The 56,543-nt window shown below is 65.0% G+C and carries 49 protein-coding genes and 1 tRNA gene; 31 read left to right on the forward strand and 19 right to left on the reverse strand.

Annotated elements, in window-relative coordinates; all coding sequences use genetic code 11:
* Positions 1-2,457: M1 family metallopeptidase (locus tag VGM61_RS14090; protein ID WP_331523463.1), on the forward strand; the 2,457-nt coding region annotated here is incomplete at its 5' end.
* On the opposite strand, the gene VGM61_RS14095 is transcribed toward VGM61_RS14090, so the two are convergent.
* The 3 genes from VGM61_RS14095 to VGM61_RS14105 are packed head-to-tail and all read right to left on the reverse strand — an operon-like array spanning position 2,454 to position 5,522.
* Complete coding sequence (locus VGM61_RS14095; RefSeq protein WP_331523464.1) at positions 2,454-4,847, reverse strand: GH92 family glycosyl hydrolase; 2,394 nt, start codon at positions 4,845-4,847, stop codon at positions 2,454-2,456. The genes VGM61_RS14090 and VGM61_RS14095 overlap by 4 nt on opposite strands.
* Positions 4,848-4,905: 58 nt before the next feature.
* Entirely contained in the window at positions 4,906-5,187 is a 282-nt protein-coding gene (locus VGM61_RS14100; RefSeq protein WP_331523465.1) for a helix-turn-helix domain-containing protein, read from the reverse strand.
* The gene (locus tag VGM61_RS14105; RefSeq protein ID WP_331523466.1) at positions 5,184-5,522 is read right to left on the reverse strand and encodes a type II toxin-antitoxin system RelE/ParE family toxin; all 339 of its coding nucleotides are present in this window, start codon (positions 5,520-5,522) and stop codon (positions 5,184-5,186) included. Before VGM61_RS14105 ends, VGM61_RS14100 begins: the two co-directional genes overlap by 4 nt.
* Positions 5,523-5,645: 123 nt before the next feature.
* Here VGM61_RS14105 and VGM61_RS14110 point away from each other — a divergent pair, with 123 nt between their 5' ends.
* From VGM61_RS14110 to VGM61_RS14125, 4 genes are all read left to right on the forward strand, one after another.
* Complete coding sequence (locus tag VGM61_RS14110) at positions 5,646-7,322, forward strand: FAD-dependent oxidoreductase (RefSeq protein WP_331523467.1); 1,677 nt, start codon at positions 5,646-5,648, stop codon at positions 7,320-7,322.
* A 43-nt stretch (positions 7,323-7,365) separates the two neighbouring features.
* Positions 7,366-8,514 carry a GGDEF domain-containing protein gene (locus VGM61_RS14115; RefSeq protein ID WP_331523468.1) on the forward strand — a complete coding sequence of 383 codons (1,149 nt, stop codon included), beginning with the start codon at positions 7,366-7,368 and terminating at the stop codon, positions 8,512-8,514.
* A 396-nt stretch (positions 8,515-8,910) separates the two neighbouring features.
* On the forward strand, positions 8,911-11,493 hold the full coding sequence (locus tag VGM61_RS14120; RefSeq protein ID WP_331523469.1) for a glycoside hydrolase family 31 protein: 2,583 nt from the start codon (positions 8,911-8,913) through the stop codon (positions 11,491-11,493).
* Positions 11,493-12,029, forward strand: coding sequence for a DUF6630 family protein (locus VGM61_RS14125; RefSeq protein WP_331523470.1), 537 nt, complete (start codon positions 11,493-11,495; stop codon positions 12,027-12,029). The genes VGM61_RS14120 and VGM61_RS14125 overlap by 1 nt, the downstream gene beginning before the upstream one ends.
* Here VGM61_RS14125 and VGM61_RS14130 read toward each other — a convergent pair.
* The 4 genes from VGM61_RS14130 to VGM61_RS14145 all read right to left on the reverse strand — a co-directional run bounded on the left by VGM61_RS14130 (position 12,026) and on the right by VGM61_RS14145 (position 17,152).
* Complete coding sequence (locus VGM61_RS14130; protein ID WP_331523507.1) at positions 12,026-13,189, reverse strand: glutathionylspermidine synthase family protein; 1,164 nt, start codon at positions 13,187-13,189, stop codon at positions 12,026-12,028. The genes VGM61_RS14125 and VGM61_RS14130 overlap by 4 nt on opposite strands.
* Entirely contained in the window at positions 13,189-13,740 is a 552-nt protein-coding gene (locus VGM61_RS14135; protein ID WP_331523471.1) for a DUF1190 domain-containing protein, read from the reverse strand. Before VGM61_RS14135 ends, VGM61_RS14130 begins: the two co-directional genes overlap by 1 nt.
* 123 nt (positions 13,741-13,863) lie before the next feature.
* Complete coding sequence (locus tag VGM61_RS14140; RefSeq protein ID WP_331523472.1) at positions 13,864-14,541, reverse strand: hypothetical protein; 678 nt, start codon at positions 14,539-14,541, stop codon at positions 13,864-13,866.
* Between the two features lie 100 nt (positions 14,542-14,641).
* Positions 14,642-17,152 (reverse strand): penicillin-binding protein 1A, encoded by a 2,511-nt coding sequence (locus VGM61_RS14145; protein WP_331523473.1) that lies wholly within the window; start codon positions 17,150-17,152, stop codon positions 14,642-14,644.
* A 243-nt stretch (positions 17,153-17,395) separates the two neighbouring features.
* Between VGM61_RS14145 and VGM61_RS14150 the strand changes: the two genes are divergently transcribed.
* The 11 genes from VGM61_RS14150 to VGM61_RS14200 all read left to right on the forward strand — a co-directional run bounded on the left by VGM61_RS14150 (position 17,396) and on the right by VGM61_RS14200 (position 29,866).
* Entirely contained in the window at positions 17,396-18,454 is a 1,059-nt protein-coding gene (locus tag VGM61_RS14150; protein ID WP_324348620.1) for a pilus assembly protein PilM, read from the forward strand.
* Entirely contained in the window at positions 18,454-19,233 is a 780-nt protein-coding gene (locus tag VGM61_RS14155; RefSeq protein ID WP_331523474.1) for a PilN domain-containing protein, read from the forward strand. The genes VGM61_RS14150 and VGM61_RS14155 overlap by 1 nt, the downstream gene beginning before the upstream one ends.
* The gene (locus tag VGM61_RS14160) at positions 19,230-19,904 is read left to right on the forward strand and encodes a type 4a pilus biogenesis protein PilO (protein WP_331523475.1); all 675 of its coding nucleotides are present in this window, start codon (positions 19,230-19,232) and stop codon (positions 19,902-19,904) included. Before VGM61_RS14155 ends, VGM61_RS14160 begins: the two co-directional genes overlap by 4 nt.
* Positions 19,901-20,431 (forward strand): pilus assembly protein PilP, encoded by a 531-nt coding sequence (locus tag VGM61_RS14165; RefSeq protein WP_331523476.1) that lies wholly within the window; start codon positions 19,901-19,903, stop codon positions 20,429-20,431. Before VGM61_RS14160 ends, VGM61_RS14165 begins: the two co-directional genes overlap by 4 nt.
* A 22-nt stretch (positions 20,432-20,453) precedes the next feature.
* Entirely contained in the window at positions 20,454-22,715 is a 2,262-nt protein-coding gene (pilQ, locus tag VGM61_RS14170; protein WP_331523477.1) for a type IV pilus secretin PilQ, read from the forward strand.
* Between the two features lie 137 nt (positions 22,716-22,852).
* Positions 22,853-23,860 carry an AAA family ATPase gene (locus VGM61_RS14175; RefSeq protein ID WP_414694881.1) on the forward strand — a complete coding sequence of 336 codons (1,008 nt, stop codon included), beginning with the start codon at positions 22,853-22,855 and terminating at the stop codon, positions 23,858-23,860.
* The gene (locus VGM61_RS14180; RefSeq protein ID WP_331523479.1) at positions 23,857-24,789 is read left to right on the forward strand and encodes a DUF58 domain-containing protein; all 933 of its coding nucleotides are present in this window, start codon (positions 23,857-23,859) and stop codon (positions 24,787-24,789) included. The genes VGM61_RS14175 and VGM61_RS14180 overlap by 4 nt, the downstream gene beginning before the upstream one ends.
* Positions 24,786-25,265: a DUF4381 family protein gene (locus VGM61_RS14185; protein ID WP_331523480.1), complete on the forward strand. Its 480-nt coding sequence runs from the start codon at positions 24,786-24,788 to the stop codon at positions 25,263-25,265. Before VGM61_RS14180 ends, VGM61_RS14185 begins: the two co-directional genes overlap by 4 nt.
* 7 nt (positions 25,266-25,272) lie before the next feature.
* A complete protein-coding gene (locus VGM61_RS14190; RefSeq protein WP_331523508.1) occupies positions 25,273-26,253 on the forward strand; it encodes a VWA domain-containing protein in 981 nt (326 codons plus the stop codon).
* On the forward strand, positions 26,250-28,151 hold the full coding sequence (locus VGM61_RS14195) for a tetratricopeptide repeat protein (RefSeq protein ID WP_331523481.1): 1,902 nt from the start codon (positions 26,250-26,252) through the stop codon (positions 28,149-28,151). The genes VGM61_RS14190 and VGM61_RS14195 overlap by 4 nt, the downstream gene beginning before the upstream one ends.
* The gene (locus tag VGM61_RS14200; protein WP_331523482.1) at positions 28,148-29,866 is read left to right on the forward strand and encodes a BatD family protein; all 1,719 of its coding nucleotides are present in this window, start codon (positions 28,148-28,150) and stop codon (positions 29,864-29,866) included. The genes VGM61_RS14195 and VGM61_RS14200 overlap by 4 nt, the downstream gene beginning before the upstream one ends.
* Positions 29,867-29,876: 10 nt before the next feature.
* On the opposite strand, the gene VGM61_RS14205 is transcribed toward VGM61_RS14200, so the two are convergent.
* Positions 29,877-30,389 carry an O-acetyl-ADP-ribose deacetylase gene (locus tag VGM61_RS14205; RefSeq protein WP_331523483.1) on the reverse strand — a complete coding sequence of 171 codons (513 nt, stop codon included), beginning with the start codon at positions 30,387-30,389 and terminating at the stop codon, positions 29,877-29,879.
* Positions 30,390-30,464: 75 nt separating this feature from the next.
* On the opposite strand from VGM61_RS14205, the gene VGM61_RS14210 reads away from it, so the two are divergent.
* The 3 genes from VGM61_RS14210 to VGM61_RS14220 all read left to right on the forward strand — a co-directional run bounded on the left by VGM61_RS14210 (position 30,465) and on the right by VGM61_RS14220 (position 35,286).
* Positions 30,465-30,920, forward strand: coding sequence for a MarR family transcriptional regulator (locus VGM61_RS14210; protein ID WP_331523484.1), 456 nt, complete (start codon positions 30,465-30,467; stop codon positions 30,918-30,920).
* A 126-nt stretch (positions 30,921-31,046) separates the two neighbouring features.
* Positions 31,047-32,168, forward strand: a complete 1,122-nt coding sequence (locus VGM61_RS14215; RefSeq protein WP_331523485.1) for an efflux RND transporter periplasmic adaptor subunit — start codon at positions 31,047-31,049, stop codon at positions 32,166-32,168.
* A 10-nt stretch (positions 32,169-32,178) separates the two neighbouring features.
* Positions 32,179-35,286: an efflux RND transporter permease subunit gene (locus tag VGM61_RS14220; RefSeq protein ID WP_414694882.1), complete on the forward strand. Its 3,108-nt coding sequence runs from the start codon at positions 32,179-32,181 to the stop codon at positions 35,284-35,286.
* A 122-nt stretch (positions 35,287-35,408) separates the two neighbouring features.
* On the opposite strand, the gene VGM61_RS14225 is transcribed toward VGM61_RS14220, so the two are convergent.
* On the reverse strand, positions 35,409-36,302 hold the full coding sequence (locus VGM61_RS14225; RefSeq protein ID WP_331523487.1) for a sigma-70 family RNA polymerase sigma factor: 894 nt from the start codon (positions 36,300-36,302) through the stop codon (positions 35,409-35,411).
* A gap of 74 nt (positions 36,303-36,376) precedes the next feature.
* On the opposite strand from VGM61_RS14225, the gene VGM61_RS14230 reads away from it, so the two are divergent.
* Positions 36,377-36,832 carry a carboxymuconolactone decarboxylase family protein gene (locus VGM61_RS14230; RefSeq protein ID WP_331523488.1) on the forward strand — a complete coding sequence of 152 codons (456 nt, stop codon included), beginning with the start codon at positions 36,377-36,379 and terminating at the stop codon, positions 36,830-36,832.
* On the opposite strand, the gene VGM61_RS14235 is transcribed toward VGM61_RS14230, so the two are convergent.
* The 3 genes from VGM61_RS14235 to VGM61_RS14245 all read right to left on the reverse strand — a co-directional run bounded on the left by VGM61_RS14235 (position 36,829) and on the right by VGM61_RS14245 (position 39,506).
* Complete coding sequence (locus VGM61_RS14235) at positions 36,829-38,268, reverse strand: M20/M25/M40 family metallo-hydrolase (RefSeq protein ID WP_331523489.1); 1,440 nt, start codon at positions 38,266-38,268, stop codon at positions 36,829-36,831. The two genes, VGM61_RS14230 and VGM61_RS14235, sit on opposite strands and share 4 nt — an antisense overlap.
* Positions 38,269-38,331: 63 nt before the next feature.
* Positions 38,332-38,739, reverse strand: coding sequence for a large-conductance mechanosensitive channel protein MscL (mscL, locus tag VGM61_RS14240; protein WP_331523490.1), 408 nt, complete (start codon positions 38,737-38,739; stop codon positions 38,332-38,334).
* 80 nt (positions 38,740-38,819) lie between these two features.
* Positions 38,820-39,506, reverse strand: a complete 687-nt coding sequence (locus tag VGM61_RS14245) for a fumarylacetoacetate hydrolase family protein (protein WP_331523491.1) — start codon at positions 39,504-39,506, stop codon at positions 38,820-38,822.
* A gap of 328 nt (positions 39,507-39,834) precedes the next feature.
* Between VGM61_RS14245 and VGM61_RS14250 the strand changes: the two genes are divergently transcribed.
* The 5 genes from VGM61_RS14250 to VGM61_RS14270 all read left to right on the forward strand — a co-directional run bounded on the left by VGM61_RS14250 (position 39,835) and on the right by VGM61_RS14270 (position 45,636).
* Positions 39,835-41,073, forward strand: coding sequence for an efflux RND transporter periplasmic adaptor subunit (locus VGM61_RS14250; RefSeq protein WP_331523492.1), 1,239 nt, complete (start codon positions 39,835-39,837; stop codon positions 41,071-41,073).
* Positions 41,074-41,144: 71 nt separating this feature from the next.
* Positions 41,145-41,831 carry an ABC transporter ATP-binding protein gene (locus tag VGM61_RS14255; protein WP_331523493.1) on the forward strand — a complete coding sequence of 229 codons (687 nt, stop codon included), beginning with the start codon at positions 41,145-41,147 and terminating at the stop codon, positions 41,829-41,831.
* 12 nt (positions 41,832-41,843) lie between these two features.
* Positions 41,844-43,010: an ABC transporter permease gene (locus VGM61_RS14260; RefSeq protein WP_331523494.1), complete on the forward strand. Its 1,167-nt coding sequence runs from the start codon at positions 41,844-41,846 to the stop codon at positions 43,008-43,010.
* Positions 43,011-43,019: 9 nt separating this feature from the next.
* Positions 43,020-44,336, forward strand: coding sequence for an ABC transporter permease (locus VGM61_RS14265; RefSeq protein ID WP_331523495.1), 1,317 nt, complete (start codon positions 43,020-43,022; stop codon positions 44,334-44,336).
* 148 nt (positions 44,337-44,484) lie between these two features.
* Complete coding sequence (locus tag VGM61_RS14270) at positions 44,485-45,636, forward strand: serine protease (protein WP_331523496.1); 1,152 nt, start codon at positions 44,485-44,487, stop codon at positions 45,634-45,636.
* Between the two features lie 62 nt (positions 45,637-45,698).
* Here VGM61_RS14270 and yedA read toward each other — a convergent pair whose 3' ends face one another.
* A complete protein-coding gene (yedA, locus tag VGM61_RS14275) occupies positions 45,699-46,622 on the reverse strand; it encodes a drug/metabolite exporter YedA (RefSeq protein ID WP_331523497.1) in 924 nt (307 codons plus the stop codon).
* Between the two features lie 121 nt (positions 46,623-46,743).
* Positions 46,744-46,995, reverse strand: a complete 252-nt coding sequence (locus VGM61_RS14280; RefSeq protein ID WP_331523498.1) for a hypothetical protein — start codon at positions 46,993-46,995, stop codon at positions 46,744-46,746.
* A gap of 78 nt (positions 46,996-47,073) precedes the next feature.
* On the opposite strand from VGM61_RS14280, the gene VGM61_RS14285 reads away from it, so the two are divergent.
* Positions 47,074-47,433 (forward strand): Rieske (2Fe-2S) protein, encoded by a 360-nt coding sequence (locus VGM61_RS14285; protein ID WP_331523499.1) that lies wholly within the window; start codon positions 47,074-47,076, stop codon positions 47,431-47,433.
* Between the two features lie 3 nt (positions 47,434-47,436).
* Here the strand turns inward: VGM61_RS14285 and VGM61_RS14290 are convergent, their stop codons facing one another.
* The 3 genes from VGM61_RS14290 to VGM61_RS14300 form a co-directional block, all read right to left on the reverse strand.
* The gene (locus VGM61_RS14290; protein WP_331523509.1) at positions 47,437-49,254 is read right to left on the reverse strand and encodes an SLC13 family permease; all 1,818 of its coding nucleotides are present in this window, start codon (positions 49,252-49,254) and stop codon (positions 47,437-47,439) included.
* Positions 49,255-49,361: 107 nt separating this feature from the next.
* The gene (gene trmB / locus VGM61_RS14295; RefSeq protein ID WP_331523500.1) at positions 49,362-50,057 is read right to left on the reverse strand and encodes a tRNA (guanosine(46)-N7)-methyltransferase TrmB; all 696 of its coding nucleotides are present in this window, start codon (positions 50,055-50,057) and stop codon (positions 49,362-49,364) included.
* 67 nt (positions 50,058-50,124) lie between these two features.
* Complete coding sequence (locus tag VGM61_RS14300) at positions 50,125-51,789, reverse strand: DUF6600 domain-containing protein (protein ID WP_331523501.1); 1,665 nt, start codon at positions 51,787-51,789, stop codon at positions 50,125-50,127.
* Between the two features lie 151 nt (positions 51,790-51,940).
* On the opposite strand from VGM61_RS14300, the gene VGM61_RS14305 reads away from it, so the two are divergent.
* Positions 51,941-52,014: transfer RNA gene (locus tag VGM61_RS14305), tRNA-Gly, on the forward strand.
* A 51-nt stretch (positions 52,015-52,065) separates the two neighbouring features.
* On the opposite strand, the gene VGM61_RS14310 is transcribed toward VGM61_RS14305, so the two are convergent.
* Both VGM61_RS14310 and VGM61_RS14315 read right to left on the reverse strand, forming a co-directional pair.
* Positions 52,066-52,293, reverse strand: coding sequence for a hypothetical protein (locus tag VGM61_RS14310; protein ID WP_331523502.1), 228 nt, complete (start codon positions 52,291-52,293; stop codon positions 52,066-52,068).
* Positions 52,290-52,685: a HipA N-terminal domain-containing protein gene (locus VGM61_RS14315; RefSeq protein ID WP_331523503.1), complete on the reverse strand. Its 396-nt coding sequence runs from the start codon at positions 52,683-52,685 to the stop codon at positions 52,290-52,292. Before VGM61_RS14315 ends, VGM61_RS14310 begins: the two co-directional genes overlap by 4 nt.
* 227 nt (positions 52,686-52,912) lie before the next feature.
* Here VGM61_RS14315 and VGM61_RS14320 point away from each other — a divergent pair, with 227 nt between their 5' ends.
* The 4 genes from VGM61_RS14320 to VGM61_RS14335 all read left to right on the forward strand — a co-directional run.
* Complete coding sequence (locus tag VGM61_RS14320) at positions 52,913-53,362, forward strand: ATP-dependent zinc protease (RefSeq protein WP_331523504.1); 450 nt, start codon at positions 52,913-52,915, stop codon at positions 53,360-53,362.
* Positions 53,363-53,470: 108 nt separating this feature from the next.
* Entirely contained in the window at positions 53,471-54,391 is a 921-nt protein-coding gene (gene rimK / locus VGM61_RS14325) for a 30S ribosomal protein S6--L-glutamate ligase (protein ID WP_331523505.1), read from the forward strand.
* A 270-nt stretch (positions 54,392-54,661) separates the two neighbouring features.
* Positions 54,662-55,348, forward strand: a complete 687-nt coding sequence (locus VGM61_RS14330) for a response regulator transcription factor (RefSeq protein ID WP_250624244.1) — start codon at positions 54,662-54,664, stop codon at positions 55,346-55,348.
* The coding region (locus VGM61_RS14335) for a HAMP domain-containing sensor histidine kinase (RefSeq protein WP_331523506.1) at positions 55,332-56,543 on the forward strand (1,212 nt) is incomplete at its 3' end. The genes VGM61_RS14330 and VGM61_RS14335, both read left to right, overlap by 17 nt.

Consider the following 56,543-nt stretch of genomic DNA (forward strand, 5'->3'; position numbering starts at 1 on the left):
ACGCATCTGACGTTTACGGGCAGTGTGAAGATCGACGTCGCAATCAAGCAACCGACGCAGACCATCGAGTTGAACGCCGCCGACATGACGTTCGGACATGTTTCGCTTTCGGGTGTAACGGGCGCACCCAAGGTCGTATTCGACCCGAAGGAACAGACGGCAACGTTGACGTTTCCGTCCCAGATCGCCGCCGGACCTCACGTCCTAGCCATCGACTACAAGGGTAAGATCTATCTGCAGGCGGCGGGTCTCTTCGCGCTCGACTACGACACGGCGAAGGGCAAGAAACGCGCGCTGTTCACGCAGTTCGAAAACTCCGACGCGCGGCGCTTTGTGCCCTCGTGGGATGAGCCCAACAAGAAAGCCACGTTCACGCTGACGGCGACCGTTCCTGGCGATCAAATGGCAATCGCCAACACGCCGATCGCCGCGACGGGCTCGCTTCCGGGCGGCTTGAAACGTGTTCACTTCGCGGCGTCACCGAAGATGTCGTCCTACCTCTTGTTCTTTGGCGCCGGCGATTTCGAGCGCGTGTCGCGCAAGGTGAACGGCGTGGATATCGGCATCATCGTCAAGCGCGGCGATACCGCAAAAGCCGCCTTCGCGCTCGACGCGGCGGCGCACATCCTTCCCTATTACGAGGACTATTTCGGCGTGAAATATCCGCTGCCGAAGCTCGACCTCATCGGCGGTCCGGGCTCAAGCCAGTTCTTCGGCGCGATGGAGAACTGGGGCGCGATCTATACCTTCGAATATGCGCTGCTGCTTGATCCGAGCATTTCCACCCAGCGTGATCGCCAGGGCGTGTTCGGCATTGCCGCGCACGAAATGGCCCACCAGTGGTTCGGCGACCTGGTCACGATGCGCTGGTGGGATGACCTGTGGTTGAACGAAGGTTTCGCCTCGTGGATGGCCAGCCGCACCACCGCCAAGCTCCATCCGGAATGGCAGACGTCCCTGGACAACGTCGGGATCCGTGAACAGGCCATGTCGCGTGACGCCGCGGCGACGACGCATCCGATCGTGCAGCACATCGAGACGGTGGAGCAGGCCAGCCAGGCCTTCGATACGATCACCTATTCGAAGGGCGAGGCGGTGATCCGCATGCTCGAAGGCTATGTGGGCGCCGATACCTGGCGCGATGGCGTGCGCCGTTACATCAAGGCCCATGCCTACGGCAACACCGTATCGGACGACCTCTGGCACGAGATGGACGCCGCCGCCGGCAAGCCGGTAAGCACCATCGCGCACGACTTCACCCTGCAGCCGGGTGTGCCGATGATCAAGGTGGTGTCCGCTGCCTGCGCCGGTGGTAACACCACCGTGCAGTTGGAGCAGGGCGAGTTCAGCAAGGACCAGCCGAACAAGAAGCCGCTCATGTGGCACGTGCCGGTCACCGCCCAGGTGGGCAAGGGCACGGTTGCCACGGCATTGGTCGCCGACGGCAAGGGCACGATCACCGTCCCGGGCTGTGGCCCGGTGGTGGTCAACGCGGGGCAGGGCGGCTACTACCGCACGCTGTACTCGCCGAAGGAATTCCAGGCCTTGCGCGGCGCCTTCGCAGGCCTGCAGCCGATCGACCAGCTGGGCATCATGGGCGATACCTGGGCGATGGCGATGGCAGGCGTGGAGACACCTGCCAACTACATGGACCTGGCCAAGGCCGTCACCACCGACAGCGTGCCGCAGGTTTGGGGCGAGGTGGTCGACGGGATGCAGGGGCTCGATTCCTACTACCGCGGCGATGCCGCGCGGCAGGCGACCTTCCGCAAGTTCGCCATCGCGCGCCTGAGCCCTGAAATGAAGCGCGTGGGATGGATGCCCACGCATGGCGAACCTGCGCCGGTGACGATCCTGCGCACGCATCTGATCAGTGCGCTGGGATCGTTTGGCGACAAGGCAGTGCTGGCCGAAGCGCAGCGTCGTTTCGACGCCAACGACATGCCGGCGGAACTGCGCAAGACGATCATGGCCGTGGTCGCGAGCAATGCGAATGCCGCCACCTGGGACAAGCTGCACGCCCAGGCCAAGGCCGAGACCACACCCCTGGTGAAGGATCAGTTGTACTTCCTGCTTTCCACCGTGAAGGACGACGCTCTCGCCCAGCGGGCACTGGACCTTGCCCTGACTGACGAACCCGGTGCCACCAACAGCGCTGGGATGATCACCGGCGTGGGGCGCAACCACCCGGACATGGCCTTCGATTTCGCCGTGGCGCACAAGGCGCAGGTGGACAAGCTGGTTGATTCCACCTCCAGCGCGCGCTATTACCCGGGCATCGGCGGTTCGTCGTTCGATCCGTCGATGATCGGCAAGGTGCAGGCGTTCGCGGAAAAATACATCGCGCCGACCTCACGCCGTGGCGCGGACACGGTGATCGCCAACATCAAGTACCGTACTGAAGTTCGCAACGAACGCCTGCCGGCGGTCGATGCGTGGCTTAAGAAAAACGGTTAATGCACGTCGAATGAGGGTGGGGCGTCGGCGCTGCCGGCGCCCCATTTCTTTTGCGGTGCGTCACCCAGGTCGAAGCGCAACTTGCCGCCGTGCAGCGCGAACGATTCGGGCAGCCACGGTCGGGAAGCGGCCTTGCCATCGACGCTGAGGCCCTGCACATAAGGCTTGCCCGGGCCCGCCGCGGGTGCATCGATTACTACGTCACCATCGGCGCGCTTGATGGTGATGTGCGAAAACTCAGGGCTTCCCAGCACGAACTCCGCGCGTCCGGGTGTTGCCGGATACAGGCCCATCGCCGCGAACACGTACCAGGAGCTCATCTCACCCAGGTCGTCGTTGCCGGGAATGCCGTTCGGCGCATTCACCCAGATCTTGTCCAGCACCTCGCGCACCAGTTCCTGGGTTTTCCACGGTGCACCCGCATAGGCGTACAGCCAGGGCGTACCAATGGAAGGTTCGTTGTCGAGCTCCGCATGCAGCGGGCCGGCCTTGGTCACGGCAAACGTGCCGTCAGGCTGATAGAAGAATTTATCCAGTCGCGCGCGCGCCTTGTCGGTGCCGCCCATGGCCTGGAACAGGCCGTGTACATTGAAAGGCACCATCCATACGTATTGCGCGGCGCTGCCTTCGACGAAGCCATCTTCGGTGGAGGGGTCGAAGGCGTGCGCGGCCTTGTCGTCATCATCCTTCACCAGCGCCCAGCTGCCGTCAGTGTTGCGGTTGCGGATGTAGCCTTCGGTCGGCGTGGCCTTGGCGTCGAACACGTTGCGCCAGTTCTGCGCGCGGCCGAGGAACCTCTGCTGCGTGGCCTTGTCGCCCAGTCGGCCGGCCAGCTGGCTGATGCCGAATTCCGCGGTGACATCTTCCAGCGTATCGGCGGCGGGCCCCCAGGCTGGTGCGCCGACCGGGATGTAGTGCAGCGACAACCAGCTGGAAAGACCCGGCCGCTGGCCCACGCACTCCACTTCACAGCCATCGTGCGAGGCATCGAGGTCGGTGGGATGGTCGGCCGCATGTACCAGCGAGGCCATCGCGCCCTTCATGTCGAAGTCGCGACCGCCGAAGGCAACGATACTTGCCACCGCCGCGGCGGACGGATCGCCATTCATCACGTGCACACCGCCGCTGTTGTGTGTCCAGCGGTCCCACACGCCGTGGTTCTGCGTGGCCTGGTTCAGCAGGCTCTGCGCGATGTCGCTGCCGGCTTTCGGGTCGAGCCAGGTCACCAGCGCCAGCTGCGAACGGTAGACGTCCCAGCCGGAGAAATTGGCGTACTGGGCCTTCTGCGGTGCCTGTACCTGATGCGTGGCGCCATCGAAGCCTCGGTACTGGCCGTTGACGTCGCTGAAGATGTTCGGGTGCATCAGCGCGTGATACAGCGCGGTGTAGAACACCGTGCGCTGGTCGGCACTGCCGCCCTGCACCTGCACCTGGCCAAGCTTCTGGTCCCATGCGGCGGTGGCGCGCGCGGCCATGGTGTCGAAGGAGGTGCCGGCCGGGTTCTCAGCTTCCAGGTTTGCCTGCGCGTTGGCCGCGCTCACATAGGAAAGGCCGATACGAAGGTTCACGGTACGGCCTTTCGCGCCATCGAAGCTGATCCATGCACCGGAACCCTTGCCGGCATCGGGAACCCCCTTCGCGCCATAGCCGGTGCCACCGCTGGAGGACGTTCCCCCCGCGGTAACGCTGCCATCCTTCCAGCTGCCGGTGGCAACGATGGGCTGGTCGGCCTCGATCACGTAGTACAGCGTGTAGTAGCTGCGCTGGTTCACGGGCGTATAGCCGCAGAAGTTGCCGCTGGTGACCTGCCCGGTCACGCGGCGGTGGGCTGCGTCCACGGCGATCTTCGCGTCTTGCGAACCCACTTCCGAATCCGACGCGCGCACCAGCAGGTTGGTGTCCTTGCCGGCTGGGAAGACGATGCGTGCCGCACCGGTGTGCAGGCTGGCGCTCAGGTCCACGGCCACGCCGTTGTCCAAGGTCACGTGATAGTGGCCGGCCTTGGCCACTTCGTCGGCATGGTTGAAGCCCACCGCGTAGGCGTGGCGAAAATCACTTGAGGGTGAATTCGTCACCGGCACGGTCACCGGCATGATCGGCACGTCGCCCGAGGCACCGGCGCAACCCCACCCTTCCACATTGGTCAGGCTGAAGCCGCGCACCTGGGTGGCGCGGTATTCGTAGCCCCCGGGGGCGGCGATCAGGTGCCGCGAGCCTGGCAGCGGCGTGGCCTCGGGACTGAACTGCACCATCCCGAACGGCACTACCGCACCGGGGAATACATTGCCGCCGTTGGCGGTGCCGATCAGCGGGTTCACCTCGGCCGCGGGACCGGCCATGGCGGAAAACGTAACCATCGCCAGGGCGGCGGCAAGCGGGATCGTTCGCATGGGCAGATATTCACGGCAGAGGGATTTGCCACGATCTAAAAGCAATCCCGCCGCCCCGTCAAGCTGCTTGCCTGATCCTCATCTCTACATGCAGGCCAGCCGCGGCGGCCATGTTCACCAGGGCGTCCAGGCCAAACAGGTCGATCTTGCCGCGTACCAGGTCCGAAACGCGCGGCTGTGTGACATGGAAAATCCGCGCTGCCTGCGTCTGGCTGAGCGCGGCGGCCTCGATGTGATGCTTGAGCGCCATCATCAGCTTCGAGCGCAGCTTCATGTTCTCCACCTGCTCGGACGAATCTTCGATGGCGTCCCATACGCTTGAGAATGTTTTTTTGCTCATGGAGCGAGGCCCTTGATTACTTCACGATAGCGGCTTGCAGCGAGGTCCAGGTCTGGGCGGGGAGTCTGCTGGGTTTTCTTTTTGAAACAGTGCAGTACGTATACTGCGCGCGGCAGCCTTGCGATGTAGATGACCCGATAGGCGCCGCTTTCGTCCCTGATCCGGATTTCCTCCACGCCACGCCCGATGGTCGGCATGGGCTTGAAATCATCCGGCTGCAAACCGTGCTGTAACCGATCGATCTGGTGGCCGGCCTGGCGGCGAGCAGGATCCGGAAACGTGCGCAAGTCGTCCAGTGCGGAACCCAAGAAACAGACGTGCTTCCGTGCAGTCATGATTGAACTATACAATATTCTGTATAGAACTCAAGCCAACCCCGCCAATGTGCTTCAACGACGGTGGCACCATCACCTTAACCGGTCATATTCCTTGCCATCGCAAAACGCTACGATCCGATGATGGCTGAACTTCCTCCCCGACCTGAGCAGGCGATCGATCCCAGCGACCCGATGGCGCGGAGTGCGCAGACGTTCCCGCGGCTGTCCGATGACATGGCATCCCGGGTGCGGCGCTATGGCACGGAACAGCAGGTACCGGCGGGCACGGAGCTGTTCGAGCGAGGCCAGCGCGGCGTGGATTTCCTCTTCGTGCTGGAAGGAAGGGTGGAAGTGTTCCACCGCCAGCGCGACGGCAGCCGCGACGTGGTGACCATCCACGGGCACCATCAGTTCAGCGGCGAGCTGGACATGTTCAACAACCGCCAGGTGCTTATGTCCGGCTGGGCGCCGGTGCCTTCACGCCTTGTGCGAGTGCCACGTGCCGATTTCCGCCGGCTGGTGTCGTCGGAGCCGGATATCGGCGAGATCATCATGCGCGCCTTCATCCTGCGCCGTGTGGGCCTTATCCGCCATTTCAACGACGGCCTGGTGCTGATCGGCCCGGCGCATTCGGCCGATACCCTGCGGCTGCAGCGCTTCCTGGTGCGCAACGGCTACCCGCACCGCCTGCTTGATACGGAACTCGATCCTGCTGCCAGTGGCTTCCTGGAATGCTTCGAGCTTTCCGCCGACCAGTTGCCGGTGGTGGTGCTCGCCGACGACACGCTGCTGCGCAATCCTTTGTCGCGTGAACTGGCCGATGGCCTTGGCCTCACCGAAACGCTCGATCCTGCCAAGGTGTACGACGTGGCGGTGATCGGTGGTGGCCCAGCGGGCCTGGCCTCGGCGGTCTACGCAGCCTCCGAAGGCCTGGCCACCATCGTGGTGGAAAGCACGGCGCCGGGCGGGCAGGCAGGCACGTCGTCGAAGATCGAGAATTACCTGGGCTTTCCCACGGGCATTTCCGGCCAGGCCCTGGCCGGCCGTGCGCAGGTGCAGGCGCAGAAGTTCGGCGCGCAGCTGATGGTGTCGCGCGCCGCGGCAGGCATCGACTGCTCGGTCACGCCCTTCCGCGTGCTGCTGGACGACGAGCAGGTGGTAACCGCACGCGCGATCGTGGTGGCCACCGGCGCGCGCTACCGCAAGCTCAGTGTCGAGGATTACGGCCGCTTCGAAGGCGCCGGCGTGCACTATGCCGCCACGGCGATGGAAGGCCAGCTCTGCGGCGGCGAGGAAGTGGTGGTGGTCGGTGGTGGCAACTCCGCCGGCCAGGCGGCTGTGTTCCTGTCCCGCATCGCCAACCATGTGCACATCATGGTGCGCTCGGGCGGCCTTGCCGCCACCATGAGCGACTACCTGGTGCAGCGCATCGTGCAGTCGCCGAAGATCACCCTTTACACGCATACCGAGGTGTGCCGGCTGGAAGGCCCGGACCGCCTGCGGCAAGTCAGCTGGACCCACCGCGGCACCGGCGAGGTCACCACGCGCCTGATCAGCAATGTGTTCGTGATGATCGGCGCGGAGCCCAACACCGACTGGCTGCAGGGTTGCGTGGAGCTGGACGACAAAGGATTCGTGGTCACCGGCAAGGCGGTGGAAGGCGTTGTGCCTTCGGCTTACCTTACATCGCGGCCGGGCATTTTCGCGGTGGGCGACGTGCGCTCAGGTTCGGTCAAGCGCGTGGCCTCGGGGGTGGGCGAAGGCTCCGTGGTGATCCAGGCCGTGCATCAGTTCCTGGCGCCCGCCGTCGAGGCCTGACAAAAACCAGTCAAGAATCCGCAGGCGCAGCCGATAACGCTGCATGCGTCTGGATATCCCTACCCTCGGCATCCTTGGCTTCCTGATCGGGATCGCCCTGTCGGTCGGCTTCACCCTGCTTGGCCTGGTGTTGCCACGGCAGCGCGTGTTGCGCCTGTGGGCCGCCGGCTTCTGGATGGCCACGCTTGGCGCGCTGTTCGCTGGCCTGCGCAACCAGATCGACGAAGGCATGTCGGTGGTGCTGGGCAACCTGTTCATCGCCATTTCCGGGGCGCTGATGCTGGCCGGTGTTTCGCGTCACGTCGACCGGCCGCTGCGCTGGGGACTGCCGGTGGTGTTCATCGCGGTTTTCGTGGCGGCGCAGGCGTTTTTCGAGTACATCGTGCCGAGCCTGCGCGTGCGCCTGCACCTTTTCAGCGTGCAGATGGTGGCGTGGGATGCCTGCACGGTGTGGATGCTGCTTCGCCACGGGCCGCGCGAGTTGCGCACCAGTTGCCGGCTGGCGGCGGTCGTTTTTATAGCTGACCTGCTGTTCTATGCGGCCAGGCCGTTCATTCCGCTGGCTGCCGGCATGGGCGAGGACGCCATGCACGGCGGCACGCCGATCGTTGCCACTTTTGTGATCGGCATCATGCTGGCGCTGGGCTGGTTCATCGCCTTCATGCTGCTGGTGACCGAGCGCCTGGCCGTGGACCTGGGCCGCCTGGCGCGCATCGATGGCCTGACGGGCCTGCTCAACCGCGTTGCGCTGATCGAAGACGGTAGCCGCGCTCTGGCACACTGCCGCGCGCGCGGCCGCCCCTTCGCACTGCTGATCTTCGATCTTGATTACTTCAAGAAGGTCAACGACACCTATGGCCACGATGGCGGCGATGCGCTGCTGCGCCAGTTTTCGAACCTGATCGGCGCGGTGCGCGAACCGGGAACTTTGCTTAGCCGTTACGGCGGCGAGGAATTCGTGCTGGCGCTGCCGGGCCTGACCCTGGGCGAGGCCGCGGTGCTGGCCGAGGACATGCGCCAGGCGGTGGCGGCCACCGAGGTGCCCTTCGGCGGCACGCGGTTGTCGATGACCACCAGCATCGGCGTGGCCGTGGCGGACACTACGCAAACGTTTGAGGAGCTGATCGCTCGCGCGGATGAGGCGCTGTACAAGGCGAAGGCCGCTGGCCGGAACCAGGTGTCCGCCTGCTGAGGCGATGTGCGTTTCGTTGGGGCTCGCTGGCCGCTGCAGTTGATCAGACTTACGGTGGCTCGGCTTCGCCATCGCAACGGCTGCGGCGCCCGGACGCCTCGCAAGAGCCGCCGGGTGCCACCCTTGCCGCGACGGCTTCGCCGTCCTGGAGGGAAGGAGAGCCGCTGCGCGGCTCGTGTCTTATGGCTTCGCCCTCCAGGACCGCACAGTCGGGCGGGGTTATTCGAATCGGCCTCCTGCCTCAGCGAATAATGCCGGCCATCCATGGCCGGCACCGCTGCGCGGCCTTGTCCGCCCGACTGCGCTCGGCTGCAGATGTCGCGGCAAGGGTGGCACCCGGCGACTCAGCGAACCCGGCCTATAATCGGGGTTTCGACGCTTCCGCCGATAACCTAAGTGACTGTTGCCACTATCCACGATGCCTTTGCTGACCCCGCGGCGATCTTTGCGCGAGGCCCTGTTCGCCTGACCGTACTCACGCCGCGGCTGCTGCGCATCGAGTTCGACCCCGCTGAACGTTTCAACGACGCACGCACGCAGTTTGCCGTGCGCCGCGGCTTGCCCAAACCAGCCTTCGACGTGATCGAGGACGAGGCCTGTCTGGTGCTCGACACTGGCGTGCTGCGCCTGGAATGGATCAAGGGCCGTAGCGCGCCTGATCAAAGAAACCTCCGCATCCTGCTCCGAGATGGCGACCAGGAAACACTCTGGACCCCGGGCATGGCGGAAGAAGGGAACCTCCTGGGTACTTACCGCACGCTCGACCGCTACGACGGCGACACCTGGACGGACGGCCATAAGATTCCGTTGGAACAAGGCATCCTGTCACGCAGCGGCTGGCATGTGGTGGACGATTCAACGAGCTTTCGGCTGGATGAAGACGGTTGGGTGGCCAACGGTGGCCAGGCACCGGTACTGGACTTCTATTTCTTCGGCTATGGCCACGACTTCCGCGGGGCCATAGCGGACTTCGCCGCGGTGTCCGGCCCACAACCGCTGCCGCCGCGCTTCGTCTTCGGCTACTGGTGGTCGCGTTACTGGAATTACTCCGACCAGGAACTGCGCCGGCTGTTGGGCCGTTTCGGTACTGAGCGCATGCCGCTCGATGTGCTGGTACTGGACATGGACTGGCACACCACGCCGGGTCTATCGCTGCGCGCGGGGCTCGACGAGCGCGACGAATTTGGCGAACAACGCGGCTGGACGGGCTACACCTTCAACCGTAGCCTTTTCCCCGACCCCGATGGCTTCATGCGCTGGGTGCATGGACACGACCTGAAGATCACCCTGAACCTGCATCCCGCGTCCGGCGTGCCCGCGTTTGAAGAGAACTACGCTGCGATGGGCCACGCGTTGTCGTTCGACACGGCCAACGGCGCGACGATTCCCTTCGAGGGGAGTTCGAAGCCCTACATGCGGGCGTTGTTCGACACCATCCTGCGTCCCCTGGAAAAACGCGGCGTGGACTTCTGGTGGCTCGACTGGCAGCAGTGGGCGGACGCCAAGGCCGTGCCGGGGCTGTCGAACACGTGGTGGCTCAACCATGTTTTCTTCAACGAGATGGAGCGCCATGACGATGCGCGCGGGCTGATTTACCATCGCTGGGGCGGCTTGGGGAACCATCGCTACCCGATCGGGTTTTCCGGCGACAGCGTGATCTCCTGGGCATCGCTGGCCTTCCAGCCGTACTTCACCGCCACCGCGTCCAACGTGCTGTATGGCTATTGGAGCCATGATATCGGCGGGCACACTTTCGACAAGGAGGTGCCGCGTGCCGAACGCCACCTGGACCCGGAGCTCTACACCCGCTGGGTGCAGCTTGGCGTGTTCAGCCCGGTGCTGCGCACGCACTCGGCCAAGGAAGCGAGCCTGCACAAGGAGCCCTGGCATTTCGCGCCGCGCTTTGGTGATGTGATCAGCGAGGCGATCCGCCTGCGCTACCGCCTGGCGCCTTATATCTACGCGGCAGCGCGAGTGGCGCACGACACAGGGCTGTCGCTGGTACGGCCGATGTACTACGACTGGCCCCGCGAGGACCGCGCGTACGAAGTGCCCGGCCAATACATGTTCGGCGACAGCCTGTTGCTGTGCCCGGTGACCGCGCCGGGCGAGGGCGGCTATACCCGCGTGGACACCTGGCTGCCGCCGGGGCTTTGGTACAGCCGTGAGGGCGCACGCGTATACGAAGGCGGCGTCGTCATCAGCCAGGATTACGCCCTGCGCGAGACACCCATCTTCGTCCGAGAGGGCAGCATCCTTCCGCTTTACGCCGATGGCCTGCGCAACCTTACACGGCTGCCACAGCAGATGGTGCTGCAGGTCTATCCCGGTCCCGTGGGCGAGACGTCCATTTACGACGACGATGGCACCTCGCAGGGTTATCGCCGCGGCGCCTTCGCACGCATCCAGGTGCGCAGCTGGCGCGACGACACGGAGCACCAGGTAGCCATCGGTGCAATGCAGGGGGTTTATGCCGGGCGTCCCGACATGCGTTCGTACGTGGTGGAATTGCTGGGCACCGGCATGCCGCTGGAGGTGCGCGTGGACGGCGTGCGCCTGCCGTTTGCCACCGAGCCTTCGCCGGACAGCTGGACATGGGATCCGATGGTTGTCTCCGTGCGCATCGAGCTCGCCCCGGGGCCGGTGGACCGCGAGCGCCACATCGTGGCCCGCTTCGATCCGAATCGAGCGATGCCTGCGGAGCTCTGGCGGCGTATGCAGCATACTGCCGAGGCCGTGGCGTACCTCAAGCGCGTGTGGGGCGATATCTCGGCACTGCCTGAAGACATCGAGCTGGCCGGGCAGTCCGCACAGCTCATGTCCTATGCCATTGCAGGTCCCGATGAAGGGCGCGTGGATCGGTTCACCGCGGCGGTGGATGCCTTCGAGTCGCGCTTCGCCCGCTTGCCCGCCGTTGCCGCCGGCACTCCCCTCGACGTCGTACTTGTCGAGCAATTCACCCAGCTACTGGTGCGCTGATGAACCACGAATACGACCCCGACCAGAATTTCCATGACGACGAGGAAGGCGATGGGGAAGAACTCGACGCATCGTCCGTCGAGGGCCTGGTGTGGCAGCTGTTGCTGCTGATCAATCCCGGCGACGAAGACACCGCGATGCAGCAGTTCGCGCAGGTCCGCGAGGCTGGCATCGGTGAGGATGCAGAAGCCACGCAGCTCGCAATACGCGATGTCATTGACTGGCGCTCAGGTTTTTACGTCGCCGCGGATGAACCCCGCCAGCTGATCGACGCCGTCGAGGAGCTGGTGTCGCGCTATCACCTGGAGATCGACTGGGGCGGCGACGCGGACGATGACGACTTCATCGAAAGCCATGATGTCGGGTCGTTGCTGTCGGTGGCGGCCGATGAAATAGCTCCGCACAACTATCTGTTGTGGGCCTGGCAGACGGACGGCGCCTACACTGGCTGGATGACTGCGCACACCGACGCCGAACCGATGCGCCAGGTGGCCCACGCCTTGGGCATCGACGTGCGACTTGCCGCCGACGCCTAGCCGATGATCGCGTGGGGAAGGAAGCGCGAGGTGTCCTGGGTGATCAGGCCGGCGTCTTCGCGGATGCCCATGCCCGAAGGACGGTCGGCGATCATCCAGCTGCCGACGAGGGGATAACCGCCTTCTGTGCGCGGCAGTTCGTGCAGGGCCTGCCGGATCCATCCGCCATCGCCGTAGGGCCCGTCGGTGGTAACGGTCTCGCCGTTAGCCAGGCGCAGCGTGATGTTGGCCCCTTCGCGCGACAACAGCGGTTTGCGCACCCAGCCGGGCGGTAGTTCATCGCCAGGCGCGTCTTCGAAGAACGCCGGCAACAGGTTGGGGTGGTCGCGGTGGCGTTCCCACAGCAGCGGCAGGATGCCCTTGTTCGACAGTACCGCTTTCCACGGCGGTTCCACCAGGCGAAGGCCGGAGGTGGGCAGGGCGCGGCCGAATTCGTCCTGCATCATCGCTTCAAGCGGGTACAGTTTGAACAGCGTGCCGAGCACTACGTCGTTCAGATCGGTAAAGGCGCCATGCGTGGTGATACCGATGTCCTGCACCGCGATCACGCCGGTATCCATGCCGGCCTGCTCGGCGCAGTCACGCATATAGGCGATGGTGCCGTTGTCTTCCCGGCTGCCGGCAATGGCCGAGAAATATACCGGCTTGGGAAGCAGCCGGGCCATCGTGCCCAGCGACTCCACCAGCGCTTCCTGCAGGCTGTTGTACTGGTCCGCGCCGGCGGGCAGGGCGCCCCGGGCTTTTTGTTCCTCAAGCCATACCCACTGGAAATAGGCCGCTTCATAAAGACTGGTGGGCGTGTCGTAGTTCAGCTCGAGCAGCTTCGCAGGACCATGGCCGTCGTAGGCCAGATCCATGCGTCCGTAGAGCTGGAGTTCGCCTGCATGCCAGCTGGCGGCGATCCAGTCCCAGTAGTGCCGGTCGATGCCAAGGCGCGTCATCATCGCTTCGGAGGTGACGATGTCGGCCACCATGTCCACCGCCATCGCGTGCAGTTCCGCGGTGGGCGCCTCGATGTCGTCTTCGATCTGGCGCAGGGTGAAGGCGTAATAGGCCGATTCGTCCCAGTAGGGCGCACCGTTGATGGTATGGAAGTCGAAGCCTGCTTCTTCGGCGGTGCGCTGCCAGTCGTCGCGGGGCGCGATGCGGACGCGCCGCATCATTCGCCCGCGCTGCCGCGGGCGCCGAAGCCGCCGCGGCTGGCGGTGGCGCCACGGGCACCGGCGCCTTCGGGCGAGGCCAGCGAGCCTGAGCCCAGGCCGCGCGAGGCGAACGAGCTACCGGCGTAGGCGCCGGTGCCGGCACCTCTCGATGGCTGGTAGAACGATCCGGTATTGCGGCGATACAGCGGCTCGGACTGGAAATACGAGCCGCGCATGCCGTTGTTCATCAGGTGGGAGATCATGAAGCCGGTCATCAGGGGCCCCCAGATGCTGCCCTGGCGCTGATCCTGGCGTTGCACGCACTGCTCGGGCGGGAAGTCCCTGGTGCATTCATCGCGTGTCATGTAGCGGGGAGCGGATGTATCGGCCACTTGCTTGGCGTGTTCTTCGGCTTTCTTGCAGTCATCAAGCAGGTTGCCGGCCGCCGTGCATTGCTCAAGCGTGGTGAATTGTTCCTGCTGCACCGGCGGTGCGTCGTCGCTGCAGGCGACAAGCAAAACGGGGCTGGAAGCCATCAAGAGCAGCGTGGCCGTACGTGAGCGTTTCATCCTTCGCCTGTGTCCTTTCCGAAGCCGTTCGGGACGGACAGTCAAGCATGGCGGGCCGCTGTTATCCAGTGTCGTGTACGCCAATGCAACATGTACGCGCTCGTCGAAGGCTTGCCTGGTTGCCTAGTGCCCCGACCCGCTACCGGCCTGGGCGCTATCCCACTGGGCGAGGTCTTCTTCGGTCAGCATGGCTTGCACGGCGGAGCGGTTGGCGCGGCGCATGGGTTTTTCGTCCACGCGGTCCAGCGGCGCCTGCCGCAGCGCGTCGTGTGGCAGCACGGTAAGGTCGAAGGCGATGCCGTCGGCGTTGAAGGTAAGCGCCGTGAACTCGGCCTGGTCTTCGCGGGTCATGCGCAGGCGGCGCACCTGGGTGCCGAAGGGGATGCCGTGTTCGGTCAGGAACAGCGGCACGGCTTCGGGATCTTCGCTGAACACATGCAGGCATACGGCTGAGTGTTCATCGGCGGTGCCTTCGAGCACCGCGCCCACCAGCCGTGGATCGAAGCCGCGCAGGAAGAACATGCCTTCCACCGCGGCTTCACGGCGGGCACGCAGCGCCAGTGGCTGCGAATCACCCTTGAAGATGCGCTGGTGCTCGCGCAGGGCCTCTTCGATCTCGTTGTTCCGCGGCAGGGCCTGGTCGTCGATGATCCCCAGGCGTTCGGCGGCCTTCAGCTTGGCATGGTGGAAGTCGCGGATACCGTGCTCGCTCATCAGCCGTGCGGCTTCCTGGGCGATGCGTAGCCGGGTGCGCTGGCTGCGGTCCTGGGCGTGGATGCGGTGGTGTTCGCCTCGTGACATGAGCGTATGACCCCGTGCAGGACGTGGGGTGAGATTACATGTTTTGACAGGTTTTGGTGTGAGCGCGGCGTGGAAAGTTCAATCCACGCCGCAGCGGTAATCAGAAGATGTCGTAGGAATGCTGGTCGGTCTCGTCCTGCTGTTGCTGCTGCTGGGCTTGCTGGCGCAGGCGATCGACGTCTTCCACCTTCATGATCTCGCTCATGGCATCCGGGTCGTCAGCGCTGGTGGGCATGCCGGAACTGCGATTGATCTGCACGGTGCTGATGCCCGGCGGCATCGGCAAGATGGCCGATGGCGTGTCCTTCAGCACCGCGCCCATGTAGTCCATCCAGATGGGAAGCGCCGCCTTGGCGCCGAACTCACCCTTGCCCAGCGAGCTGAAATCGTCGAAGCCCACCCAAACCGAGGCCACCAGCTTGCCGTTGAAGCCGACAAACCAGGCATCGCGGTGGTCATTGGTGGAGCCTGTCTTGCCGGCCAGGTCGTCGCGCTTGAGTGCCATGGCCGCCGAACCGGTACCACGGCGGATCACGTCCATCATCATCGACGTCACCAGGTAGTCGTTGCGCACGTCGATCACGCGCGGCGCCAGGTGCGGCGGATGCGGGCCGGCGGTGTGCGCGTCCTCGGGCAGCTTCGCATCGCCGATCACCGAGGCGGTGGAACTGGTCGCCGGCGCATTGGCGGGGCCTGAAGGCGTGGAGGGCGGTGGCGGCCCGGGCGGGGTGGTATCGAGCAGGCGCTCCTGGCAATCCACGCAGGCCCGCGCCGGGTTGGCCACATAGACGGCCTGGCCATTGCGGTCGTTGATCTGGGAGATGAAGTACGGTGTGACCAGGAAGCCGCCGTTGGCGAATACCGCGTAGCCGCGGGCCATGCTCATCGGCGACACCGAGGCGGTGCCCAGTGCCAGTGACAGGTTCTGCGGGATGGCATCGAGGGTGAAGCCGAAGCGGGTGGCGTAATCGCGCACATAGCGCACGCCGATGGCGTCGAGCAGGCGCACCGACACAAGGTTCTTCGATTTCACCAGCGCTTCGCGCAGGCGCATAGGACCATCGAACTTGCCGTCGTCGTTGGAGGGAGCCCAGATGCCGTCGGGCCGTGACGGATCGGGGAACACCACCGGCGCGTCGTTGACGATCGATGCGGGGGTAAAGCCGCGCTCGAAAGCTGCCGAATACAGGAATGGCTTGAAACTCGAGCCCGGCTGGCGCGCGCTCATCACCGCGCGGTTGAACTTCGAACGCTGGAAATTGAACCCGCCGACCAAGGCCTGCACGGCGCCGTCCTCGGGATCGAGCGACACCAGCGCTGCCTGCACGGAGGGAATCTGCGTGAGCTCCCACTGACCTTTCTCGTTGCGCTGCACGCGGACGATGTCGCCGCGCTTGATGACGGCGTCGACGCTCTTGGGCACGCTGCCGGCGCTGGTCTCGTTGATGTAACGGCGGGCCCAGGACACCGCGTCCATGTCCAGGGTGATCGATTCCTTGCTGGACAGGTACACCGTAGCCTGTTTGGCGGTGGATTCGGTAACGATGCCCGGCTGCATGCCGCCGGCGGACATGTAGCCGGCCATCACCCGGTCCAGTTCCTCGGTGCCGGCGCCCGCCGGCAATTCATCGTGGCCCTCGGGGCCGCGGTAGCCGTGGCGCCGGTCGTAGGTGGATAGCTTGTCGCGCAATGCCGCGTCGGCCGCTTCCTGGCGGGCGGCGGTGACCGTGGTCTTGACGGTATAGCCTTCCACCAGCGCGTCGTTGCCGAGCTTCTCGATCGCCTGCAGGCGTGCCATCTCGGCCAGGTACGGCGCATCCACCTCGATCGGCTGTTCGTGCGGATACGCATCGTTTGGCTCGGCGATCGCCTGGTCGTATTCCGCCTTGGTGATGAAGCGGTTCGACAGCATCTGGCCCAGCACCCAGTTGCGGCGGCCGATGGCGCGCCTGGGGTTGTTGATCGGATTGACGACCGAGGGCAACTGGAAGGTCGACGCCAGCATCGCCGACTGCGCCACGGTGAGCTGGTCGAGCGTCTTGCCGTAATAGAAACTCGCCGCCGCGCCCAGGCCGTAGGTGCGGTGGCCAAGGAACATCTTGTTGATATAGAGCTCGAGGATCTCATCCTTGGTCAGCTCGTTCTCCATGCGCAGGGCGATGAAGATCTCGGTGAGCTTGCGCGAATAGAGCTTTTCGGGGCTCAGGAAGAAATTGCGGGCCACCTGCTGGGTGATGGTGGAGCCGCCGGGGCCCTTGTCGCCGCCGGAGGTGATCACGTGGATGCCGGCGCGGGCAATGCCGTGCCAGTCGACCCCGGGATGACTGTAGAAGTCGGCGTCCTCGGCCGAGAGCACGGCGTTTTTCATCTTCGCCGGTACATCGGCGATGCGCACGGGGATGCGCCGTGTTTCACCGAATGTGGCAATCAGCTTGCCGTCGGATGTCTCGATGCGCAGGGGCACCTGCATGTGGACATCCCGCAGCACCGCCACGGCCGGCAGCCGGGGGGCCAGGAGCCAGTAGGCCACCCCGACCGCCGCCACCGCCAGCAAGACGCCCACCAGGGCCAGGATCAGCGCATAGCGCAGCAAACGCTTAAGTATTGCCATGAATGGTCGTTAGGTAAGGCGTGGGCGTGAAGTGGCGCCGAGTATAGGGGGTCGCGAGATTCCGCCCTAGCGGCGGGAGCTTACCGGTCCCTGGGACAGGGGCTTATGGCTCGGAATGACGAACTTGTGATTTAGTTCCGAACCAAAGGGTTGCGACCCATTGCTAAAGCATTAAGTTTTCGATCTAATGCCCTCGCGCCTAGATACAAAAACCTAACGGGGCGCAGGGGAAGGGGGAACATCGTGGGGCTTTTCACACCGAAGGCGCCGCCGTTGATCGGCGTCGACATCAGTTCGACTGCCGTAAAGCTTCTCCAGTTGAGCCAGGCTGGCGGGCGCTACCGCGTGGAGCACTACGCCGTTGAGCCATTGCCGCCCAATGCCGTGGTCGAGAAAAACATCGTCGAGGTCGAGGCCGTCGGCGAGGCCATCCGGCGTGCCTTGTCCCGTTCCGGCTCCAAGCTCAAGCACGGCGCCGCCGCCGTGGCGGGCTCGGCGGTCATCACCCGTCTGATCCCGATGTCCGCGGACCTGGCCGAGGACGACCTGGAAAGCCAGATCCAGATCGAGGCCAACCAGTACATCCCTTACCCCATCGAGGAAGTCTCGCTCGATTTCGAGGTGCTGGGCCCGGTCAAGGACAACCCGGAGATGAATAACGTGCTCCTGGCGGCTTCCCGCACGGAGAACGTGGACATGCGCATCGCCGCCCTCGACCTGGGCGGTCTGTCCGCCCGCGTGGTCGACGTCGAGGCGTTCGCCATGGAAAACGCCTTCGGCATGGTGGCCGATCAACTTTCCGTGCCTCGTGACGCGCTGGTGGCGGTGGTGGACATCGGCGCCACCATGACGACGCTTGCGGTGCTGAAGAACCAGCGCACCATCTATTCCCGCGAGCAGGTGTTCGGCGGCAAGCAGCTCACCGACGAAATCATGCGCAGGTACGGCCTTTCCTACGAGGAAGCCGGCCGGGCCAAGCGCAAGGGCGGCCTGCCCGAATCCTATGAAGCAGAGGCCCTGGAACCGTTCAAGGAAGCCCTGGTCCAGCAGGTCAGCCGCCTGCTGCAGTTCTTCTTCGCCGGTTCCGAATACAGCCGGGTCGACCAGGTGGTCCTGGCCGGTGGCTGCGCCTCGATCGAAGGCATCAGTGAGTTGCTCGAAGCCCAGCTGGGCATCCCCTGCGTAGTGGCCAACCCACTGGCGCGCATGGCTTTGTCCAGCCGCGTGCAGCCGCAGGCGCTGGCCCAGGATGCCCCCGCGCTGATGATCGCGGTCGGCCTGGCCATGAGGAGCTTCGACTGATGGCACGGATCAACCTATTGCCGTGGCGCGCCGAGCGCCGCAAGCAGCGAGAACGTGAGTTCTACATGCAGCTGGGCGTGGCAGCCCTCGTTGGCGTGGTGGTGGCATTCGCCTGGGTGTTGTGGATGGACACCCGCATCGACAATCAGAACGATCGCAACACTTATCTGAAGGGCGAGATCACCCAGCTGGACGAGCGCATCGCTAAGATCCAGGACCTGGAAAAGACCCGTTCGCGCCTGCTCCAGCGCAAGCAGATCATCGAGCAGCTGCAGGCCAACCGTTCGCAGATGGTCCACTTGTTCGACGAGATGGTGAAGACCATTCCCGTCTCCGGCCGCCTTACCAACATGAAGCAGACCGGCGATTCGCTCTCGCTCGACGGCGTGGCCCAGTCCAATGCCTCGGTGGCCGACTACATGCGCAACATCGAGGCCTCGCGCTGGATGGGCCACGTTGATCTGCGTAAGACTGAAAACAGCCACGACGCCTCGCGCATGCCTTATTCGTTCGGCCTGGACGTGAAGCTTTCCCGGCCCACCGGTGACAGTGCCGATGCACCGGCGTCGTCCTCGACCGCCGCTGGGGCTGTCCCGGCCGTGCCGACACCGTTGGCTGGTGCCGCGAAGTCCGTGCTGCCGTCGCCGGCTGCCTCCGCGGGCGCGCCGCCCACGGCCGCACCCGCTGCGCCTGCCGCCGGGTCACCACCACCGGTTGCGGCCGTCAGCACGGCGTCCGCGCCGGCCCGTCCCGCCACTGCCGGGGGGGCACGCAAATGAAGTTCTTTGACGATCTGCGCAACCTCGACCGCCACAACGTCGGCGGCTGGCCGAAGGCGATCAAGCTGTTCTTCACCGCCGTCATCTTCATCGTGATCGTGGTGGCTGGCTGGTACTTCTTCGTTTCCACCCAGCAGGACGACCTGGAAACCGCCCGCAACAAGGAAGATTCGCTCAAGAGCGAGTTCTCCACCAAGCAGGCCAAGGCTGCCAACCTCGAAGCGCTGCAGCAGCAGCTCAACCAGATGCAGGACATGCTGCGCCAGTTGCTGCGCCAGCTGCCCAGCAAGACGGAAATGCCCGAGCTGCTGGTGGACATCTCGCAGACGGCGCTGGCCGCCGGCATCGAGAACGAGCTGTTCCAGCCTGGCCCGGAAACGCCGAAAGACTTCTACGCCGAGAAGCCGATCACCTTGCGCATGGTGGGTACCTATCACCAGTTCGGTGCGTTCATCAGCGGCGTGGCTTCCCTGCCTCGCGTCGTTATCCTGACGCTGCACGACGTTTCCCTAAGTCCGAAATCCGCCGCCGTCAAGGGTAGCGATCCGGTCCCTGGCGGGCTGCTGGTACTGCAGGGCACGGTCAAGACCTATCGCTACCTTGAAGACGACGAGGCGGCCAATACCGATACGCACCCGAAAGGCGCTGCCGCCAAGGGGGCCAAGCCATGAGCCACTTCATGACCCCCGCCCGCCGTTGCCTGCTTGTGGTCGGCACCCTGGCCACGCTGGCCGGTTGCACCAGTGGCACGTCGGATCTTCGCGACTGGGTGGCCGCCGAGAAGGCCAAGAAGGGCGCGCCGATCCCACCGTTGCCGGTGATCCAGACCTTCGAAACCTTCGCTTATAACGACCAGTCCAAGCGCGATCCATTCAGCCCGAGCACGGCGGAGATGCAGCAGTCCAGTACGGCGTCCGGCCCGCGGCCGGACGAGAACCGTCCGAAGCAGCCGCTGGAAATGTTCTCGCTGGACAGCCTGAAGATGGTTGGCACGGTTGGTGCTGGCAAATCCACCGAAGCATTGGTCAAGGATCCTGGCGGCGTCATCCACCGCGTGCATATGAACGAATACATGGGGCAGAGCTATGGCCGCGTCACGGGCGTTGCCGATGATCACATCGACCTGGTCGAACTGGTTCCGAACGGTACCGGTGGCTGGATGGAACGCCAGGCCAGCATCGCGCTCGGCGAAAAATAAGCATCGATCGGGGACGATGAACATGACTACCTCCAACACTCATCTTCGCGGTCGCTCGCCGCGCCTGGTACACCGGGCCGTGGTGCTGCTTGCCTGTGGCGGCGCGCTGGTGTTCGCGCAGTCCGCGCTGGCCGCAAGCACCCTCAAGGACGTCAGCTACGACGCCCAGCCCGGGGGCAAGGTCGAACTTCGCATGACCTTCGACACGCCGCCGCCCGCGCCCAAGGTGTTCACCACCGGCAATCCGCCGCGCATCGCCGTGGACTTTGCCGATACCACCAATGGCTTCAGCACCCGCCACGTCGACGTCAACAAGGGCGCCACCGCCGGTGTCTCGGTGGTCGGCGCCGGTGGCCGCACCCGCGTCGTGGTCGAGCTTTACCGCGAATCGGCCTACGCCACGCGCGTGGAAGGCAACACGCTGGTGATGGACGTCAGCAATGGCCCCACCGGGGCCACCACCAGCACCAGCGTCGTCTCCGACCCGACCAAGATCGCGCCGTCCGCTTCCGGCGGCCCGGCGATCTCCAATATCGATTTCCGCCGCGGACCCAACGGCGAAGGCCGGATCATCGTCAGCCTGGCCGGCAGCGGCATCACGCCGGAAATGCATAAGGACAACGGGCGGGTGATCGTCAGCCTCGGCCATGCCACGCTGCCGGAAAAACTCGCCCAGCGATTGGACACGCTTGATTTCGCCACTCCCGTGCAGTCGATCAATACCACCTCGGTTCCCGGTGGCGCGCGCATGGACATCCGCGTGAAGGGCGAGGTCGAGACCTCCGCCTATCAGTCGGCCGATGAATACGTGGTGGAAGTGGCGCCGAAGAAGGCCGCCCCGACCGATCCGAAATCGCTCAAGGGCGCGGAACCTGTCTATAGCGGCAACCGCCTCACCTTCAATTTCCAGGACATCCCCGTCCGCTCGGCGCTGCAGCTGATCGCCGACCTCTCGGGCCTGAACATGGTGGCCTCCGACTCGGTCGGCGGCAGTGTCACCCTGCGCCTGTCCAACGTGCCGTGGGACCAGGCCCTGGATGTGATCCTGCGTGCCAAGGGCCTGGACAAGCGCCGCAGCGGCAACGTGGTCTGGATCGCCCCGCAGGCGGAACTGGCTACCTACGAGCAGAATCTCGCCGATGCCCGCCAGAAGGCGCAGGACAACGCTGAGCTCATTTCCGACTACGTGCCCATCAGCTATGGCAAGGCAGCGGACATCGCCAAGCTGCTCACGCAGGGCAGCCTGCAGAGCAACAGCGGTGGCAGCTCGAGCAATTCCCAGCGCGGGTTCCTGTCCTCGCGTGGCAGTGTTTCCTTCGATGAGCGCACCAACACCCTGCTGATCAACGATTCCCCCGAGAAGGTGCGTGAACTGCGCGAACTGATCGGCGTGCTCGATCGCCCCGTGCAGCAGGTGCTGATCGAATCGCGCATCGTGGTGGCATCGGACAGCTTCAGCCGTGACCTCGGCGTGCGCTGGGGTGTGCAGGCGTTCCAGCACAGCCCGGGCGGCAAGAACGTTATCGGCACCACGCCCGACCTCACCAGCACCACCTCGGGGGGTTCGGGCACGAGCACCGGCGCCGGCGCCAGCAGCCTGATCACCCAGGTGCACAACAACGATGTGGGCCTGGCCAATGGCACGGTCACCAACCCGAGCGTGACCCTGCCGGGCGGCTACAACGTGAACCTGCCGGTGACCGGCGCCACCGGCTCGCTTGCGCTTGGCATCATCGGTTCGAGCTACCTGGTCGACCTGGAACTCTCCGCCGCTCAGACCGAAGGCCGCAGCGAAGTGATCTCCAGCCCGCGCGTCATCACCGCCAACCAGCAGGAAGCGGTGATCAAGCAGGGCCAGGAAATCGGCTATGTCACCTACCAGGCCAGCTCCAGCGGCGGCGGTGCGCAGAATGCCACCGTGCAGTTCAAGGATGCCGTGCTGGAACTGCGTGTCACGCCCACGATCACCGCCGACAGCCGCGTCTACCTGAAAATCAACGTCACCAAGGACGCACTGAACCAGTTCGTCAACAGCCCCGGTGGCGGTTCGGTGCCGCAGATCGATACCCGCGAGATCAATACCTCGGTGCTGGTGGACAATGGCCAGACAGTGGTACTGGGTGGCATCTACGAAGTCACCAAGTCCAACACCATCGACAAGATCCCGGGCCTGGGCGACATCCCCGGCCTTGGGGTGCTGTTCCGCCGTACCGCACGATCGAACGACAAGGCGGAGCTGCTGATTTTTGTGACCCCGCGGATCCTTTCAGACTCCCTGCAGTAACGCCGAGTTATTGAAATAGCGGGAAAAAGGGCCCCTCGGGGCCCTTTTTCTTGGATATATGCGAGCCTTTAGGCACAAGCCCAGGGGCCCCCGGGTTAAGTAAACTTATCGCTTCCCCGACGGTCTGTATCCCCATGATGACGCCAGCACCGCCCGCACCCGCCCCTTCGCCCGCCCATCCGCTGCAGCCCGCTTTCGCCGCGCTCCGGGCCGATCTCTCCCGCAGCATCATCGGCCAGCCGCACCTGGTGGAATGCCTGCTGATAGCCCTGCTTGCCGATGGCCACCTGCTGGTGGAAGGCGCGCCGGGCCTGGCCAAGACCACGGCGATCAAGGCGCTGGCCCAGCGCATCGATGCGGATTTCCACCGTGTGCAATTCACGCCGGACCTCCTGCCTGCCGACCTTACCGGCACCGACATCTTCCGGCCCCAGGCCGGCACCTTCGAGTTCGAGCGCGGTCCGCTGTTCCACAACATCGTGCTGGCTGATGAAATCAACCGCGCGCCGGCCAAGGTGCAGTCCGCCCTGCTCGAGGCCATGGCCGAGCGGCAGATCACCATCGGCCGCCGCACCTGGCCGTTGCCGGATCTTTTCATGGTGATGGCCACGCAGAACCCGATCGAGCAGGAGGGCACGTTTTCGCTGCCCGAGGCGCAGCTCGACCGCTTCACCATGCACGTAACCATCGGTTATCCCGATGCCGAAGCGGAGCTGGCCATCCTGCGCCTGGCGCGCGAGCAGGCACGGCAGTCGATGCGTGCGCCGGTGGCGGTGAAGCCGATGCTCACGCCGGCGGACGTCTTCGCCGCGCGCGACGCGGTGCTGAACGTGCATGTCTCGCCCGCGCTCGAAAACTACCTGGCCCAGCTGGTGCTGGCCTCGCGCGACGCCGGCCGCTACGGCCCGGAGCTTGCGCGCTGGATCGCCTGGGGCGCCAGTCCGCGGGCCTCGATTGCGCTCGACCGTTGCGCGCGTGCACGTGCCTGGCTTGCCGGGCGCGATTACGCGCTTCCCGAAGATGTCCACGCCGTGGCCCATGAAGTACTTCGCCACCGCATCCTGCCCAGCTACGAAGCCGAGGCCGAGGGCATCCGCCCCGACCGCATCATCGACCGCCTGCTGGACCTCGTGCCGTTGCCGTGAACGCCGCCATCGACGCCAGCATCGATGGCGACGGTCGCACCCGCGTCAGCCTTGCCGAACTGATCGCCCTGCGTGCCCGCGTGGCGCGCGTCAAGCTGACGCCGAACCGCGTGCATACGGCCAGCCACGGGCAGCAGTCCAGCCGCCTGCACGGACGCGGCATGGATTACGCCGAATCGCGTGCCTATCAGCCGGGCGACGATGTGCGCCGGCTCGACTGGCGCCTGACCGCGCGCAGCGGACGCCTGCATACCAAGCTGTTCGAGGAAGAGCGCGAGGGGAGGCTGCTGGTGGTGGTGGACACCAATGCCGGCATGCGATTTGGCACGCGCGCGCGATTCAAGTCGGTGCAGGCCGCGCGTGCGGCGGCGCTGGCCACCTGGTACGCGATGCGGGGTGGTGACAAGGTCGGCCTGATCGCCTTCGGCGGCCAACGCGGCCAATTGCGCGCGCAGGGCGGCCAACGCGGCGCACTGGCCATCGCCGGCGCATTGGCGCGCTGGGATGCCGAAGGTCCCGTTCATGCAGACGAAACCCTCGCTGCCGCCCTGCAACGTACCGGCCGCGCCGCGCATGGCGCCCGGCGCGTGCTGGTGGTGACCGACGGCTTCAGTTGCGACGATGCCACGCGCGGCGGCCTGCTGGGTGTGGCCCGTCGCGCCGAAGTGCTTTTGCTGGGCGTGTCCGATGCGTTGGAGCTGCACGTTCCGCCCGCCGGGCGTTACCCGTTCGCGCACAACGGCGAGCGTTTTGAAGTGGAGCTCCGTGGCGAAGCCCAGCGCGAGGCCTTTGGCCGGGCGATGGGCGAGGGCCATCGCCGCCTGCAATCGCTGGCCACGGAACTTGGCCTGCGCCATCGCATCATCGATACCGCCGCCGATCCACTCGATGGCATCGCCCAGCTGCTGGGCAAAGGTGGCCCGCGATGACCCAGCCCGCTTTGCAGCTGCGCGACATCCACCTGCCACCGCCACCGGGGTGGTGGCCGCTGGCACCCGGCTGGTGGCTCCTGATCGTCATAAGCCTGCTGCTGCTTGGCGTGGCGGCCTGGTGGTGGCGCCGGCGCGTGCTGCAACGTCGCCGACAGGCCATGGTGTTGGCCGAACTCGATGCCGCGCGCCATCGTTACAGCGACGATGGCGACCTGGCTGCCTACGCGCGTGAAGTGTCCCAGCTGCTGCGCCGTGTTGCCCGCCGGCATGATGCCGGTCTTGTGGCCCAGCAGGGCAGTGCCTGGTCCGCGTCGCTGCAGGCCCTGGCGCCGAATGTCGATGTGATGCCACTGGCAGGCCTGGAGACAGCCTTGTACCGACCCTCGGCCACGCTCGATATCGATGCCGTTCATCGCAGCGCAGGCGCCTGGCTGCGCGTGGCACTGCCCATGCGCCGGAGGCACCGTGCCTGAGCTGCATCTGCCCTTGCTCGCGTGGCCCTGGATCGCCGTCGTTTTGCCGTTGCCGTGGCTGCTGCGCTGGTGGCTGCGTCCGGAATCACCGGGACAGGCGCTCAAGCTGCCGCAGCCGGGCCTGTCGCTGGCCAACGTCGTCGGCGGCCGCTCGCCGCGCGGATCATGGATCCTGCTGGGACTGGCCTGGCTATGCCTGGTAGGTGCAGCGGTGCGCCCGCAGTGGCTCGGGCCACCCCAGGCACAGGAACACAGTGGTCGAGCCATGATGCTTGCGGTGGATCTTTCAGGGTCGATGGCGCAGGAAGACATGGTGCTGGCCGGCCAGCCCGTCAGCCGTTTCTCAGCCGTGAAGGCGATCGCCGGCGATTTCATCTCGCGGCGTGCGGGCGACGAACTGGGCTTGATCCTGTTCGGATCGCAGGCCTATCTGGTCACCCCGCTCACCTACGACCTGGATGCCGTGCACGCACAGCTGGCCGGATCCGCCGTGGGCCTGGCCGGTCGCGAGACAGCCATCGGCGATGCGATCGGCGTGGGCGTCAAGCGGCTGGCATCGTTGCCCGCCCAGGCGCGCGTGATGGTGTTGCTGACCGACGGCGTGAACAACACCGGTGCGATCGAACCCCTTGATGCGGCGCGCGCGGCGAAGGCCGCCGGCGTGCGTATCTACACCATCGGCATCGGCGCCGACCGCATGACCGTCCCAGGCTTCTTCGGTTCCAGCGTGGTCAACCCGTCGGCCGACCTCGACGTCGGCATGCTCACTTCCATCGCCAACGACACCGGCGGCCGCTTCTTCCGCGCCACCGACACCAGCGCCCTGGCCGATGCGTATCGCAGCATCGATGCACTCGAACCGATGCCGCACCAGGGCCAGCCGCTGCGTCCGCATATCGAGTTGTTCCGCTGGCCCCTGGCGGCAAGCCTTGCGCTGATGTTGCTGGCGTCGCTGTCGCGGATGTTCCGGCCCAGGGCAACGGCATGAGCGCGCTTAACGCCTTCCATTTCATCCAGCCCGCATGGCTATGGTTGTTGCTGGCCGTGCCGGTGGGCGCGTGGTTGCTTTCGCGACGTGGCGGCACGCCGCGCGTGTTCGACGGCCTGGTCGATTCGCCCTTGCTGCCGTTCCTGATGGAAGGCAAGCCCGCGCGGCAGAGACTGCCCCTGGCCCTGGGCATACTTGCTGCGGTGCTGGCGATCGTTGCCATGGCAGGCCCCTCGTGGGATCGCCAGCTGCAGCCGTTGTTCGCCGACCGTGCCGCCCAGATGGTGGCGGTGTCGATGTCCTCGCACATGCAATCGCACGACCTGGTCCCCGACCGTGCCAGCCGCGCCCGCTACAAAGTGCGCGACCTCTTCGAAGCCAACCGCGATGGCCTGAACGGCCTGGTGGCGTATGCCGGGGATGCCTTCCTGGTGGCGCCGCTCACATCCGACGCGCACAGCACGGATGAACTGCTCAATGCGCTGGCCCCCGATGCGATGCCGGTGGATGGCAACGATGCGGCACGTGCGATCGACATGGGCGCCGATGCCATCGCGCATGCGGCCAGCCGCGGCGGTTCGCTGGTGCTGGTGACCGATGACGCCGACAAGAACGCCATCGCCGCCGCGGCCCGCGCCCGTGCCCGTGGCATCCGCGTTTCCGTGCTGGGCATAGGTACCATCCGCGGCGGACCGATCGCCGCGCCCGACGGCGGCTTCATCAAGGATGCCGGCGGCAATGTAGTGATGGCAGCGCGTAACGACGCTGCCCTGTCGGCGTTGGCCAGCGCCGGTGGCGGTATCTTCGTGCCGATGGACGAAGGCCATCGGGACATCGACGCCTTGCGCGGCATGCTGGTGTCGGACCCTTCCCAGGCGAAGGCGGGGAAGGCCGAGTCGTCCGATTGGCAGGACCGAGGCCCATGGTTCGTCCTGGCCCTGCTGCCGTTGTTTGCGTTGATGTTTCGCCGGGGCTGGCTATTGGCTGCGATCCTGGCAGTGATGCCGATGGTCGCGCCCAGGGCCCATGCCGACGACATTTTCCATAATCGCAACCAGCGCGCCGCCGCGGCGCTGGCCGCCGGTGACGCGTCGAAGGCCCGTGAACTGGCAACGGATCCGAACCTCGCCGCTGCGGCGGCGTACAAGGAAAACGACTACGGCGCGGCTGCCGACGCCTACGCAAAACTTCCCGGGAGCGATGCGGCCTATAACCTTGGCAACGCGCTGGCCAAGGCGGGCAAATATCCCGAGGCCATCGCGGCCTACGACCGCGCCCTGAAGCTGCAGCCCAATCATGCCGATGCCGCCGCCAACCGCAAGGCGGTCGAAGCCTTCATGAAACAGCAGGACAAACAACAGCAGCAGAAGTCGAAGGACACCCAGCAGGGCAAGGATGGCGACGACAAGAAAAAGGGGGAGGGTGGCAAGGGCAAGGACAAACAAGGCGGCAAGCAGGACAGCGGCGGCGGACAGAAGTCTCCCGGGCAGGGCCAGGGTGAAGATTCCCCCTCGCAGGGCCAGGGCACCGGTGAATCCAATGGCAAGGCGCCACCCTCCCATCCGGAGCAGGGCGATGCCGGCAAGGATGGCAAGGACACCACCGGCAAGCTCGACAAGGAAAACGAAGCCCGCCAGGACGCCCAGGCCAAAGCCGCTCAGCAGGCCCTGAAAGAGCAGATGGACCGCGCCATGGCCGGCAAGGCCAAGGCGGCCAAGGGCAACGGCAGCCACGACCTGGGTCTGCAGGCCGACGATGCCGACGGCAGCAAAAACCTGCCCCCGGCCATGCGCCAGGCCCTGCAGCGTGTACCTGACGATCCCGGCGGCCTGTTGCGCCGGAAATTCATGCTCGACTACCAGCGCCGCCAGGGCGTGCAACCGGACGATGAACCATGACCACGGCGCGCCGCTTGGTTTTCCTGCTCGCCTTCGCCTTGCTGCCCACGGCGGCGCTGGCGCAGGTAACAGCGCGCGCGAGCCTTGACCGCACCCAGGCGCGTATGGGTGAAACAGTGGCGCTCACCATCACCGTCGATGGGTTGCAGCAGGCAGCGCCACCTGATCTGTCGCCGCTGTCGGGCGATTTCACCGTGCTGGGCAGTTCCACCAACAGCAGCCTGTCGATCATCAACGGCCAGCGCACCCTGCGTACCGAGTTCGGCGTGGCGCTTCGGCCGAATCATCCGGGCACGATCACCATCCCCGCGCTCGACGTTGCCGGGCAGCGCACCTCGCCACTGAGCCTGCATGTCGACACTGCCAGCGCGGCCGCACCGTCGGCGCGGCAAGGGCCGGTGTTACTGGAGGCTGCCGCCGACACCGACCATGCCATCGTCGGCCAGGCCATTTCCTATACGGTAAGGCTGCTCTACGCGCTGGACCTGGCCGACGGTTCGCTGGGAGACCCGCAGACGGCCGGTTTGTCGATGCGCCGCGTCGGCAACGACAGCAACTACCAGGCGCAGCGCAACGGCACGACCTACCGCGTGCTCGAGCGGCACTATGTGGTGTTTGCACAACACGCCGGCAAGCTCACCATCCCGCCGGTGAGTTTCCAGGGCGAGGCGCTCGACCAGCGCGGCCAGGATCCTTTCTTCGCCGGTACCTCACCGGTCTCGGCGGTGTCCAACAGCGTCGAAGTCGAGGTCGATCCTGTTCCCGACGCCGGTGCGAAAGGCACCTGGCTTCCCGCTTCCGCCCTCACCCTGAAGCTCGATGGCCTGCCAGCCGATGGAAAGGCGCACGTGGGCACGCCGTTGACACTGAACCTCACGCTGGAGGCGACGGGTCTTCCCTTTGAAGTCCTGCCTTCCCTGAGCCTTCCGGCGCTCGACGGTGCCGATGTGTATCCGGACAAGGCCAGTACGGGTACCCGCGACGATGGCACCAGCCTCATCGGGCGCCGCTCGCAGGCCTTTGCCGTGGTGCCCACCCGCGCCGGCACGTTGTCGATCCCGGAGATCACCCTGCACTGGTGGAATACGCGCAAGCGCGCGATGGAAACGGCCAGCGTGCCTGCGGCCCGCATCGAGGTGTCAGGCGCGCCTGGTGCGCCGGTACCTGCGACGGGGTCCTCCACCGGTGCCGTCGCGGCGGCACCGGGCGTGGCGGCCGCATCCGACGGGCGCGCACCGGCTGCCGCGCCGTTGGCCGGCCGCGATACGATCAGCGCGGTATCCCGCTGGAAGGCGATCACCGCCGCACTGGCGCTGGTATGGCTGGTTACCCTGGTGCTTGCTGCATGGCTGTGGCGGCGGCGTGGCCGTACCCCGCGCGCCGGGCGCCTGGACACCGGACCCGCGATGGCAGGTCACAAGGGCTTCCTCGCCGCCGTCACTGCTGGCGACGCAGCGGGCATCGGGCAGGCCTTGCTGCGATGGGCGCGGGAAACGCGGCCGTCGGTGCGCAACCTGGGCGAGCTGTCCGTGGCGCTGGGGTCAAAGCCCCAGCGCGAGGCCATCGAAGGCTTGCAGCGGGCGCGTTTTGCCCCGGGAGAGGTAACCCTTGATGCCCAGGCGTTGCGCCATGCTTTCGAATCGGGTTTTGCCTGGGCGCGGCGTGTCGCTCCCGTGCATGATGAGCTTCCCCCGCTCTATCCCGATGATGGCTAGGGCCGTGCCCTCAGGTCACCAGGGCGTGGCGCAGGGCGCTCGCCGTTTCAGCGTTGTAACAGCACAGCGTGATGGACAGTTCACGCGCCAGGGTGGCGCGAATCACCGCCACCGCCACGGCGGAAGCGGCGGCAATGGGGTATCCATAGACGCCGCAGCTGATGGCCGGAAAGGCGATGGAGGTCAGCTCCAGCCCGGTGGCAACCCGTACGGCATGGCGATAGCAGGCAGCAAGCTCCGCGGCCTCGCCCTGGTTGCCGCCCCGCCAGATGGGCCCCACTGTGTGAATGACATACCGGGCGGGCAACTCAAATCCCGGCGTCAGCCGGACTTCCCCCACCGGGCATCGCACGCCGGGCGAGACTTCCGGCAGCGCCCGGCAAGCCTCCAGCAGGCGCGGGCCGGCGGCACGGTGGATGGCGCCGTCCACGCCACCGCCACCCAGCAGTGCCGGTGCGGCGGCGTTGACGATGGCATCCACTTCCAGCCGTGTAATGTCGGCTTCGACCACTTCGATCCACACGGCGCACCCCTTTGACCGTTATCGCAAGTTCATGCGAACTATACTCAACCCAACGTACAGAGTAAGCAGCCGGCCATGGACATCAAGAACGAAGACATCTCCTTCGGATACCTGATCAACGATGTGACCTTGCTGTTCCGCAAGCACTTCGATCGGCGGGCCATCCGTTTCGGCCTGACCCGCGCGCAGTGGCGTGCATTGAAGGTGCTGCACCGGCGCCCTGGCCTGCGGCAGACTGAACTTGCCGAGTTCCTGGAAATGGAACCCATCGCCGTTGGGCGGGTGATCGACCGCCTGCAGGCGGCTGGCTTCGTCGAGCGACGGGCCGATCCGGCCGACCGTCGCTGCTGGCGCCTCTACGATACGGATCAATCGCGCGGCGTGATCGACGACATGGAAGACATCGCCCGCAGCATTCGCCGCGACGCTACCAATGGCATTTCGCGCGAGGAATTGGAGCAGGCAATGGCCACGCTCGAACGCATGAAGGAAAATTTACAATCGCTGGAAGGTGCTGCGTCAACGGTTTAGCGCAGCTAATCGCGATTAAAAACCGGGTCAGGACGATTGGCAGGGCCCAACGGCACCAGAACGCTGGCACAATCCGCGGGCTCACGGGAAGCTAAGTTGAATTTCCCGTAATTCCATGAGGTTGGCATGTCGAAGAAGTCCTGGATCAAAGTTGTCGCTCTTATTGCCGTGGTCGCCGCCGCGTGGATCGGCGTGCGTGCATGGCATGGCGATGGCAAGGACGTAAAGACGGCCACCAGGGGCACCCAGGCAGTACCGGTGAAGGTCGCCCGTGCCACGAAGGGCGACGTCGACCTCGGCATCCGCGTGATCGGTCGCGCCGAGGCGTACTCCACGGTCACCATGCGCGCGCGCGTGGACGGCCAGTTGCAGGCGCTGCACTACACACCCGGCAGCAAGGTGAAGCAGGGCGATGTCATCGCCCAGATCGACCCCTCGCTGCTGCAGGCGCAGCTGGCCCAGGCCAGCGGCAATGTCGCGCGCGACCGGGCGCAGCTGGTCAAGGCGCGCGCGGACAATGCCCGCTACACCGAGATGGTGACCAAGGGCTACGTTTCCCGCGCCGACTACGACACCTTCAAGGCCAACCTGGGTGTCGCCGAGGCCGCGCTGCAAAGCGACCTCGCCGCCGAGCAACTGGCACGCACGCAGCTGGCTTACGCGCGCATCATAGCACCCTTCGATGCCGTGGCCGGCCAACCGCTGGCGTATCCCGGCGCTACCATCCAGGCCAACGTCACCGACCTGGTCGTGTTGAACCAGGTGAGCCCCATCCGCATCACCTTCAACATTCCCGAAGACAGCTTGCCGGCGGTACGTGCCGCGCTCGACCGTGGGCCAGTTACGGTGACCGCGAAGATTGCCGGCGATACCGCAGCACTCACCGGCGAGCTTGAATTCATCGACAACACCGTCACCACCACCACCAGCACGATCCTGCTCAAGGGACGCTTCGACAACGCCGATGGCCGGCTCACGCCGGGTCAGTACGCCGATGTATCGCTGCCCACCACGCGCATCGCCGGCGCCGTGTCGGTGCCGGTGGTGGCGCTGCAATCGAACAGCAATGGATCGTTCGTGTTCGTGGTGGGGCCGGACAACAAAGTCAGGCAAACGCCTGTTACCCCGGGTCCCACCTTCACCGACCGCGTGGTGATCGACAAGGGCCTGCAGGAAGGGCAGTCGGTGGTGACCGAAGGCCAGCTGTTGCTGGTCGACGGCAGCACGGTGAAGGCACAGGGGACCTGACACCATGGCGCTGAACATCCCGGAGATGTGCATCCGCCGGCCGGTGATGACCACCTTGCTGATGGCGGCCCTGGTGATCTTCGGCATCGTCGCGTATCCGAAGCTGCCGGTGAACGAGCTTCCCAACGTCGACTTCCCCACCATCAGCATCAGCGCCAGCCTGCCCGGCGCGTCGCCCGAGACCATGGCGTCCTCGGTGGCTACCCCCATCGAAGCGAAGCTGTCGACCATCGCTGGCATCGACCAGATGAGCTCGACCAGTGCGCTTGGCACGACCTCCATCACGGTCAGTTTCAAGCTCGATCGGAACATCGACGCCGCCGCGCAGGATGTCCAGTCCGCCATCGCCGCCGCGCAGCGCCAGTTGCCGCAGGAGATGCCCACGCCGCCCACCTATCGCAAGGTGAACCCGGCCGATGCCTCCATCCTTAACCTGGTGATGAGTTCGACCACCCTGCCGCTGTCCACAGTAGACGACTACGCCGAAACCGAGCTTGCCCAGCAGCTGTCGATGCTCGACGGCGTGGCCCAGGTGAACGTGTACGGCTCGCAGAAATACGCCGTGCGCGTGAGCGTGGACCCTGATCGCCTGGCTGCCACCGGCATCGGCATCGACCAGCTGCAGACGGCGATCGCCAATGCCAATGTGAACAAGGCCACCGGTTCGCTCAACGGCCAGCGCCAGTTGCTGTCGATCCGTTCCGACGGCCAGTTGATGAAGGCAGGGCCCTACAACGACATCGTAGTCGCTTACCGCAACGGCGCGCCCGTGCGCCTGAAGGACCTTGCCACCGCCAAGGACAGCGTGCAGAACGACCAGGTGGCCGCCTGGTACAACGGTGAGCGCGCCATCGTGCTGGCGATCCAGCGCCAGCCCGGTGCCAACACGGTGGAAACAGTGGACCGCATCAAGGCCACCTTGCCGGGCTTCCGAGCCACCTTGCCCCCGTCGGTCAAACTGGATGTGCTCTACGATCGCTCCGAATCGATCCGCAATTCCGTGCACGACGTGCAGTTCACCCTGATCCTGGCCGGCGTGCTGGTGGTACTGGTGATCTACCTGTTCCTGGGCAATGCGTCAGCCACCCTGATCCCGGCCATCGCCCTGCCGATCTCGGTGATCGGCACCTTCGGCGTGATGTTCGCCCTCGGATACAGCCTGGACAATCTTTCCCTGCTGGCGTTGACCTTGGCCGTGGGTTTCGTCGTGGACGATGCCATCGTGATGCTGGAGAACATCATCCGGCATATCGAGGCCGGCGAGCAGCCTTTCGAAGCCTCGGTGAGGGGCTCCAACGAGATTGGTTTCACCATCATCTCGATGACGCTATCGCTGATCGCCGTGTTCATCCCGGTGATGTTCATGGGGGGCATCATCGGCCGCCTGTTCCATGAATTCGCCGTCACCATCTCGGTGGCGATCCTGATTTCAGGCGTGGTGTCGGTCACCCTCACGCCCCTGCTTTGCAGCCGGTTCCTAAAGCACGACCACGATGCGAAGCCTGCATGGATCGTACGCATGTTCGACCGCGGGTTCAGTGCGGTCAGCCACGGCTACGGGACCAGCCTGGCATGGGCCATGGCGCGCCCACGGCTGGTGATGACGGGGTTTGTACTGAGCCTGCTGGCCACTGGGCTGTTGTTCTACGTGGTGCCGAAGGATTTCATCCCGGCCGGTGACACCGGCCAGCTTCGCGTCACCGTTGAAGGCCCGACGGACATTTCCTTCGCCGCCATGGCTGCACGGCAGCAGGAGATCGCCGAACTCACCGGCAACGACCCGAACATCGACTCGTACATGTCGTCGGTGGGGGCCGGCGGCTCGCGCGCCACGGCCAATAACGGTTCGCTGTTCCTGCGCCTGAAGGATGCTGGCCAGCGCGACCTGGGTGTGGACGACCTGATCCAGTCGCTGCGCAAGAAATACGCTGCCATCCCCGGTATCCGCACATATATCCAGAACCCGCCGGCGATCCAGATCGGCGGCCGCCAGTCGAAGGCGCAATACCAGTACACGCTGCAATCGACGGAACTTCAGTCGCTGTACGACTGGTCGGGCAAGGTGCTCAACGCTTTCGAGGGCCTGCCGGGCTTTCAGGACGTCACCACCGATCTCGACCTCAACAGCCCATCGATGAACGTGGTGGTGGACCGCGACAAACTGGCCACCCTGGGCCTGACCATGAACCAGGTGCAGACGGCGCTGGGCAGCGCTTTCGGCGCCAACCAGATTTCCACCATCTACGGCGCGGCCACCCAGTACTGGGTGATCATGGAAGTGGAGCGGCGCATGCAGAGCGACACCAGCGTGCTGTCGAGGATATATGTCACCAGCGACGCAGGCGCGCTGGTGCCGCTCGATACCGTGGCGCATTTTGAACGCAAGCCTGAAGCGCTCACGGTGAACCACCAGGGCCAGCTGCCGGCGGTAACGGTGTCGTTCAATCTCGCCCCCGGTGTTTCCTTGAGTGAAGCGGTGGGCAGCATCAACGGCGCAATGAACAAGATGGGACTGCCGGCCACCATCAACGGCAGCATCCAGGGCACGGCGCAGGCCTTCCAGGATTCGATGAAGGGCATGGGCCTGCTGCTGTTGCTGGCGGTGTTCGTGATCTACCTGGTGCTGGGCATCCTGTACGAGAGTTTCATCCATCCGCTGACCATTCTCTCCGGCCTGCCGGCCGCGGCGGTGGGTGCGCTGCTGACACTGGAAATCTTCAACGCCACGCTCGATCTTTTCGCCTTCGTCGGCATCGTGATGCTGGTGGGTATCGTCAAGAAGAACGCGATCATGATGATCGACTTCGCCCTGGAACGTCAGCGCCATGGCGATATCACGCCGTCGCAGGCGATCTACGAGGCCTGCCAGGTGCGTTTCCGCCCGATCATGATGACCACCATGTCGGCTTTCGCAGGCACCCTGCCCATCGCCCTGGGCCTGGGCGCCGGTGCATCCACGCGTCGCCCGCTGGGCCTGGCCGTGGTCGGTGGCCTGCTGGTGTCGCAGGTACTCACCCTGTACCTGACGCCGGTGGTCTACGTGTACATGTCGCGTGCCGCCGAGGCGATGGGGCGGCGGAAGAAGAAAGAGAAGGTGGGACCGCCGGCTGAGGCATAAGCAAGACCATCGGATCGTGTTCAAACGGTTCCTGGCTTGGCATGATGTTGCACGCCCGATGCGGCGATGCCCGGTCGGCAGGTTGGCTGGATGGTTCATCCGCACCATCCGCCGGCTGTGCATCAAACCAGCTGCACGTCCATGGTGGCCAGGATGTCCTTGTCCACCACCACGTTGATGCCGGTGATGCGGCCGTTCTCGATGACAAAATCGAACACGGTGAAGATGTTGCCGTCCGGCGCGTAGGCTGCGCTGTAGGCGTTATCCACCAGCGCCACCTGGGCCGCGCGCGCGCGTCCATGGAACACGTCCGCCACCTGGTGGGCACCCCGTATCTCGCGCGCGATCTTTGGTGCCCCCGACGGGGCAGCCAGCGAGGCGGCTACGGCAGCGGCATCGGCGCGGAGCACCACCTCAGGATCCAGCAGTGACAGCAACGCGCCGAAGTCGCCTTCGCGCGAGGCCTTCAGGAAAGCCTCGACGATGGCACGCCGTACTTCGCTGGTGCCTGCGCGCCGCGTACCCAGGCCCTGCACGCGGCGACGTCCGCGGCTGGCCAACTGCCGTGCAGCATCGGGAGAACGACCGACGATCACCGCGATGTCCTCGAAGTTCACGCCGAACATGTCGTGCAACACGTAGGCCAGGCGCTCCGATGGCGCCAGCGTGTCCAGCACGACCAACATCGCCGGGCCAATCGCATCGGCCAGCATCGCCTGGTGTTCCGGATCCGCGCCGCGATCGTGGTTCGGCAGCTGGGCATCGTCGCCTTCGTCCAGCGTGTCTTCAGCTCGCGCCCGCCGTGCTCGCAGCGTATCCAGGCAGATGCGGCTCACCACCGTGGTAAGCCATGCGCGCAGGTTGTCCACTGCTTCACCCTGTCGTCCCAGCCGGAACCAGGCTTCCTGTACGGCGTCTTCGGCTTCGCTCGCCGAGCCCAGCATGCGGTAAGCCACTGCGTTCAGGTGGCTGCGCTGGGCATCGAAAGCCCGGGCCAGGATGTCGTCGTTGTTCATCGGTCACGTTTTCCTTCGTCGGTTCGTCTACCTGTCAGACGTACCCCACAACACACATGTGACGAGGAAATACCATGAAAGCACGCATGACGAATCCGGCGCTGGTCATCCCCGAGGCCAGGGAGGCGCTGATGGCGCTGAAGAAAACAACCGAAGGGCAGGGCGTTGCCGAGGCCACGCTGGACCTAGTGGAACTGCGCGCCAGCCAGCTCAACGGCTGCAGCGCCTGCGTGGACATGCACTGGCGGATGGCCCGCAAGAAAGGCGAAACGGACGAGCGCCTGTTTTCGGTGGCCGCCTGGCGCGAGGCGCCGTTCTTTTCCGAAAGCGAACGCGCGGCGTTGGCCCTGGCCGAGTCGATGACCCGCCTGGCCGATCAATCCGATGCCGTCCCGGATCATGTCTGGGACGGCATCACCGCGCACTACGACGAAAAGGCCCGCGCCGCGTTGATCGTGGCCATCGCCAATATCAACGTGTGGAACCGGCTGAACGTCGCGGTACGCCAGCCGGTCATGTCCTGGGGCTAGTCGTGCGCCCCATCCTTGGCGAAGGCACCCGGCGCTGAACCGAAGTCACCCTTCGCCTGGGCGGCCATGTAAGCGAACGTGGCATACACCGCCACGTTCTGCGCCAGTTCCTTCGGATCGATCTTGTCCAGGGTGTCGTTGGCGTTGTGGTGGAAGTCGAAATAAGTGGTGCCGTCCTGGGTGAGCGACAGTGCGGCCATGCCCTTGCCGTGCATCTGCGAGAGGTCCGAACCGCCACCGCCGGGCTTGTTTGCATCGTAGGCTACGCCGATCGGCTCGAGCACCTTGGCGATCTGCTCGATGGCGCCGCGGGCTTCGGGCTTCACGCTGGCGGTCATGCGCCACACCGGACCTGAGCCGAAGTCCGATTCGGTACCCAGCTGGAACTTCGCCACTTCGCCGGCATGTTTGTCGGCGTAGGCGCGGCCGCCCCACAGGCCCATTTCCTCGTTGGCGAAGGCGATCACACGGATGGTGCGGTCCGGACGCTGGGGCATGTCGTGGATCAACTTGGCCGCGGCCATGGCAATGGCCACACCTGCGCCGTCGTCGATCGCGCCGGTGCCCAGGTCCCATGAATCCAGGTGGCCGCCGATGGCCACCACTTCGTTGGGGTGCTTCTTGCCGGTGATCTCACCGATCACGTTGGCGCCGGTGTACGTGCCCTTGAAGCCGACATCGAGGTCGAGCTTGATTTGAAGCGGCTTGCCCAGCGCCAGCAGGCGATCGAGCTGGTCGGCATCGGGCAGCGACAGCGCAGCGGCGGGGATGGCCTTGGCCGGATCGGTGAAACCGGTCACGCCCGTATGCGGCGTGCGGCTATGGGTATCGGTACCGGCCGAACGGACCAGGGTCGCGGCCGCGCCCTTGGAGGCGGCGATCACCGGGCCTTGCGTGCGCTGCGGCGAGCCGATGCCGTAGTCGTGGCCGTCCTTCTGGCGGGTCATCTTCGCATCGAGGAAAACGATCTTGCCCTTGATGGTCGCCGGATCGGCATCCTTCAGCGCCTGCAGGGTGGGAAACGCCACGACCTCGGCGGTGAGGCCGCCCGCGGGTGTGCCGGCGGAATAACCCAGCGCGGTCAGCGCAAGATTCTGCGCATGTTCGCCAACGATGGCAGCATGTTCGGAATGACGCTCCCACAGTGGGAAGGTCACGGGTTCCACGTATACCTTGTCGAAGCCCAGTGCCTTGAACTTGGCCACGGCCCAGTCACGGCCGCGCTGGTCCGCCGGGGAACCTGCCAGGCGCTCGCCCACTTCCGTGGTAAGCGAAGACACCACGTTATAGGCGGTATCGTCGGCCATGGCCTTGTCGCGCAGGGTGGTCGCCGCAGCAACGGCGTCGGCGGGAATGGTGGTGGGACTGGCGGCAAAGGCGCCGCTGGCGAAGACCAGGCCCGCAGCCAGGGCGGTAAGGCGAAAATGGCGACGCATCGATATTCCCCGTCAGGTGAAACCTCGATTATGCCGCCATCGGAGCCAGGTCGCGGCCGTGACCTATGGCAGTTCCTGTTGCCTCTTGAGCAGGTCGCGGATCTCGGTCAACAGCACCTGGTCGGCGGTGGGCGGAGCCACCGCTTCCTCGTGGCGTGTAAGCCGGTTGATCAACTTGACCACCATGAAGATCGCCAGTGCGACGATCGCGAACTGGATGATCACGTTGATGAACACACCGTACTGCACTGCCACTTCGGCGGTCTTGGCGGCGGCGTTCGCCGGCTGCAGTACCCATTTGTAGCTGGAAAAATCGATGCCACCGATGAGGTAGCCGATCGGCGGCATGATGATGTTGTCCACCAGCGAGGTGACGATCTTGCCGAACGCGGCACCGATCACCACACCCACGGCCAGGTCAATCACATTTCCGCGCAGGGCGAATTTCTTGAATTCGGCGGCGAAGCTCATCGATGTCTCCTCGGGAGGCAAAAGGGATGGTGTCGAACACGAAGCTTAAGGACCGGCATGTGGTAATAGTGCAAAACGCCTCAGGTGATGCGACCTTCCAGTGAAACGATGTTACCCAGCGTAGCTTCAAAGCGATCGCCACGCTGCAGGGCGGCGACACCGGCGGGTGTGCCGGTGTAGATGAGGTCGCCGGCCTTCAGCTCGTACAGCTTCGACAACGCGGCGATGATCTCAGGTACCGAATGCACCATGTCACCCAGGGTAGCCGACTGGCGCTTTTCACCATTGACGAACAACGTGATGGGCGTGTCGCCGTTCACATGGGCGCGATCAGCCAGCACCAGCTTCGATATCGGCGCGGAGTGATCAAACCCCTTGGCGGTATCCCACGGCGCGCCCTTGGCCTTGGCGGCAGCTTGCAGGTCGCGGCGGGTCAGGTCCAGGCCGATGGCATAACCGTAGACCAGTGCCTGGGCGTCGACAGGATCGATATTGCTTCCGCCGTCCTTCAGCGCCACCACCATCTCCACCTCGTGATGCAGGTCGGACGTCGCCAGGGGGTAGGGTACGTCCGCGCCATCGGTCACCAGGGCATCGGCAGGCTTGGCGAAGAACATCGGGCTGGCCTTGTCCACGCTGCCGCCCATCTCCTTCGCGTGCTCAGCGTAGTTCCGGCCAATGCAGAAGACGCGGCGAACCGGGAAGCGCAGGGGCAGGCCGTCGATGGCGACGGACGGGATCGGGGGAACGGGCAATGCATAGTTCATGTGATGTGAAGTACTTCAGCCATGGGGGACGATGCATCGTGCGCGGGGGTGCCGGGGCTGTCAAACCTGTCGTGACAGGTTCATCCTCCGGAGCAAATACCTGCCTAGGCATAGATGTGCCAGGTCGTGTTTTTACCCGCCCCGCCCCGTATCCTGCCGGGCGGAGTGTGTTCGAAGGGGCATCCGCATAAATGACAGCTGTCATCGAAGGCGGTTGATCGGGCGCCATTACCCGGGCGCCGGCCATCGGCCAAGCTAGGCAACATCGCCAGCACCCACGGCGCCGTGCGTGGCATGCCCACGCGGATCTAAAGGGAAAGGGAAAGGGATGAGCAACGCGGAACTCTTGAAGCAGCTGCGCATCGACCACGCCCAGCGTGAGGTGCATGGCGGTGGGAACGGATGGAAGATAGCCATCATCGTCGGCGTGGTCGTGCTGGTGCTGGCCATCGGCGCCGCTGTCGCCTGGTGGCTGCTGGGCAGCAAGGCGTTGCCCGTGCAGACGGCCCAGGCCACGGCACCGACGTCGCAATCGGGCGCCGGCTCCGTGCTTCAGGCCACCGGTTACATCACCGCGCGCCGCCAGGCCACGGTGTCGGCGCAGATCACCGGCACCCTAACCGACGTGCTGATCGAGGAAGGCGACCGGGTGAAGAAGGGCCAGGTACTTGCCCGCCTGGATGACAATGGCTACCGCGCCGCCCTCGATGCCGCCAAGGCCAGCGCCCAGGCGAGCCGCGCCCAGGCGGTCCAGGTCTTGACCCAGCTCGAACAGGCGCGCCGCGATGTCGTCCGCGCCGATGCCCTGGCGACGCGTGGCCTGGTGTCGAAACAGTCCGCCGAACAGCAGCGTGCCACCACCGATGCCCTGGTGGCCCAGTTGCATTCGGCCCAGCGCCAGGCGGATTCGGCGCAGGCGCAGGTGAACGTGGCCCAGGTGAACTACGACTACACCGTGGTGCGCGCGCCCTTCGACGGCGTGATCACCGACAAGGCGGCGCAGGTGGGTGAAATCGTTTCGCCGCTATCGGCCGGTGGCGGCTTTACCCGCACGGGCGTGGGCACCATCGTCGACATGGATTCGCTCGAGATCGATGTGGATGTCAACGAGGCCTATATCGGCCGCGTCAAGCCCGACATGGCGGCCGAGGCCATCCTGGATGCCTACCCCGACTGGAAAATCCCCGCCCACGTGATCGCCATCGTCCCTGCCGCCGACCGCGGCAAGGCCACGGTGAAGGTGCGCGTGGCACTGGAAACAAAGGACGAACGCATTGTCCCCGACATGGGCGTGCGCGTGTCCTTCCTGAATGCGCGTCCCGTGCAGACCGCCGCACCCAAGGGCGTGCTGGTGCCGGCCAAGGCGATCGTGCAGCGCGATGGCCACGACGTGGTGTTCGTGGTGGCCGATGACCGCGCGCACCAGCACGCGGTGACACCCGCCACGCAGAGTTATGGCGAGCTTCGCCTGCTGCCCTCGGCGGTGAATGCCGGGGACACCGTGGTGGTGTCGCCAGCAGACGAACTTCACGACGGCGCCGCTGTGACGCCTGCGAAAACGCCCTGAACCGCGACATCCATTCAACCAACGCTTTACCTTGCCGGTACGTAAGCCGGCGCACCGATCGGGAGAGGACCATGGGTACGCTTATCGACATCCGCGACGTCAGCAAAGTGTATGAGCGCGGCAAGCAGAAAGTGGAAGTACTGCACGGCGTCGACCTTGCCATCGAGCAGGGTGATTTCCTCGCGCTGATGGGCCCGTCGGGCTCGGGCAAGACCACCCTGCTGAACCTCATCGGTGGCCTGGATTCGCCCACCGGTGGCAGCCTCACGGTAGGCGGCCAGCGCATCGACCAACTCGGCGGCGGCGCCCTGGCACGCTGGCGCGCGCAGCACGTGGGATTTGTATTCCAGTTCTACAACCTGATGCCGATGCTCTCGGCACAGCGCAACGTGGAACTGCCTTTGCTGTTGACCAAGCTTTCGTCGTCGCAGCGCAAGCAGAACGCCGCCGTTGCGCTGAAGCTGGTGGGACTGGAAGACCGTTCCTCGCACAAGCCCAGCGAATTGTCCGGCGGCCAGCAACAGCGCGTGGCCATTGCCCGGGCGATTGTTTCCGATCCCACCTTGCTGGTGTGCGACGAACCCACGGGCGACCTGGACCGACAATCGGCCGAGGAAGTGCTGGGCCTGCTGCGCGAGCTCAATCGCGAGCACGGCAAGACCATCGTGATGGTCACCCACGACCCCAAGGCCGCCGAGGCTGCCAATCACATCCTGCACCTGGACAAGGGCACCCTGGTCGAACAGGCAACTGCCTAAAAGGAGCCGGTCATGAAATACCTGCACCTGGTATGGGCGGCGCTTTTCCGGCGCAAGACCCGCACCATTCTTACCCTGGTTTCCATCATCACCGCGTTCGTGTTGTTCGGCATGCTCGATGCCGTGCGCACTTCGTTCAACCAGGCCGGGCAAAGCGCCAACGGCGCGCAGCGCCTGCAGACGGGTTCGAAGCTGTCGTTCATCCAGACCTTGCCCTCATCGCTCGAAGCGCAGATTACCCAGGTGCCCGGGGTGAAGATGGTGACCTACGCCAACTGGTTCGGCGGGGCCTATCAGGATCCACACAACCAGGTTTTCAGTTTCGCGGTGGATGACAATTACATCGACCTCTATCCCGAGATAGAAGTGAGCGCCGCTGAGCGCAAGGCCTTCCACGACACGCGTACCGGTGTGCTGGTGGGCGAAAAGCTGGCCAAGCATTTCGGCTGGAAGGTCGGCGACAAGATCCCGATGCAGTCCACCATCTTCCCCAACAGGCAGGGCGACAAGAACTGGACTTTCGATGTCGTCGGCATCCTGCATTCGAAGGACAAGAAAGCCGGTGGCTTCTTCGATGCCATGATGTTGCTGCACTGGAAGTACTTCGATGAGACCACGCCGTACAACCGCGGCGCCGTCGGCTGGTATGTCACCCGCGTCACCGATGTTAACCAGGCCGACCGGGTGGCCAAGGCCATCGACGCGATCTCGGCCAACTCCGATCACGAAACCCGTACGCAAACCGAACAGGCCGCCACCGCCAGCTGGATGAAGCAGCTGGCCGACATCGGCCTGATCGTGGGATCCATCATGGGCGCGGTGTTCTTCACCCTGCTGCTGCTGTCAGGCAACACGATGATGCAGGCGGTGCGTGAGCGCACGAACGAACTGGCGGTGCTCAAGACCATCGGTTTTTCCAACGGCAGCGTGCTGGGCATGGTGCTGGCCGAATCGATCCTGCTGGTGTTGCTTGGTGGCGTGATCGGGCTCGGCCTGGTGACCGTACTGGTGCCGATACTGGTGGCCGGCAGTGGCGGCATGCTGAACCTGCCCGGCGTGGGCGCCAACACATGGGCGATGGGCCTGGGATTGATGCTGGCGATCGGTGTGCTGGTGGGCCTGCTGCCCGCCTTGCGCGCCATGCGCCTGAATATCGTCGATGCGCTGGCCGGACGCTAGGAGAACCACATGCGATTCCTGATCAATCTTGGTTTGCTCGTTCTATTGGCTGCTTTCATCGCTGTCTGGATCGTCCTGCCCTGGTGGGGCGCCGTCGTCCTGGCGGTGGCGGTGGCGGTATGGATGCTGTTCACCCGCCGCGGCAGGCAGGCCGCTTCGGTCACTGCGGTGGGTATCAGTACGCTGCGCCAGCGCCTGGGCTCGGCTTCGGTCATCGTCATCGGCATCGCCGGCGTGGTGGGCGTGCTGGTGGCGCTGCTGGCCATGGGCGAAGGTTACAGCCAGACCCTGCGCAAGACTGGCAGCAACGACACCGCCATCGTCATGCGCGGATCCTCGGCGTCGGAAGTGATGTCGGTGCTCGACCACGACAGTGTCGTGCTGATCCCCCAGGCGGAAGGCATAGCGCAGGACGCCAAGGGCAAGCCGCTGGCCTCGCCCGAGATCGTCGTGGCGGCGAACCTGCCCATCAAGGGCAGCACTACGGACGACGAAGGCAGCGTGCAGTTGCGTGGCGTGGGTGAACAGGTCTGGGCCGTTCGCCCGGAAGTGAAGATCATCCAAGGGCGCAACTTCAAACCGGGCATGCGCGAACTGATTGTTGGCAAGGGCGCGGCGAAGCAGTTCGCCGGAATGATCCCTGGCCACGAGATCCGCCTGGGCAGCCAGGTCTGGACGGTGGTGGGCGTGTTCGCAGCCGACAATGCGATGGATTCGGAACTGTGGGGAGATGCCAGCGTCGTTGCCGACACCTACCGTCGCGGCAGCAGCCGTGCATCGGTCACGGTAAAGCTTGCCGACCCGTCGAAATTCGCCGCGTTCAAATCGTCGCTGGAAGGTAACCCGCAGCTGAAAGTGGATGTAGATACCACCCTGGACTATTTCAGCAAGCAATCCGAGGGCACGGCCAAGGTGATTCGCTGGATGGGTATCACGGTGGGCCTGATCATGGCCATCGGCGCCATGTTCGGCGCGCTCAATACCATGTTCGCCGCCGTGGCCGCCCGTGCACGGGAAATCGCCACCTTGCGCGCCATCGGCTTCCGCGGCCTGCCGGTGGTGGTGGCGATCATGCTCGAGACCATGTTGCTTGCATTGATCGGTGGGATCATCGGCGGGGTGCTGGCGTGGGCGATCTTCAACGGATATAGCGCATCGACACTTGCCGCGGGTACCGTCGGGCAATTGAGCTTCGAGTTGAAGGTCACCGGCGCACTGTTATGGACGGGCATCAAGTGGGCACTGGCGATCGGCTTCATCGGTGGCCTGTTCCCCGCAGTGCGCGCGGCACGGTTGCCGGTGACGACGGCCTTGCGCGAGTTGTAGGCATGCGTTGACCCGACGACAGGCCATCCACGTCGTTCGACGGGATAAGTCGTCGTCCCGAACGGGAGGCTCGACGACATGTCTGTCGTTGTTCCAGGGGCAGTCTGGTGGGGCGCAATGATGCGCCCCACTTTCCCTGGAGAAATTCATGCGATCGATCCACCTTTTCTGCCTGACCGCAGGCATGCTGTCGATGGCCGGTGCATCTTCAAGCCTCGCCGGGCCCGTCGATCCGGACGTGCAGCTACCGGTACGCGTAGCCAACATCGAGGAAGCGTCGCAGAGGCTCAACGGATGGCTGGCACCAGGCCACTCGCCGTCGATGGTTGTCTCGCGCCCGGGCGCCACGTTCCTCCGCCTGCATTTTTCAACGGCCTATATTCCCGATGGCGCATGGGTGGAACTGACCAATGCGTCCGGTGAGGTAGTGGATCGATTCGATGCCGACGACGTAGCCTCGGGGAGCACCGGGGAGGGCTACTATGCCGCGTCTGTGGAAGGCGACACGACGACCGTCACCATGCGCCACGACGGTAGTAATGCCGGTCGCGCATTCTCCCTGGTCGTGGATAGCGTCGATGTCGGTTTCGCCAGCATCACTTCGCGAGCGGTCATCGGCGCCGACCAGCGTGAGCGGCCCGCGTGCGTGCTGGCCACCGATGCAACCATGTATCGCCGCTCGCAGGCAGTCGCGCGGGTGTATGGCTTCGGTTATGTGGGCACGGCATGGCGGGTGGGTGCGGAGAACCGCATGCTGACCAACCACCATGTCATCGGCAACCACCAGAACCCGGCCGATTTCGAACTCTGGTTTGGCCATGAGCACGCCGTGTGCGGCGGCAGCAACGCTACGACAGCGGGCACGAAGGTGCGTGGCGGGGAGCGTCTGGTGGGGGATGCAGGACGCGATTTCCAGTTGTTCGCGCTCAACGCCCAGGAATTTTCCTCAGGCAAGGTCGCAAGGTACGGCTACCTCGGCCTGGACGTCACCCCGCTGGCGGTGGGCCAGCCCATCTACATTCCGCAACACGGCGGCGGACGTCCGAAGCAAATTGCCCGTATGGACGATGCCGGTCGCTCCTGCAGCATTGCGTCGAGCGCGGGCAACATGAGGCGGTATGCATGCGACACCGAGGGCGGCAGTTCAGGTTCCCCTGTTATCGATCGCCAAAGCCATCGCGCGCGCGTCCTGCACAATTCGAGTGATGGCGGCCTTAACCAGGGCAATGCCATCGAGGTGATCTGGCCATCCATCCGGCCTTACTTCGCCAACGGGCAGGTGCCCTCCAGCAGCCAGTAACGATAGCGCCCTGGGGCAGATGGTTGGTCTACCGTCCCGGGGCATCATCGTTGGCTGTCCGGTTAACGCGCCCGCAGCAGGGTGATGATGCCCACACCGACCAGGATGATCGCCATGCCGGCCAGGTCGAACGGGCCCACGGTTTCGCCCGCCAGCAATACACCGAACAGCACCGCCACGGGCGGATTCACATAGGCGTAGCTGGTAGCCACGGCCGGGCGCACCGTCTTCAGTACATAGAGGTAGGCGCTGAAGGCGATGATGGATCCGAAAACCACCAGGTAGGCCAGCGCCATCGTTGCGCGCGCCGTGGGATGGGCCGGCATGCGTTCGCCAAGCGAAAGCGCGAAGATGATCAGCGCGACACTGGCGCAGGTCATTTGCGCGGCGGTGTTCATTGGTCCTGATGGCATGTCCTGCCGCTTGCTCCAGACCGAACCAAAAGCCCACGCGCTGGCTGCAAAAATCAGGGCGAAGGCGCCGATACGCGAGCTCGACAGGCCGGAGCCCAGGTTGAGCACGAGTACGCCGATGAAACCCACGGCAAGTCCCAGCGTCTCGCGCCGTGTCGGCCATTGCCCATACATGCCTGAATACACCGCGGCGAACAGCGGCATGCTGGCCACGGCTACTGCAGCGATCCCTGAGCTCACGCTGCCTTCGGCGAAACACACCAGGCCGTTGCCCATGCCCAGCAACAGCACGCCGGTAACGGCTGCATTGCGCCACTGCCGCGCCGTGGGCAGCGCCGCGCCGCGCACCACCAGGACGGTCAACAAACCCAGTCCGGCGATGAGGAAGCGGATGCCCGACAGAAGGAACGGCGGATAGCTTTCCAGCGCGAAGCGGATGGCAAGGTAGGTGGATCCCCAGATCACATACAGCGCGAGCATCGCCAGGGGTACCAGCCACGGGCGGGCCGGCACGGGCTGGCCCGTGGTGGCAACGACATCGTGCGGGGCGTGGACGCTGACGCGGGTATCCATGTCGGGCTCTTTAGACAATTCGAACAGCCACGATAGCGATGACAGGCACGCCGCAGTAGCGCGGCGAATGCGCGGCAGCCATCAATCTGGTTCAAGGCACGGCGGACGCCATGCCGGGGTATCAGCCGTTGCGCAGTACCACGTACTCGCCTTCGAGCACGTTTGCCGGACGCTGGGTACGTGCCGCTTGCGGCTGGCGGGAGAGTTTCCAGTGGCGCACGGCCATCAACACGCTGCCACCGACAACTAACACGCCCAGCACCACCACACCGAAGACCATCAGCACACCAACCACGGCCAGGCCCGCAAGTACGGACAGCGCGCGGACGAGCGGGTGGCGGGACCGGCGGATGGGCGGGAAGTTGAAGCGCATCGTTAAAAATCCGTATGGCACAATGATGGGTTCATTGAACTGTAACCTTGGGGCCAAATGCCCCGCGAGGCAAGTGCCATGGTTAGTATTTCCCCCGGGCAAACCCTGTGCCTGCTCGAGGATATCCCCGACGGCGGCGCCATCGCCGCGGACGCTGTCCTGGCCGACGGTGAGGACTCCATCATCGTGCTGCGCGAAGGCGGGCACGTGCGCGCCTATCTCAATGTCTGCCCGCATGCGGGACGTCGGCTGGACTGGGCGCCAGGGCAGTTCCTGGTCAAGTCCGGTGTGTTGGTGTGCGCCGCGCATGGCGCGAGTTTCGCCACGGCCAGCGGCTTGTGCACCATGGGGCCGTGCCGCGGCGAACACCTGCGGCCGGTGGAAGTGCATGTAAGTAACCAGGCGGTGGTGCTGGGGCGCGGCGCGGATGCTTCTTGAGCTCTAGCGGTACATCAGGTTGACGCACACCAGGGTAAGCACCAATACCAGGATGGTCAGTGGCAGGCCGGCGCGCAGGAAATCCGTGGCGCGGTAGCCGCCGGGGCCCGCCACCATCATCAGTGCCGGATGGCCCGAAGGCAGCAGGAAGGTATTGGACGAGGACACCGCCACGATCAGTGCATAGGCCGATGGATTGCCGCCGGTCGTCACCGCCACGCTGATGGCGATCGGCACCATCATCACCGTCGCGCCCACGTTCGACATCACCTGCGAGAACATCAGCGTGAGTATCGCGATGGACAGCTGCAGGGTCCATTGTGGCGCGCCGCCGAGCACGTGCAGCACCTCCTGCGCGATCCACGAGGCGGTGCCGGTGGAATCCATCGACCAGCCCAACGGGATAAGACACGCGGTCACGAAGATGGTCTTCCAGTTGATCGCCTTGTAAGCCTCGTCCATGTTCAGCACGCCGGTCAGCAGCATGCCCACCGCGCCGGTCATCATGGCGATGGAAAGATCCAGGTTGGTAAACAGCGCCAGGCATTTGGCCAGCAGGAAGAACCCCACGGCTTGCCAGATCTTGCCGGGGCGTTGTTCTTCCTTGGGGATGTCGGTCACCACCACCAGGTCGCGGTCTTCCTGGGCCAGCAGCAGGTCGCGCCAGTTGCTGTGCAGCACCAGGGTGTCGCCGGCGCGCAGGCTCACCGCGCGGACGTCCTCGCGGAAAACCTGGTCGCCGCGGTTCACCGCCAGCACCGAGATGCCGAAGCGCTTGCGCAGGCGAAGCTCGCCCACCGACTGCTTCAGGAACCTTGAGCTGGGCGGGATCACTGCCTCGGAAATGCCCGCACGGCTGGAGTTGAACTGTTCGCCCAGCTGGCGCATGCGCGTGGACACGCGGCAAAGCTGGTTGTTGGCAAACGCGTTCACTTCATCGCGCGGGCCCAGCACGCCAAGCACCGTGCCCACCCAGATCATCTGGTCGGAAGGCGGCGCCATGCGCGCCTCGTTGCCGTTCTTGATGGCAAGGATCAGGGGCGCGCCATGCAGTTGCTCGGTTTCGCCGATGCTCATGCCCACCAGCGGGCTCTCGGCGGTGACGGTGAGTTCAGCAGGCTCGCCGGCGATACCATACGTATCGGCGAAGTAGCTCTCCGTGCGGCCCGGCGTGACCTTCAGGCGGTCGTCCTCGCGGTCGGGCAGCAGCTTTCGACTGAAGAAGTAGAAGAAGGCAATGCCCGCCACTGCCAGCACCAGGCCCACGGGTGTGACGCTGAAAAGGCCGAACTTGGGGATGGTGTGCGCGCCCGGTGGCAGGTTCGCATTCGCGCTGGCGATCAGGTCGTTCAACACGATCAGCGGGGAGTTCGCGATCAGCGTGGTGTTGGTGCCGGTGAGGATGCAGAACGCCATCGGCAGCAGAAGGCGGGACATCGGCACGCCGGTGCGGGCGGAAAGGCGGCTGGTGACCGGGATCATCAGCGCGGCGAGGGCCTGGCTGGGAATCAGTGCGCTGAAAAGGCTGGTGACGCTGTTCACCACCACGCCCAGGCGCGATTCCACGCCGCGCGCCATGCGCATCACGAACGAAGCGGTCAGGTTCAGCACGCCGGCGCGGTCGAGCCCTGCGCCCATGATCATGATCGCGATGATGGCGATCACGGCGTTGCCGGCGAACCCCTTGAACACCTGCTCGCCGGGGATCAGGCCGGTGAGTCCGATGGTGACCACCACCAGCAGGGCGACGAGATCGGCGCGGATCCACTCCAGCACCAGCATCAGCATGGTGAAGCCCACCAGCCCGAGCACCAGGATCATTTCGGGGGTGAGGGTCAATGCCACGTGCCGGCAATCCTGGCCAAGGCGAAGGAAGGTTCGTGCCGGTGAGTATACGCGCGGCTACCGACTCCAGGCTGACTTGGTGCTCAATTCACTTCGTAAAGAAAATCCCAGACACCGTGCCCGAGCTTCAAGCCCCGCCGTTCGAAGTGGGTCTCGATGCGCCAGTCCGGTCGCGGCGCCACCGCACGCGAACCCAGGCGGTTTGTCCATGCAGGCGCCGCTTCCATCACGTCGAGCATGTGCTCGGCGTACTCCTGCCAATCAGTGGCCAGGTGCAGCAGGCCGCCGGGGACCATGCGTGTGGCAAGCATGGCGACGAAGTCCGGCTGCACCAGGCGGCGCTTGTTGTGGCGCTTCTTGTGCCAGGGGTCGGGAAACCAGATGCGCACTTCGGACAGCGATCCGGCGGGGATCTCCCGCTCGAGCACTTCCACCGCGTCGTGCTTGTAGATGCGTACGTTGGCGGCATCGCGTGCAGCCAGGGTATTCATCAGGCGGCCGACACCCGGGCCATGCACTTCCACGCCGAGGTAGTCGCGCGCCTTGTCGTGTTCAGAGGCCCAGGCCAGGGCCTCGCCGTTGCCGAAGCCGATCTCCAGCACCCGCGCCGCCTGGCGCCCGAAAGCGGTATCCAGATGGCACGCCTTGCCCTGGTAATCCAGGCCGAAGCGCGCCCAGTGGTCGTCGAAGGCACGTTGCTGGGCGGGGGTCATGCGGCCTTCGCGCAGCACGAAGCTGCGGATGCGCCGCATCATCGGCGAGGGAGTGTCGTCGCTCATCGGAGGGCTCCGATGCGCTGTAAGGAATCGATCTGCATCAGGGCATTGTAGCGGCCGAAGGCCGTGGTTACCGCACGGTACCCACCCCGGAGTTGCCTCCCCTGGAGCCATTGCCGTTGCCATTGCCGGCGGGCCTGGATTCGACGGTGCGCGCCGGCACGCTCATGCGTACCTGGTTTCCTGGCGCCGGTTGTGCCGGTGGTGGACGCTGCCAGCCACCATGGTTGCCATTGCCCTCGCCATGTCCGTTGCCGCCCTGCGGGCCATTGTCGTTGCCACCGTGCCAGCCATGTCCGTTGCCTGCTTGCCAGCCATCGCCAGGCGGGCTGATCGGACGGCTCATGTATTGCACCTGCGGCCTGGCACCGCCATCGAGGTTGCCGCGATAGGTATGGACCACATCGCCCTGGACGCGAGGCACGAAGCCCGAGGTCTGTGGCATGTCGTTGGTGGAGACCACCCGGGCCCGCGACTGGGCGACCTGCTGCATCTGCCCTGGGTTTGGCGCGATGAAACTCAGGCCTGGACGTGCGCTGGCGCCCGCGTCGCGGTTTACGCGCGACACCGTGGAAACGACCGTGGGCGGACTGCGGTCAGGTACGCGCATGACATTGAAATCGTGTGGCCGGCCGTCATGACCGCGTTGCGCCCACGACCGTCCATCGCCGGGTGCGGGGCCGTTGGGCTGGCTGGCGTGCTGCTGGAAGCGCCGGATTTCAGGGAAACTCGATGCCGGTGTATTGGCGGCCGCCCACGATTGTCCCGGGCGTCCATGGCCGGGCGGTGGCGGTACCTGGGCGGCCTCGAAGCCCGGATCGTGCAGTCGACGGCGGCCGGGCACCCAGCCCCAGCGGCCATGGCGGTGGGTCCAGGTGCCGTAGTGGAACGGCGCGAATCCCCAAGGCTGATCGTCAACGTAGGTCCAGCCCCAGGGATCGACGTAGTCCCAGGAGCCTGAGTCATAGGGTTCCCAATCTTGTGCCACGTCGTTCGGATACCACACGGCGCCATCCTGGGGATCTTCCTGCCAGGTGCCGTAGCGGTCGAGATCCTGGTAGCCGACGGTATCGGATGACACGTACTGCGTGGTGGCTGGCGCCACGAAACTCCCGTCACGGCCGAGTGTCCAGGTGTCGAAGGCATCCGATGGTGCTAGCCCGCTCACCGCCAGAGCCGTCAGCGAGGCATTGTCGAAGCGATAGCTTTGACCGGCTTTCAAAGTCAGGGGTCCCGCCGCCTTGCCATAGGCAGACGCGCTGCCTTCGCGCAGTTTCACGGCGGTATAGGCCTTGCCAGCCTCGAAGCGATAGCGGCCTGGCTTATCGATCAGTACGGCAACCTTGTCGGTATCGATTTCCAAGGTCTGGCCCGGGTTGAGGGTACGCACGCTCACCTGCAGCACACCCGAAGGCAGGGCGAAGCGGGCCTGTGCCGGCGAGAGCGACGACACCCCCAATTCACTTGTACCGCCGAGCCGCAGCACCGTTCCGCCAAGATCCACCTCGGCCAGCGACGAGCCCTTGGTGGCAAGGCGTTCGCCCTGGGCCAGCGGCCGGTTGAGCTTGGCCGGTTCCCAGGGACCGGCGCCGTTGGCGAACAGCGATGCATCGCCATGCACGTAGGAAATGCGTGCCACTTGTGGGGAGGTGCTGTTGTCCTGGGCGTGCAGCGCGCCGGTAGCGACCATGGCGGCGAACGCCACGCCGAGCAGGAATCTTTCCGAAGCGGTCATCTGTGCCTCCATGGCGGCAATGCCCCCGCATCGCGCCGCAAGACGATTATGCGCTCCGGTGGGGGCAGGGGGATGTGCCCTGGCTGTCCGTTCAGCCGCCGTCGTGGTTGTTCCACCCCGCCGCATGCATGGGGTACCATCGCTCTCCCACGCGGGTGTAGCTCAATGGTAGAGCTGTAGCTTCCCAAGCTACTGACGAGGGTTCGATTCCCTTCACCCGCTCCATCTACGATTGCGATCGCACTGGGCGTTCTCCTTGCTTCCTTCTTGCGAGGGTCAGCCTGCGGATGCACGAAACTGCGCATGGGCCGAAAAGGCTCCTGCGGTCAGGTTTATGTCGGCGCCAGGGATATGAGCCTTGTGCGCGACGTCCTGCCATCCATCGACGGCCGCCATGACTTCTTCCACGGCCAGCCGGACCTGGTCGTCAGTGAGGCCGTAGAACATCGCCGTGCCAAGGACCATATCCAGGCTCGGACGGTCGTCCGCGTCGTCAAGGTTCAAGACGTGTTCGGCCTTGTCGATGTTCGGGTTGACGTCGAAGGCGGGGGCAAGTCGCCACCCTGTTTCGCCGAGCACGAACCCATGGTTGCGAAGGCCTCGCGGCGCTTCATCAGGGTCCGGCCCCAGCGATCGGGCGATGAATCCAGGAAGATGCCGAAGTTGCCCAGCTCTGGTTTCGGAAAGAAGGGGTGTTCGTCGAGTGAGAGATCCGGATCGAGCGCGAACGCCCGGGAGCCGGCCAACCAATCGCGGCTGTAGTGGAAGCGGACCTGCCCGCGGTCATGCGCCAGGGCCAGGTCCTGGAGCTTCCGTCCGACCTTGTCATCGGCCGCCAGTGTTTCCCGGCGGGCGCCGACGCTGTTGCCTTGGCTGCCAGGGGCTAAGCCTTCCACTGTTGTGGGCCGGTTAGGACGATTTCTGGTGTTTGGGACATTTGCGTCTTGCGAACCAGGCGTTAGCGATGTGGCGCTGCTGACAGGCACGACATCACGTCCTTGCTTCACTTTGCGAGATCGTGACCCACATCGTCTTCACCCGATGACCGATGTGTAGAGTTATCCTTCGCAACCCTGCTCCCCGGACCATCCCGGATGCGCCTCTCCAATCCGACGGCATTCCCATGACCGAAGTCATCACCCTCGGCTGGCGTGAGCGGCTGGCGCTGCCCTCATTCGGCATCCCTTCGCTCAAGGCCAAGCTCGACACCGGGGCGCGGTCCAGTTCGCTGCATGTGGAGTCGTTGCGGGTATCGGAAGAGGGCAGCGATACCTGGCTTGATTTCGATGTCCGCACCGGCCGGCGCAGCCATCCGGTGCTGGTGCCGTGCCGGGCCCTGGCCACGGGGCGGCGGCGGGTGAGCGATTCTGGTGGTCACGCCAACATGCGCTGGTTCATTCGCACCGAGATCGAGATCGCTGGTGTACGGTTCGAGATCGACCTGAACCTCAACGACCGCCGGCACATGCTGTTCCCGCTGCTCCTGGGCCGCATGACCCTGCTCGACCGCATCCGTGTCGATCCGGCACTTTCCTATACCGCGAGCCTGCGGGGCGTTGTCGGCACGGGGTGAGGCCGCTGCCCCATAATCGTCACCATCGCGCGACCCTGGCGCGCTAGCATCGACATCATTGAATGCCCCGCCTGGCGGGGCATGCCGCCCCATCGGAGTCTCCCGGCTTTGAAAATTGCCATCCTGTCGCGTAACGCGCGCCTGTATTCCACGCATCGGCTGGTGGAAGCGGCGCGCAAGCGCAAGCACACCGTCAAGGTGATCGACCCACTGCGCTGCTACATGAGCATCGGGCCGCAGACGTTCTCCATGCATTTCAAGGGCAAGCCGCTGGGGCCCCTGGACGTGGTGATCCCGCGCATCGGTACTTCCAGCACCTTCTACGGCACAGCCGTACTCCGCCAGCTGGAACTGATGGGCGTGCACACGCCCAATCCCTCCGACGCAGTGCTCCGGGCCCGCGACAAATTGCGGTCGTTGCAGCTGATGGCGGCGCAGGGCGTGGATATGCCCAAGACGGCCGTGGGTGACAACCCCGACGACACCGCCGACCTCCTGGACATGCTGGGCGACCCCCCGCACGTGATCAAGCTCAACGAGGGCACCCAGGGCCAGGGCGTGGTGCTGGCCGAGAAGCGGGCGGCTTCGCAAAGCGTGATCGAGGCTTTCCGCGGCCTGTACGCCAATTTCCTGGTGCAGGAATTCGTCCGCGAGGCCAATGGCCAGGACCTGCGCTGTTTCGTCGTGGGCAACGAGGTGGTCGCCGCCATGCAACGGTCTTCCGCCCCCGGGGAATTTCGCGCCAACCTGCACCGCGGGGGTACCGCCGAGGCCGTGGAGCTCACCGACGAGGAGCGCCGGGTGGCCCTTCGCGCGGCCGCCACCCTGGGCCTGGGGGTGGCCGGCGTGGACCTGCTGCGCTCGGCTCGGGGCCCGCTTTTGCTCGAAGTGAACGCCTCCCCGGGCCTGGAGGGCATCGAGGCCAGTACCGGGGTGGATATCGCCGACGCGATCATCCGGCACTGCGAAGCCGGGGCCGGGGCCGAGCGGATGGCCCCGCCCAAACGCCGCCGCAAAAAGGCCGCTTAACAGCCATTTAAACGGGGCGGGTATATAACCTTTCCATCGGGGTTCGAAAGGCAATCCCAGTGGTTGCCGTCTTCTGGGCTTTCGGTCATCGGGGCAGTTCTTCTTTGGCCCGGGCGCCATGGCGTCCGGGCCTTTCTTTGCGTTCCCGTTCATTAATGTGACTGTGCGGGCCACGCGACAAACGTTAAGCTTCGTGGCAGCGGGGCCTTTGCCCCTCCGGCCTTGGCCCCACGGGGCGACTGCGCCGCCCTCGGACATCGGAGTGCCCGCATGCGTGTTCTGGTCATCGAAGACAACAATGACATCGCCACCAACATCGGCGACTACCTGGAAGACCGCGGGCATGTCGTGGATTTCGCAGGCGACGGTGTTACCGGCCTGCACCTGGCCGTGGTGCACGATTTCGACGTGATCGTGCTCGACCTAACCCTGCCGGGCATGGATGGCCTGGACGTGGCCCGCAAGCTGCGCCACGAGGCGCACAAGCAGACCCCGGTACTGATGCTTACCGCGCGCGACGCCCTGGAGCAGAAGCTCACCGGGTTCGAATCGGGCGCCGACGACTACATGACCAAACCCTTCGCGCTGCAGGAACTGGCAGCACGACTTGAAGTACTCGCGCGCCGCGGCAAGGGTCCGCAAAGCCGCGTGCTGAAGGTGGCCGACCTCACCTACAACCTCGACACGCTCACCGTGTCGCGCGAGGGCAAGCCCATCCAGTTGAACCCGATCGGCCTGAAGCTGCTGCAGGCACTGATGGAAGCAAGCCCGTCCGTGGTCACCCGCCAGGATCTCGAGCAGCGTGTGTGGGGCGAGGAACTGCCTGATTCAGACTCGCTGCGCGTGCACATCCATGGCCTGCGCGCCGCCATCGACAAGCCGTTCGAGAAGCCCCTCATCCACACCCGCCACGGCATCGGGTACCGCATGGTCGATCCGGATGCGGTCGCGGCGTAAGCTCCGCTTCCGGCTGATCGTCACCTTTGCGCTGTTCGGTTTCGGACTCAGTGCACTTTTCGCCTTCGCCGCGCTCAACATCCGGGCGAGGGTCGAAGAGCAGCTGATCAATTCCTCGCTGCAGGACGAGGTAGATCATCTCAACGACAAGGCGCTGCACGATCCCGGTGCGCCGTTCGCGTTCGAGATCGTCAAGGCGCAGACGGCCAGCGACCGCTTTCTCTACAAGGTGCCGTTGTCCTGGCAGCGGCTGGGCACCGGGGTGCACGACCTTTTCGAGCCCGGTTCCGATGGCAAGATCCATCACTACAAGGTGGCCGTGCGGCGCAAGGATGGCGTCAACAGCTTCCTGCAGTTCGATGTTTCCCGTGACGAACTGGGCAAGCAGCAACTGCTCATCAGTGTGATTGGCGCGGTGTTCCTGTTCGGCCTGGTATCGCTGGGCCTGGGCGTGTGGCTATCCTCACGCGTGCTGCGCCCGGTGACAGACCTCGCCCGCCGCATCCGCGAATTCCGCCGGGCCGGCAAGGTCGAGCCACTGGCGCTGCATTTCGCCGACGACGAAGTAGGTGAGCTGGCCGTGGCGCTGGACGACTACGCCGCCCGCCTGACCCTGATCGTGGAGCGCGACCGGGAATTCAATTCTGATGTCAGTCACGAACTGCGTACCCCGTTGGCGGTGATCGCCAGCACCACGGAACTGCTGCAGGGCTCGCCCGACCTCACCGATAAATTGCGCGAACGCCTCAAGCGCATCGAGCGCGCCTCGCGCCAGGCCACTGAACTGATCGAAGCCTTGTTGCTGCTTTCGCGCGCCGAGCGCCGCGGCCCCACGCGCGGTGAAACCACCGATGTGGCCAAGGTGGCCAGCGACGTGATCGAGAGCCAGCGGCCGCAGATGGGAGGCAAGCCGATCGAGATCGACTTGCTGGTGGCCGACCCTGTCACGGTCAACGCGCCCGCATCCGTGCTGTCGGTGGCGCTGACCAACCTGATCGGCAACGCCATCAAATACACCATGCAGGGCAAGGTGACAGTGCGCGTGGGCGACAACCGCATCGATGTTTCCGACACCGGCCCGGGCATCCATCCGGACGACGCGGAAAAACTCTTCCAGCGCGGTATTCGCGGTGAAGGCGCCGGCGGTAGCGGTGCGGGCCTGGGCCTTGCCATCGTCAAGCGGCTTTGCCACCTG

Source organism: Pinirhizobacter sp., from assembly GCF_036499745.1.
Classification (GTDB): domain Bacteria; phylum Pseudomonadota; class Gammaproteobacteria; order Xanthomonadales; family Rhodanobacteraceae; genus Pinirhizobacter.

What these genes read in the sequence shown, in the direction of transcription:
- mscL (WP_331523490.1), bottom strand. Translation starts at nt 38,739, where the DNA reads ATGAGCTTCGCCGCCGAATTCAAGAAATTCGCCCTGCGCGGAAATGTG.
- VGM61_RS14255 (WP_331523493.1), top strand. Translation starts at nt 41,145, where the DNA reads ATGGGTACGCTTATCGACATCCGCGACGTCAGCAAAGTGTATGAGCGC.
- yedA (WP_331523497.1), bottom strand. Translation starts at nt 46,622, where the DNA reads ATGGATACCCGCGTCAGCGTCCACGCCCCGCACGATGTCGTTGCCACC.
- VGM61_RS14300 (WP_331523501.1), bottom strand. Translation starts at nt 51,789, where the DNA reads ATGACCGCTTCGGAAAGATTCCTGCTCGGCGTGGCGTTCGCCGCCATG.
- VGM61_RS14160 (WP_331523475.1), top strand. Translation starts at nt 19,230, where the DNA reads ATGAAGTTCTTTGACGATCTGCGCAACCTCGACCGCCACAACGTCGGC.
- VGM61_RS14260 (WP_331523494.1), top strand. Translation starts at nt 41,844, where the DNA reads ATGAAATACCTGCACCTGGTATGGGCGGCGCTTTTCCGGCGCAAGACC.
- VGM61_RS14230 (WP_331523488.1), top strand. Translation starts at nt 36,377, where the DNA reads ATGAAAGCACGCATGACGAATCCGGCGCTGGTCATCCCCGAGGCCAGG.
- VGM61_RS14110 (WP_331523467.1), top strand. Translation starts at nt 5,646, where the DNA reads ATGGCTGAACTTCCTCCCCGACCTGAGCAGGCGATCGATCCCAGCGAC.
- VGM61_RS14250 (WP_331523492.1), top strand. Translation starts at nt 39,835, where the DNA reads ATGAGCAACGCGGAACTCTTGAAGCAGCTGCGCATCGACCACGCCCAG.
- VGM61_RS14265 (WP_331523495.1), top strand. Translation starts at nt 43,020, where the DNA reads ATGCGATTCCTGATCAATCTTGGTTTGCTCGTTCTATTGGCTGCTTTC.
- VGM61_RS14175 (WP_414694881.1), top strand. Translation starts at nt 22,853, where the DNA reads ATGACGCCAGCACCGCCCGCACCCGCCCCTTCGCCCGCCCATCCGCTG.
- VGM61_RS14245 (WP_331523491.1), bottom strand. Translation starts at nt 39,506, where the DNA reads ATGAACTATGCATTGCCCGTTCCCCCGATCCCGTCCGTCGCCATCGAC.
- VGM61_RS14280 (WP_331523498.1), bottom strand. Translation starts at nt 46,995, where the DNA reads ATGCGCTTCAACTTCCCGCCCATCCGCCGGTCCCGCCACCCGCTCGTC.
- VGM61_RS14225 (WP_331523487.1), bottom strand. Translation starts at nt 36,302, where the DNA reads ATGAACAACGACGACATCCTGGCCCGGGCTTTCGATGCCCAGCGCAGC.
- VGM61_RS14210 (WP_331523484.1), top strand. Translation starts at nt 30,465, where the DNA reads ATGGACATCAAGAACGAAGACATCTCCTTCGGATACCTGATCAACGAT.
- VGM61_RS14285 (WP_331523499.1), top strand. Translation starts at nt 47,074, where the DNA reads ATGGTTAGTATTTCCCCCGGGCAAACCCTGTGCCTGCTCGAGGATATC.
- VGM61_RS14115 (WP_331523468.1), top strand. Translation starts at nt 7,366, where the DNA reads ATGCGTCTGGATATCCCTACCCTCGGCATCCTTGGCTTCCTGATCGGG.
- VGM61_RS14320 (WP_331523504.1), top strand. Translation starts at nt 52,913, where the DNA reads ATGACCGAAGTCATCACCCTCGGCTGGCGTGAGCGGCTGGCGCTGCCC.
- VGM61_RS14100 (WP_331523465.1), bottom strand. Translation starts at nt 5,187, where the DNA reads ATGAGCAAAAAAACATTCTCAAGCGTATGGGACGCCATCGAAGATTCG.
- VGM61_RS14155 (WP_331523474.1), top strand. Translation starts at nt 18,454, where the DNA reads ATGGCACGGATCAACCTATTGCCGTGGCGCGCCGAGCGCCGCAAGCAG.
- VGM61_RS14200 (WP_331523482.1), top strand. Translation starts at nt 28,148, where the DNA reads ATGACCACGGCGCGCCGCTTGGTTTTCCTGCTCGCCTTCGCCTTGCTG.
- VGM61_RS14185 (WP_331523480.1), top strand. Translation starts at nt 24,786, where the DNA reads ATGACCCAGCCCGCTTTGCAGCTGCGCGACATCCACCTGCCACCGCCA.
- VGM61_RS14145 (WP_331523473.1), bottom strand. Translation starts at nt 17,152, where the DNA reads ATGGCAATACTTAAGCGTTTGCTGCGCTATGCGCTGATCCTGGCCCTG.
- VGM61_RS14105 (WP_331523466.1), bottom strand. Translation starts at nt 5,522, where the DNA reads ATGACTGCACGGAAGCACGTCTGTTTCTTGGGTTCCGCACTGGACGAC.
- VGM61_RS14215 (WP_331523485.1), top strand. Translation starts at nt 31,047, where the DNA reads ATGTCGAAGAAGTCCTGGATCAAAGTTGTCGCTCTTATTGCCGTGGTC.
- pilQ (WP_331523477.1), top strand. Translation starts at nt 20,454, where the DNA reads ATGACTACCTCCAACACTCATCTTCGCGGTCGCTCGCCGCGCCTGGTA.
- VGM61_RS14330 (WP_250624244.1), top strand. Translation starts at nt 54,662, where the DNA reads ATGCGTGTTCTGGTCATCGAAGACAACAATGACATCGCCACCAACATC.
- VGM61_RS14195 (WP_331523481.1), top strand. Translation starts at nt 26,250, where the DNA reads ATGAGCGCGCTTAACGCCTTCCATTTCATCCAGCCCGCATGGCTATGG.
- VGM61_RS14165 (WP_331523476.1), top strand. Translation starts at nt 19,901, where the DNA reads ATGAGCCACTTCATGACCCCCGCCCGCCGTTGCCTGCTTGTGGTCGGC.
- VGM61_RS14130 (WP_331523507.1), bottom strand. Translation starts at nt 13,189, where the DNA reads ATGCGGCGCGTCCGCATCGCGCCCCGCGACGACTGGCAGCGCACCGCC.
- VGM61_RS14140 (WP_331523472.1), bottom strand. Translation starts at nt 14,541, where the DNA reads ATGTCACGAGGCGAACACCACCGCATCCACGCCCAGGACCGCAGCCAG.
- VGM61_RS14270 (WP_331523496.1), top strand. Translation starts at nt 44,485, where the DNA reads ATGCGATCGATCCACCTTTTCTGCCTGACCGCAGGCATGCTGTCGATG.
- VGM61_RS14095 (WP_331523464.1), bottom strand. Translation starts at nt 4,847, where the DNA reads ATGCGAACGATCCCGCTTGCCGCCGCCCTGGCGATGGTTACGTTTTCC.
- VGM61_RS14290 (WP_331523509.1), bottom strand. Translation starts at nt 49,254, where the DNA reads ATGATCCTGGTGCTCGGGCTGGTGGGCTTCACCATGCTGATGCTGGTG.
- VGM61_RS14125 (WP_331523470.1), top strand. Translation starts at nt 11,493, where the DNA reads ATGAACCACGAATACGACCCCGACCAGAATTTCCATGACGACGAGGAA.
- VGM61_RS14235 (WP_331523489.1), bottom strand. Translation starts at nt 38,268, where the DNA reads ATGCGTCGCCATTTTCGCCTTACCGCCCTGGCTGCGGGCCTGGTCTTC.
- VGM61_RS14135 (WP_331523471.1), bottom strand. Translation starts at nt 13,740, where the DNA reads ATGAAACGCTCACGTACGGCCACGCTGCTCTTGATGGCTTCCAGCCCC.
- trmB (WP_331523500.1), bottom strand. Translation starts at nt 50,057, where the DNA reads ATGAGCGACGACACTCCCTCGCCGATGATGCGGCGCATCCGCAGCTTC.